Origin of the sequence: Frankia sp. R82 (assembly GCF_023716925.1) — a bacterium.
Classification (GTDB): domain Bacteria; phylum Actinomycetota; class Actinomycetes; order Frankiales; family Frankiaceae; genus Frankia.
This window is the reverse complement of sequence record NZ_JAMQQG010000012.1, coordinates 1-45,648: the sequence shown is the minus strand read 5'-3', so window position 1 is coordinate 45,648 and position 45,648 is coordinate 1. Positions and strand designations below refer to the sequence as shown.

Genomic DNA, 45,648 nt, shown 5'->3' with positions numbered 1-45,648 from the left:
GGTGCGGCGGGCGGCTGCGCCTTGCGCCGGTCGTGGACCGGCCGGGCCGGCGGTGGGGGCGGCGCAGGGGCCGCGGCCTCGGGCTCGTCGGCGACCTCGCCGCCGTAGGAGCGGATCAGCTCGGCGAGCCCGCCCTGGAAACCCTGACCGACCGCGGCGACCCGCCACACGCCCTTGCGGTAGACATCACCGATCATCACCGCACGTTCGCTGGTGAAGTCGGCACCCGTGAACGCGTAACGCAGCACCTCCGCCCCGCCGGCGACGATGCGCAGGTAGCCGGAGGAGATCGCGGCGGCGCTGCCCGCCCCGTCGAGGGCGGCGCAGAACGACAGCCGACCGATCGATGCCGGCACCCGGTCCAGGCTGATCTGGAAGCCCTGGCTGTCGCCGGGCTGCGGGCCGACCTGCCGAACCGAACCCTCCGGTGAGGACGGCTGGTTGAAGAAGACGAAATACCGGTCGTCGGAGAGCCGGTCGCCGAGGTCGAGCCCGAAGCAGGAGATGTCCCACTCCCCCGGCGCGTTGATCTGCACGCCGACGTACAGGTCGGTGTTCGGGGTTACTGCCGACAGCTGGGTCTTCTGCCCGCGACTGAACTGGGTGACCACGGCACTCCCCTCACTCGCCTGCCGCCGCCCGTGGGCCGCCGGGCCACGCCATGCCCGGCTGTTCACCGGACCTGCGGGCAAACTAGCAGCTACCCACCGGACCCACGGCACACGCCGACCATCCAGGGCCTGTCGGGGACGGGACACCCGCCCGCGCATCCCGGCTGTGCGCCCCCGCGTGCCGCACTACCTCGCATCCTCGCGCGTACCGGCCTGCCCGCGGCCGGCCTCGATCGCGCCCGTCCACACCGCTCGGGCGGCGGCCACCTCGCCCTGGGCACATCCGGTGTCGTTGACTGGACGCATGCGCCACGTCGAGCACAGCGTCAGCACCAGCCCGAAACGCCTGTCGAAGATCGGACTGGGCACCTGGCAGTTCGGATCCCGGGAGTGGGGCTACGGCAGCGAATACGCCGATCAGGGTGCCGCCCAGGTCGTCCGGCGTGCGCTCGAACTCGGGATCACCGTCTTCGACACCGCCGAGGTGTACGGCTTCGGCCGCAGCGAACGCATTCTGGGCACGGCCCTCGCCGCCGCCACCTCCCATGGCTCCGGCACCGGGAGCAGCACCGGCACCGGAAGCAGCACCGACACCGCAGGCAGCCGCCCGGGCAAGGCTGGCGACCAGCCCGAAACCGCGCGGGAGGTGTATCTCGCAACGAAGATCATGCCGGTGCTGCCGGTGGCGGCCGTCGTCGAGCAGCGCGCCGTCGCCAGCGCGGGCCGGCTCGGCGTACGCCACCTGGATCTGTACCAGGTGCATCAGCCGAACCCGGTGATCCGCGACCGCTGGACGATGCCGGGCATGCAGGCGCTGCGCACCGTCGGGCTCGTCGGGGACGTCGGCGTGAGCAACTACTCGCTGCAGCGCTGGCAGGAGGCGGACGCGGCGCTCGGTGCGCCGGTGCTGTCGAACCAGGTCGAGTACAGCCTCGCCCGGCCCCGCCGGGGCGCCGCGCTGCTCGAGTTCGCCGCGGCCGAAGGCCGGATCGTCATCGCCTACAGTCCGCTGGCTCAGGGTCTGCTGTCCGGCCGTTACTCCGCCACCCACCGGCCCGCCGGCCGGGTCCGTTCCGCCAACTCACTGTTCCTGCCCGAGAACCTCGACCGGGTGGTGCCTCTGCTCGACACTCTGCGCGATGTCGCCGCCGCCCACGACGCGACACCGGCGCAGATCGCCCTGGCCTGGGCGATCCACCATCCCCAAGTGATCGCGATCCCCGGGGCGTCCAGCGTCGCCCAGGTCGAGAGCAACGCCGCAGCCGCCGACATCGTCCTCGCCGACGACGAGTACGCCGCCCTCACCGCCGCCTCGGACCGTTTCACCCCCGTGGCCGGCCGCGCCGCCGCCACCGCCCTCGCCACCCAGGCCCTGCGCCGCTGACCGAGCACATCGCGCCCGCCCGGCCGGCCGTCGCCTTGCAGGCGCCCGGCCGGGTGGTGATCGCCCCCGGGTCGACAGGGCCCGGCCCGTCGGGCACCGAGCCCTGTTGACCTGCACCCGGGTTCAGGTTCTAGCGTCATCCTCCGACACCGCGACGTTGCCACCCGGTAGTGCCGACTCCAGGGCGTCGCCGACGGGAGTGCCATGACCACGGACATCACACCCCATCCGGACGAGGTGCTGGCCCGACAGCCGGCCGGCTACTGGACCGGCGCGGCCTATCGCACGATCGTGGGCCGGATCCGCGCCGAGCTCGCCAGCGAAGATCTCACCCAGCCACACTGGTGGGTCCTCAACCACATCGCCGGGGCCCCGGCCCGGTGGGACCGTGCCGGCCTGATCCGCCGACTGGCCCGATTCGACGATCTCAACACCGACATCGACGCGGTCCTCGACGATCTGCTCGCCCGTGGCTGGCTGATGTCCTCGCCGCAGCCGGCAGGAACACCCGTGTTCACGCTCACCGAGGCAGGCGAAGCCGGGCGGGCACGTGCCGCCGAGCGCACCCGGCGGGCCCATGACCAGCTGCATCACGGCATCACCACCGAGCAGTACGCGGCCGCACTCACCGTCCTGCGCCGCATGATCGCCAACCTCGATGGTGACGCCGAGCTGCCCTGACGCGCTGGTCCCCCTCCCGAGGAGGCGCGGGTGTCAGGGGGCGCGGACGGTGCCGTCGGGGGCGTAGACGTCATCGGACGTGACGTAGTGGAAGGGGGGGCAGACGCCGGTGGAGTGGTGGGCGGCGGCTTCCAGGGCCAGGCGGACCCGCTCGTCGGCGTCGAGGCCGGCGGTGGTGTGCAGCGAGCCGCTGGCGTACTCGTCGCCGCTGCCGATCGCGTAGTAGTCGTCGACGCTGCGGCCGATCTGGTAGTCCGAGTCGATCCGGTAGAGGTGCCCGCGGATACCCACCAGGAACAGCCCGCCACTTTCGTTGCCCGACTCGTTGCGGGCGAAGCCGCCGTCGCGCAGGCAGTCCCGGACCACGGCGATGAACTCCGTCGACATGAACCGGTCGAGATCCCAGTCCTGTGGGACGGGCGGCACGAGGCTGTACCGCAGCAACTGGCCCATCCGGAACGAGTCGGTGAAGCCCATCAGGAACTCCCCGTTGCGAAACACCTTGGTGTCCGCACGCACGGTGACGGACCAGCCGGCCACGCCGGCGCTGTCCCCACCGATGACGACCCGGCCGTCTTTCTGTACACCGACGATGCAGGTCACGAAGCGGGATGGTACCGGTTCTCCCCGCAGGCGGATGCCCCACCCGTCAGCGTCCGCCGCCTTCGTCACGGACCGTCTTGAAGGCGACGGTTCGACCGTCCCGGCAGCCCGGCATGGGAGGCTCGACCACGACGGCTCGGGACAGCCGTCGACGCAGTATGGGCAGACGCAGGGCAGCCGGCGCAGGGCCGGCGACCGGCCCGCACGGCAGCCGGGCGGCCAGGCAACGGAGCCGGGACGAGAGGGAAGCAACGGCGATGGTGATGAAGCGGTTCATGTCGCGGCTCGGGGTGGGCGCGGCCGAGGTGGACACGGTGCTGGACCGGCCGCAGACCCAGCCGGGCACGGTCGTCACCGGCGTGACGAACATCGTCGGCGGCAAGGTCGAGCAGGAGATCGAGAAGGTGCTGGTCTCGTTGGAGGCCACCGTCGAGGTCGAGCGGGACGACTCCACCTGGTACGAGCAGGTCACGTTCGGTACCCAGCAGGTCGGGGGCGGCTTTACGGTCGCCCCCGGCCAGCGAATCGGCGGACGGTTCGAGCTGGCCGTGCCGTGGCAGACCCCGATCACCACGGTCGGCAGCTGGCAGCTGCGCGGGATGAAGATCGGGGTGCGCACGAAGCTCTCGATCTCCGGGGCGGTCGACCCGGGTGATCTCGACCCGGTCGAGGTGCATCCGCTGCCCATCCAGGAGGCGGTGCTGGCCGCGCTCGGCGATCTGGGCTTCCAGTTCCACTCCGCCGATGTGGAGAAGGGCCGCCTGCGCGGTTCGGATCTGCCGTTCTACCAGGAGATCGAGCTGCGCCCGTCCGGCGAGTACGCCCGGCGGATCCGCGAGCTGGAGGTGACCTTCCTGGTCGACGGCGCCGGCACCGACGTCGTGCTCGAGGCCGACCGCCGCGGCGGCCTGCTGTCCTCGGGCGGCGACGAGCTCACCCGCTTCCGCCTTTCCCATCACGACCTCGACCGCCAGGCCCTGGCCGGCCTGCTCCACCAGCAGCTCGAACACCTCGGCCGTCGCCGCGGCTGGTTCCGCTAGAGCGCTCCTCCCCGCCCCTCGGCCCCGGCGGACGCCGATCCCCGGGGCCCGAGGGACGCTCAGGGTTCGGTGCGGTGCACCGTCACGTTGCCGGCGGCGGTGGCGACCCGTAGCCGACGTTGGGATCTCGGATCGGATCCGATGGTGACGTCCCGGTCGCCGGTGTAGGTGGACACGTCGGTCGCATACGGCGGTGAGTCTGCGGGCAGCAGCACCCGCACGTCGCCGGCCGAGCTCTGGGCATCAAGGTCGTCCGGTGCCTCGGTGGCCTCCAGCGTCAGATCGCCCGCGGAGCTCGACATCCGCACGGAGCGGGAGCGGGATTCGAGCACGCGCACGTCACCGGCCGCGCTGGAGGCGTCGACCGCCCCGCGCGACCTGGTGACCACGACGTCGCCGGCCGAGGTGTACAGCCGGGCGGGACCGTCGAGACCGGTCGCGCTCACGTCCCCTGCGGACGTCCGCAGGGTGACACTGCGCCCGGACGGAACGGCAACGAAGTAGGCGGACCCGCAGTCCCAGAAACTCCACAGCGGGCAGCGGCTGGACACCCGTGCGGTGTCACCACTGATCTGTACGTCGAGGGCGGGCATGCGCACGACGCCACTGAGCCGGGCGACCAGAACCAGCCCGGACGGCTGCGCTCCGGCTGCCTGCACCGCCGTCGGCTGTGCTGAGGACGGTGGGGCTGAGAGCGGTGGGGCCGAGAACCGTGGGGCTGCGGACGCGCCGGTGGGGAACACGATGCCGCGGGCAGTGGTGGCACCGGGGCCGTACAGGGCCACGTCGCCCGCCTCGGCGGTCATGTCGATGCGGGTCACCGACGCCGGCAGGATTCGGGTCTCGAGCCGCACCTCCCGTCCGCTCGTTCCGGTGACGACCGAGATCCCGAAGAAGGCCACGAGGACCACCGCGACCAGACCGCCGACGAGCAGCGCCGGCACCCGCCCGGGACGTGGTCCGGACCCGTGCCCAGGCCGGTCGGGACCGCCACGAAGGACGGAGTCGCCGTCATGGTCCGGGTCGGGACGCAGGCCGAGGTCGACGGAGCGGTGGTCGGGGGCCGGGAGGTGGGTGGAATCGGTCATCGCGGGGCCTCCTGCGAATACGGCCGGGTACCACCGGGGCTGGTGCCGGTGCTGTGGGCGGGGTTGGCGCCGCGAACCGGGATGGCACCGTGGCCATCGGTCGAGTCGAGATAGCGCAGGACGGCGAGCACACGTCGGTGGTCGTCCTCGGCGGCCGGCAGGCCGAGCTTGGCGAGGATGCCGGTGACGTGCTTTTCGACCGCACGCTCGGTGATGACGAGCGCGGCGGAGATCCCGACGTTCGAGCGTCCCTCCGCCATCAGGCGCAGGACCTCGTTCTCGCGGCGGGTGAGGGCGGCCAGGGGATCGGTCCGACGGGTGCGGATCATCAGCTGGGTAACGACCTCGGGGTCGAGCACGGTGGCACCGTCGGCGATCCGCGTCAACGCCGCGTGGAAGTCGGCGACGTCCGAGACCCGGTCCTTGAGCAGGTAGCCCACGCCACCGCGGGGGCGGCCGGCCCCGCCGGTGTTCCGGTTGCCTTCGGCGATGAACAGATCGACCGCGTAGCGTTCCTCGACGTACTGCGAGAGCACCAGGACGCCGACGGCCGGCCACTGCCGGCGCAGCACCAGGGCCGCCCTTACCCCCTCGTCCACGAAGGTCGGTGGCAGGCGGACGTCGACGACGCAGACGTCCGGCGGATCGGCCGCGACCGCGCGCAGCAGTGCCTCCGCCTCGTCGACCGCGGCCGTCACGGTGACACCGAGGTCCTCCAGCAGCAGGATCAGGCCCTCCCGCAACAGCACCGAATCCTCGGCGATCACGATGCGCATGGCAGCTCCAGCCGCAGCGTCGTACCGATCCCGGGCGGGCTGGTCAGGCTGAACGTCCCGTCGACGGCGCGGGCCCGGTCCCGCAGGCCGGCCAGACCCGTACCGCCCCGCTCTGCGGCGCCGCCGCAGCCGTTATCGGCGACCTCGACGACGAGACGCCCCGCACCCTGGCCCAGATGGCCCTGGCCCGCATGGCTGTGGCTCACGGTGCCCTGGCCCGTCACGCTCAGGTCCGCGGGAAGGCGGCGCACGGTGACGGCGACCCGGGTGGCATCGGCGTGGCGGGCCACGTTGGTCAACGCCTCGGCGACAAAGAAGTAGGCGACGGCCTCGGCGTCCGGGTCGCGGCGCCGGGTCGTCGCCTCGTCCACGTCGACGGTGACCGGCACCGGGCAGCAGGCGACGAGCCCGGACAGCGCCGCGTCCAGGCCCCGGTCGGTGAGCACCGCCGGGTGGATGCCCCGGGCCAGGTCGCGAAGCTCGACCAACGCCCGCTTCGCCTCGGCGTGGGCTTCGGCGACGAGACCGGCGGCGCCGTCCGGGTCCTGCGCGAAGCGGGCCTGGGCCCGTCCGAGGGTCATGGCGACGGCCACCAGCCGCTGCTGCGCACCGTCATGCAGGTCGCGTTCGATGCGGCGCCGCTCGGCGGCGGCGGCGGCGACCATGCCCGCCCGGCTGGAGGTGAGGTCCTCGACCCGCCAGGCGAGCAGTTCCTCCTCCCGCGGGGACAGCAGCCAACGGGCCAGCTGGTAGTGCGCGGCGACGAGGCCGCGGGCGAGCCAGGGCGCGGCGAGCAGGGCGGCGACGCCGAGCCCGACGTGCAGCGTCACCGAGGTGCCGTAGCCAAAATCCTGCCCGAACACGCGGTCACCCGCGGTGAGGGTGAATCCGTAGGCGGGGAAGAGCACGAACGCGAGCCCGCCGCCCCAGGCGACGAACAGCAGCCAGCCGCCGAGCCAGCCGAACAGCGGGACGACGACCAGCGCGTAGCAGGCGTCCAACCAGCTGCCACCGGAACGCAGCCGCCGCAGTTCCCCGCCGACACGCGCCCGGACACCGTCGGCCGGCGGTGGATGGGCGGGCGAGGGGCGCAGCGGGAGCCGTCGGCCCAGGATCGTCTCGAACCGCCAGGCGTCCACCCGGGTGGCCAGCCGGGCGGTGACCAGCCCGGCCCAGATCAGCGGCACCCCGGCCAGCGCGACCAGCAGCAGCGGCACCCCCATGATGATCAGCACGAACACCGTCAGGAACACGGGCACGGCGAGCATGCTCGTGAGCGCGGTGAACGCCGTGGCCACCCACATCGGCCCGGCGTACGTCGCCCGCGCCAACGCCCGGACCCCACCGTTCGGCCGCCGCGCCCCGGTGGGGGCGCCGCCCACCTCGACCATGCCCGTCATAGCTGCTCGTCCTCACGTCGTCGCCTCCCCGCCGCCGCTGCGGCCCGACAGGCACCGGCAGTTCTCGGCGGGACCCGCGCTCCTGGCCGGGCATACCGGAAGGTAGATCGTCCGGGCCCGGCCGCGCGACGGAGCTGACCGGCCAGTACGGACGGGGGTTAGCCGCACCATGGCCGTCCGTCCAGGCCAGGGTCCACCCCGGCTAGGACTACGTTCCCGGCTCACGTGCATACGCGGAGCAAATCACGGTAGCGTCGTTTGTCAGCATGCGTCTGCGAGTGGTCACACTGCCGGCTTCACGCAGTCCGCAGTCGTATCGGGGGGTCGGACGGGTGAGTGCATGACGACGCCAAAAGCGGACGCGCTGAACAGAACGCTGGTCGCACGGATCTTCAGCCCGGTCGAACGTTGGGGCTGGGAGTTCGCGCCCGCACATCCGCCGGTGCCGCATCCGGAGGCATACCAGCCGCCCTCCCGGTTCCCGGTGCCGCCACCGGACCTGCGCGGGCTCGAGTTCCGCCGGCAGTACCTGACCAGACGGATCTGGAAGCCGATCGTGGGCGGCCTGCTCGTGCTCTCCGGGCTGGGATCGCTGGCGGGGTCGCCGACCGGCGGCCTGTTCATCCTGGTCATCGGTCTGGGCCTGCTCGCCTGGTACTTCGTGCCACTGACCTCGATCAGTCGGCAGATCAAGCAGTACACCGCCGCCTACGAGGCGGCGCTCGTCCAGCGCGAGCAGGAGTTCCAGGGCGCCTACGTGGCCTGGCAGCAACGCGTCCACCAGCATGACGAGGCCGAGCGGCACCGGGTTGCCGCGGCGATGGACTTCTACCCGCTCGATCTCCAGACGCCCGCGCGGGTCGACGTCTTCGGTGGGACCGGCGCCGGCTGGACCAGCATTCTGGCGACGGGAGGCGCGTCGCTGCTCGGCAGTGGCGCGGGGATACTGCTGCTCGACCTGTCCGAGCTCGGCGTCGGGGCGGGCCTGGTGATGCTCGCCAACGATGCCCACCTGCCCGCTGGCCGCCAGCTCCCGGTCGAGGTCCGGGAGCTGCCGGCCAGCCTGGAACGGCTCGGTCTGCTGGTGGGCCGTGAGCCCCGCGAGGTCGCCGCGCTGCTCGCCGACGCCTTCGACACCGACCGTCGAGGTGGGGGCGACCCGGGCCTGCGGGCCATCGACTTCAACATCCTGCGGGTCGTGACGTCCTCGATCCACGCCCCGCTGAGCTTTGTCCGGCTCGCCGCGGCGCTGCGCATCCTCGACAACCAGAGTTCCGCGATCCACGAGGGTGTGTTCGACGCCTACGAGATCGACGCGTTGCAGCAGCGGATGCACGATCTCGGGCAGCGGGAACGGACCGCGGAGCAGATCAGCTTCCTGCGCACCGAACTGGAGATACTTTCCGGCGCCGAGCCCGCAGAGCATGCCACGACCGCCGCGACCGGGACAGCGGCGGACTGGTGGCCGCGCGGCGGCCTGCGGGTGCTGTCGACCACGAGTGCGGGGCGGGACAGTTCCGGACGACGCAAGCTGCTGGTCGACCGGGTTCTCGTCCAGCTCCTGCTGCACCGGCTGCGCAACGACGCCGACCTGCGGGGCGCGAGCTCCGACGTCGTGATCATCGCCGGCGCCGACCATCTCGGCCGGGAAACGCTGACCACGTTGGCCCAGCAGGCCGAGGCGGCCAGGGTCCGGCTGATCCTGATGTTCAAGAGCCTCAGCGACGACGCGGAGAAGCTCATCGGCACCGGTCACAGTGCCGCCATCTTCATGCGGCTGGGCAATCCCCGGGAGGCCGCGACCGCTGCCGAGCACATCGGCAAGGGCTTCCGTTTCGTTCTCTCGCAGGTGACCAACCAGGTCGGCAACAGCTTCACCGAGGGCTTCGCGAACAGCTACGGGGAGCAGGACGGCACCTCGTACACCGAGGGAACCGGTGGCCAGAGCTCGATCGGTGTGGGTGGGCGCAGCAGCGGCGACAGCTGGAACCGTTCGACCACCACATCGCACTCGTCGTCGTGGACGAACACCGTCAACGTGTCCAACAGCGTCAGCCAGAACCTCGGCACGACCCTGCAGCGGGAGAAGGACTACGCCGTCGAGCCGACAACGCTGCAGAGCCTGGCGACCACCGCCTTCATCCTGGTCGGGACGGACGCCGGACCGGGGCGCGTGCGCCCCGGCGACTGCAACCCGGGGCTCGTCCTGCTGCCAGGGGTCGCCGACACGACGCGGGACTTCACCGCCGTGCCACACTCCCGGGACCCGGGCAGCCTGACCCAGGGCGGCACCACCGCCACGCAGCAGATCGCCGCCCCGCAGCCCACCCATCAGGCGCCGCCCTACCCGTATCCCGGTACGGCGGGCCAGCAGTATCCGCAGGGCGGGCAGGGCAACGGCGGCTATCCCTATCAGCAGTACCGCCAGCCCGGTCAGCGGTAGCGCGGGCCTGACGTGCTGGCCAGATTCCAGTTCCACCGGCTGCTCGCCGTCCCCCGGCCACCCGCCGCGACGGACGTGCCCGACCCCGCACCGGCCCAGCTGTTCGCCGCACTCATCGCGGCTCACGCCGACCTGACCTGCGATGCCGATCCTCCCGGCGCGGAGCCGAGCGCGATCGCGGTCGTCTGGCTCCGGGTGCCCGGAGATCCGCACCTGCGGGTCCTCGTCGGTGGAAGTCCCACGTTCCCACCGGCCCGCACGACGGCAGCCCGCACGACGGCAGCCCACACGACGCCGGCCGACACGACGCCGGCCGACACGACAGCGGCCGACCCGACCGCGGCCTGCCACGCCCCGACTGCGGACAGCTCGTCAGGCGTGCCGGTACCGGTGCTGTATCCGCCGGGCAGTACGGGGGTCGCGGTGGACGGCGCCGAGGTCGTCGCGGCGCTGAACGGCTTTCCCAGCTGGCTGCGCTGCGCCGGCACGGCGGACGCCCTGTGGGTGGCGGATCGTCCTGGCAGCAACGGCCGTGACGGTGGCGGCCCGAGCCGGCACGGCTCGTTCGATGACTTCGCCGCCCATCTGCCCGGCGCCTTCGCCTGGCTGGTGGTCGCGCAGCCCGTGGCCACCGGCGTCGTCGACGCCGAGCGCGGCGACCTGCTGCGCATGATCCCGTTCCTGCGTCGACGCGAGCAGGACGGGCACGCCCGGGTCGAACTGGAACGCGCCGAGGCCCGCTACCGGGAACTCACTCGCTCCGCCGCCACCGGCCTGTGGGACGTGCGGGTGCTCGTCGGCGCGCCAACGGCCACCGAGACCCGGTTGACCGCCGCCCTGCTGTGCGGTGCGGGCGATCTCGACGATCTGCCCTACCTGCTCACCCCGCAACGCTCCCGCCCGTCCGGGCTGGCCGAGGCCCTGGGCACGCCACTGGGGCCGTCTGCATCGCGGGCGGGCGCGGCCGAGCCGCCGCGCATGCTCGCCTCCGGTCCGGACGACCCCACCAGCCACCCCGGTTCCGGTTATGGCCCTCACGGACATCCCGGCTCCGGCATCGGCGCCGAGTACCTGCCCGGTGCGGGACCCGGCGATGGCGTCGGCGGCGGGCGGATCAACGTACGGCCGGCGCCGTCCCGTCCTGCCTTCGGCCACCCTGGCGCCCCAGGCGCCCCGGGCACTCCTGGCACTCCGCATGCTCACGAGTCCTCGGTGCCGGGCGACCCGCCGGGACGACCGCAGAATCCTCCGGTCGGTGGACCGGCGAACGCCGGCATCGAGCCACGCTTCCCGTTCCGCGCCGGGGGCGAGCTGCTCGCGGCGCTGGCCCGTCCGCCCCGCCGGGAGCTGCCCGGCATCACCCTGGTCACCGCCCACACCTTCGACGTCACGCCGGAAGGCGGCCTGGGAATGCGGCCGCCCATGGCACCGGCGCCGACCCTTCACCACGGAGACAGATCGGACGACGTCGCACGCCACGATGCGGTCGGCGGCGCGGTCGTGCTCGGCCAGGTGCTGGATGCCGGCTGGTCACCGGCGGGTGTGCTCCCGGTACCCAGGGCCACGCTGAACCGGCACGGGTTCGTCTGCGGGGCGACCGGTTCGGGCAAGTCGCAGACGGTCCGCTCGCTGCTGGAGTCGCTGGCCCGCGCCGCGGATCCAGTGCCATGGCTGGTGCTGGAGCCGGCCAAGGCCGAGTACGCCCGGATGGCCGGTCGACTCGCCGGCCACGCCGAGGTTCTCGTCATCCGGCCGGGACGCCTCGATGCCCCGCCGGCCGGGCTCAACCCGCTCGAACCCGAGCCGGGTTTCCCGCTGCAGAGCCACATCGACCTGGTCCGGGCCCTGTTCCTGGCCGCGTTCGAGGCCCACGAGCCGTTTCCGCAGGTGCTGGCCAGGGCGCTGACCGTCTGCTACACCGACGCCGGCTGGGATCTCGTCGCCGGCCGGATGCGCCCCGAGCACCGACCCCGGTTCCGCGACGACGAGCCGCTGGTACCTGCCCGCCCCCGCTACCCGACCCTCGGCGATCTGCAGCGCACCGCCACCCGGGTGGTCGAGACCATCGGTTACGGCGCCGAGGTGACCGCGGACGTGCGCGGGTTCGTCGACGTGCGGATCGGCTCGCTGCGCGAGGGCACCCCCGGCCGGTTCTTCGAGGGCGGCCATCCCCTCGACATCGGCGCGCTGCTGACCCGCAACGTCGTGGTCGAACTCGAGGACATCACCAGCGATCAGGACAAGGCGTTCCTGCTCGGCGCGATCCTGATCCGCATCGTCGAGCACCTGCGGGTGTGCCACGGCAGTTCCGGTCTCGACGAGCTGCGTCACGTCCTCGTCGTCGAGGAGGCCCACCGGCTGCTCAAGAACGTCACCGACGGTCCGGCCGCGGCTGCCGTCGAGCTGTTCGCCTCTCTGCTCGCCGAGATCCGCGCCTACGGCGAGGGGGTGCTCGTCGTCGAGCAGATCCCGTCGAAGATCCTCCCGGACGTCCTGAAGAACACCGCGCTGAAGGTGATGCACCGGCTGCCGTCGGCCGAGGACCGCGAGGCCGTCGGCGCCACGATGAACCTGCGCGACGACCAGTCGGAGCTCGTCGTCGCCCTGCCGCCGGGCGTGGCCGCGATCGCCGTGGACGGCATGGACCGCCCGATCCTCACCCGGATGCTGCCCGGTGGGCACCGCGAGTCGGTGCAGGGCGCCCGCCACGACGCCATCCCGCTGACAGGCCGGCGCAGCCTGCTGTGCGGCACCGACTGCACCACCCACGGCGCCTGCACACTCGGCCAGGTCAACGACGCGTCCCACCTGGCCGCCGACCCCCTGCTGGTCGTCTGGGTCGAAGCCGTCGCCGCACACCAGGTCATCGGCCTGGCCCACCTCCTCGGCCAGGCACCGCCCACGCCGACCCCGGCGCTGCGCGAGAAACTACTCGCCCAGCCCCCGCGCACCCTGGACTGCCTGCTCGCCCATGCCGTCGACCGGGCGGCGACGGCCCGTTCGCTCCTGCTGCGCCCTTATGTCGACCTGGACGAGTTCGCTCGCAGTCTCGCCGACACTCTGCACTGCATGCTCGTCGACGTCGCAGCCTCCGGCACCAGTGAGGGCATCGGCGCTGACACTCGGCGTTGGACCGCCGGTCCGTACCGCTACCAGGACGTCCGGCGTGCCCTGACCGAGGCCCGGCGCCGACCAGGCGCCGACCAGCCACATCCCCTCACAGGGGAATGGCGCCACCGTGGCCTGTCGCTGACTGGCACCACCATCGCCGCTCAGTTCGACGAGATGCTGCACAGCCCGCACTGTGCGCCCGGCCTTGAGGCCGTCAGCCTCGGCAATCTTGCCGCCAGCGGCCTCGCCCTTGCGGTGCGCTCACTCACCGGCGGCACGTCCGACGAGCATCTGCGGCTGGCCCTGCACCAGGCCTGCGCCGGTGCGGACCTGGCGGCACTGCGCTTCCAGATGGCGAACCTGCTGGAAAAGCACGTCGCGGCTGGAGGGGGCTGATACCCGATGGCAACCGACAGACCGTCGACGACCGACGCACCGCCTCCTCCACCTCCCCCGCCGCCACCCGAGGTCTCCACGCAGGACAAGGCTGCCGCGCTGGATGGCGACGACGGCTTCCAGACCTCCAGGCCTGAGAACAGGCAGGCGACTGGTGGTCAGGCGGAGGCCGGATCGGGAACCGTCGAGGACACCGGCAATGAACGGCAGGATGCGGCCCGCGAACATCCGACCGCCACCGACGACCAGACGCACACCACCACCGAGGCGAGGACCCCAGCAGCTTGGAGCTCTCAGGACAAAATTGCCGCGTTGGACCGCGGTGACGGCACTGGGAAGTCCGACTACCACGACATCGGACGGTCCGACCAAGCCAGAGGAACTCCTGGGTCCGAGCACAGCGAAATACCGGAGCCGACTGACACGGTCGCTGTTCAACCAGCCGCACAGACCACCCAGGACAAACTTGCCGCGCTGGACGGCGACCCGCTTCCCCCAGCCGAGCAGCAGGACGCCGCCTCGTCCGACCCTGAGCAGCCGGCTGCATCCGCGCTGCTCAGGGAGCACGAACCGCAAGGTCTCGAGCCACCGCGACAGGGGCTCGAACCGACACCCGAGTTCCAGGCAGCCCTCGACGAACGCAAAGCCGCGATCGACGACCACCGCATCGCCTCCACCGAATCCAACGGGGTCACCACCAATCCACCGGATGTCACCAACGGAGCACTCGACTCCGAGCCAGTCGGCACCGATTCGGAAAAGCCCGGATTGGAAAATAAAACTCGGCCGGACAAGGAGGAAGGTACACCGCGGAACAGCCCGTCCGGCGTCGAGACCAGGGACGGTACTGAGCCATTCGGAGCCAACGATCGAGGCACATCTACTACGCAGCCCGAAATCCACGATCCCTCCGATCGGGACGCCAGCAACGCTCCTCCTGTTGGGGATGGAGCACGCACGCCGGATGACGAGAGAGTCCGAGAAGATCCGCAGGACACCGATGTCCCTGCCGCCGATCCCCCCCCGAACGAGGTGTCAGACGACGGGCCGTCGGAGCACAGGCCACCGGCCCGCAGTCTGGCCGGAACACCGGCCGAGGCGAGCAGCCCTGCCACCGAACACGACCTCCCGGGGTCTGAGCGAGCCGGATCCGAACCGTTACGCCGGACGGATGGCGCAGGAGACTCGAAAACTTCCCTGGACGATGGGGAAACACAGCGCCTTCCGGCCGGGGCTGGCAGCGATTTCCCTACCACGCAGCGAGACCGGGACCGCGCATCGACCTCGACCACCGACAGCCCCACAGGGAGTTCCGGCACAATCGATCCACCGGGAGCGCCGGACGATTCCGGCGCCTCGACATCACCTGAAGCCCCACTCACCAAGGTCCAGCCTCTACCACGCCTGACAGAGAGCCAGGTCGATCGGAGCGAGAACGGCTTGATCGAAAAGATTGACGGAAAGCCAGTGCGCGAGTACCTCCACGACCTCGCCGACGAACGGCGCCAAGGATATTGGGATGCGCGCGACGACCACTCGATCCCAAAATCGCGAGTAGCACCAGTCGTGTCCGATCTCCTGGACAAACGGACCGGCCTCCTGTACGAGTCGACAAACAGCATCACAGCTCCAGAGGACCTCCATCCAATTCTCCGGGAACGCCTAAATACCCTGAAGAGGGAAGCCCAACAGAATCCCCAGGGATACCAGTATCCCAGAGGAGATAGAGGAGGGTATCCGCACTTCAGTGTCGCAGGATCTCACGCCGAGGTGCTCAATGTCAGCCGCGCCCTGCACGACCGCGAAAGAATGGGATACCAGGTCAGCGCAGAATCCCTCTCCGAGATGCTGGTCGACAACTACTTTCCCTACCGTCCGGACGAAAAATCGGCCGCGCCCTGCTGCGCCAACTGCACTGCTATACTCGGGGATCGATCCGGTGTCGAATCCATACCCGGAAAGCTGTCACCCAACAGATAGGCGGCCCAGCCATGGAATCCGACTCGATCCATACCGTACACATTGACGATATCGACTACACCGACGACCTGTACGTAGTCCACAATGAAAAATTTTTCACCGGTCAAGCGGTAGACTATTACAAAAATAATCAGATTTGCAAGATAGAATCCTACGAGGATGGCGTTAAAAGCGGCCTGGAAAAATCTTTCTATCCCGACGGATCAATCGAGTACGAGCACTGGAACGTGGGTGGCGGTCCGCACGGGGTCGGTCGCACATGGTTCCCCAACGGCCAACTTAGCAGCGAGACCATCTACGATCATGGAGAGATCGTTCAGCGCAAGAAATGGGCAGAAGACGGAACACAGTTGCAATAACCAGCTCGACCAGTAACCATGACGCCAAGTTGGGACGGGTAAAAAGTCAAGGAAAACCCCTCATCCCCAACCGCATGGCTACAACGGTCGCCCAGATGACGACAAAAAACCGTGAGGGGTTATATGGCGACGCGGGTTGCGGAGGCGGAGGCACTGCAGCTCCATTTGAGGGAGCGCGTCCAAGCCAATGTTGCCGGGCCGGACCGAGTCACGACAGTCGCCGGATTCGATGTCGCCTACGATACCGCATCCGACCTGATAGCCGGCGCAGTCGTCATCCTTTCAGCGCCCACCTGGGAGGTCATCGACTCGGCGACAGCCGTGGGTCGGGCAGCATTCCCCTATGTTCCCGGACTATTGTCCTTTCGGGAGCTACCGCCGCTGCTCGACGCGTGGAACGAGGTGCTTCCAAAGTTGGCGTCACCCCCCGACCTGGTACTTTGCGACGGTCACGGGATCGCCCATCCACGGCGTTTCGGGCTGGCCTGCCATCTCGGTATCACCCTGAATCTACCGACGATTGGGGTGGCAAAGACACGCTTCGTCGGCACACACACTTCTCCTGGGCAGCGGCGCGGCGAGCGCACAGCAATCCTGCTCGACGGGGAGCCGGTCGGGGCCGCACTTCGCACTCGCGATGGAGTTCGGGAGGTGTACCTATCGGTGGGGCATCGCTCCAATCTCGACTCAGCCTGCCGGTGGGTTCTCGAACTATGCCCGAAGTACCGGCTCCCAGAAACGACCCGAGCAGCAGATCACCTCAGCAGGGCTGCGCTCGCCGCGCACCGCTGATCTCACGTCGCGTGGCTGGGGGAACCATGGTCTTTCCGCAGAGTCCGCAGGGCTGGTCGATGCCGGCACTGCCCGCGCTACCGTCGTTGCCGCGGGTCGCACAGGTGGCCCCGCGTTTCGACGGGCTGTACGTGGCGGCCGGGCCGGAGCCGGGGTGGAACTTCTACCTTCGCTTCTTCAGCCACGGCTCGGCGTGCGGGACCACCAGCAACCAGTCGTTGCCCGCGGTGGCCGAGGTGCTGGTGCCACGGCCGCCCGTCGGCGGCCACTACCGGATCGCCGGCCAGCAGATCACGGTCAGCAGCACCGGTCAGCACGGCCAGGTCGACTACTGGGGCGAGCTTCGCGGGGACGGTCTGGAGATGCGGCTGACCCAGCGCGATCACCGCCACGGGGTCGAGCGTTTCGACGTCTGGCAGTTCCTTCCACTCGTCGCGCCCGGCCCCGCCCCCGGACAGACGGGGCTCCGGCGCTGGCTGGGCGACCGCCGGCGATAGTTCCGCGACACAGCCACAGCCACAGCCGACGCTGCCCCAGGAGGTGACCCGGGCGCCTGCCGGCAGGTTATCGGCAGCGGATCACAGGCGGCGGGTGAGGCCGAAGGTGGAGATCGCGTAGCCGGTGCGCAGGGCGAGACGGTGGGCCTCGTGGCGATGGGTGTCGACGCCGAGCTGGATGTGCTCGCAGCCGAGACGGCGGGCCTCCCGGTCGGCCCAGGCCAGCAGGCGGGTGGCGTGGCCGCGACCGCGGGCGACGAGGATGGTCGTCAGGTCGTCGACGACCAGGTGCCGTCCGGTGGCCAGCGACGTCACCTGACGGAAGCCGAGCGCCGCGGCGACCCGGCTGAGCTCGCCGTCCCAGGACCCGATCAGCCGGTAGCCCTCGGGGCGCTGCACCTCGTTGACGAGGCGGACGAACCCCGTCGAGGTCAGGTGGGGTCGCAGCTGGCGCATGGGGTCGAACGCCAGCCAGGTCCGGTCCGCCTCCAACTCCTCGATTTTCACGATACGTATTGTGTCAGCACCGTCCGTGGATGCTTCGCCCACCCGGGGTAACGGATCGGCTCCGCCCAGCCAGAGGGGAGCCGGAGCGGGTCCGAGAGAGGGTCGACCTGGCCATACGGCCCGATCATGCCCCTGCGCCGGCCGGCGGCTAGGCCACCGACTCGTCCTCCCGGTGGGTGGCGGGGAGTCGGTCGGGCAGCAGCTGGTCGGCGAGCCAGGTGACGGTCTCGCGGACGAACCGCAGCCGGCCGGCGAGCCCGACCACCTCGTGGCCCTCGTCGGGGAACAGCAGGTAGCGACACGGCACCCCGCGGGCCTGGGCGGCGGCGATGGTCTGCTCGGCCTCGACGACCGGGACGTTCGTGTCGTTCTCGCCGTGCACGACCAACAGGGGTGCGGCGAGCCGGCTCATCCGGTGCAGCGGGGACAGCGCCCGCAGCAGCGCCGGGTCGGTCTGCGGGTCGCCGTACTTGGTGACCGCGCTGGCCGCGATCCACGGCTCGGTGTGCTGGTAGAACGTCTCGAGGTCGACCATGCCGCAGATGTCGACGCCGACGCGGAACAGCTCCGGGAAGCCGACGAGCGCGGCCAGCGTCAGATAGCCGCCGTAGGAGCGGCCGGCGACCCCGATGTGGTCCGCCTCGGCGAGGCCGGCGGAGACGAGGTCACGCACGCAGCTCGCGACGTCCTCGATACCGTCGAAGCGGCGGTGCAGATGGTCGGCCTCCTCGAAGGAGCGGCCGTAGCCGGTGGAGCCGCGCACGTTGGCCGCGAACACCGCGATCCCCCGGGCGTTCAACGCGTGGATCAGCGGGTTGAACGTGGGCCGTTCCTGCGCTTCGGGCCCGCCGTGCAGGTAGATCAGGGTCGGCATCGGCCCGGGCGGCGCCGGCGGACGGTACCAGAAACCCGACAGGGTGAGCCCGTCATGGGCGGCCAGGGTGCGCAGTTCCGGTTCGACGAGTGCGCCCGGCTGCCGGGGTGCGCGCGACACCAGACATCGGTGGACGGCGCCCCACCGCGCATCCCCCGAGTCGGCATCTCCCGAGTCGGTGCTGAGGTGGCACGTCCAGAGCTCGGCGGGGACGGTGGCGTCCTCGACGGCGAGCACGAGCTCCCGTCCGCCGGCTCGTCCCAGCAGCGCGGTGATCACCGCCCGCGGCGGCGTGGGCAGCGGATGCGCCTCGCCGGTGGCCAGGTCCACTCCGGTGAGCTCGCTGCGTCCCGCCACGTTCCACACGACGACGGCCCGTCCCAGGCCGGCGGCGCCCAGCCCCGTCCCGATCAGCTCCGCCTCCGCCCGGGCCATCCCGCCCAGACCCGGGTCGACCAGTTCCACCCCGGCCAGTTCCGGACGAGGGGCGGCCACCCGTCCGGTGGGCGTGTCGAGCAGGGCGATGCGTTCGACATCGGCGTCCGGGCGGGCGGCGAGCACCCGGGCGGGGCCCGGGCCGTCCACCGCCACGTCGAGCAGTGCGGCGCGCTCACGACCGCCGAGGTCGGTGACGAGCAGGGCACGGTGCCCGCCGGCGACGAAGCGGCCGGACAGCACGGTCGCCCGCCCGCCCGGCAGCTCCCAGGAGGCGTAGGTGGTGCCCTCCTCGGACGCGGTGGTGAGCCGGGCATCGACGACCAGGGCCCGGCGGACCCCCCGCGGTCCCTCCCGCAGCAGCAGTCGGTGGCCGTCCGCGATGGCGACGGCGTCGAGGATCTGCAGGGCGATGCCCTCGGCGAGCACGACCCGCCGTCCGTCCAGGGTGATCAGCACCGCCAGGGTGCGTCCGGACGGGTCGGTCCGGTCGGACTCGGTGACCAGCAGCGCCTGGCCATCGGCGGTCCACCGCGCCGGGGCGGCGGCCCATCCGTCGCCGCCGGCGAGCCGCCACGCCCCGCCGGGACGGCCACCCGCGCCGAGCCCGGACGCCGGATCGACGATCCGCACCTCGGTGAGCTCCCCACCGCCCGGCGCGACCTGCACGGCCAGCAGCTCCCCGCCCGGTGACCACATCGCGGCCCGAACCTGCCCCGGCCCGGTGTCGACGGCCACCCCGTACCCGTGACCGTCGGCGCCGACGTCCCCGACACCATCGATGTTCCCGACACCATCGATGTTCCCGACCTCGTCGACATCCCCGGCGACGTTCCCGGCTCCGGCGGGCGCGGCCATGGTGCGGACCCACAGGCGCGGGCCGGTGGGTCCGTCCGCGATGTAGGCGAGCCGACCGTCGGCGGCCAGGGCCGGTGCGCGCACGCCGACCGCCGTCACCCAGGCGTTCGGGAGGTCCGTCGGCAGCGGAGCCAGCACGTCCAGGACGGCGGGACGCTGCGCCGGCACGTCGCGGGCCAGGGCCTGCGTCGACCCGGTCAGGTCCTCGGGGCAGGAGGCTCGGTTCATCTCAACTCCCTACGGCATCGGGTCGGCTCGGCTCGGCTTGGCCGGTCGGGTCGGTCAGGTCAGGCCATGAGTCTGCAGCCACATCTCGAGCAGCGCAGCCTGCCAGAGGGCGTTTGCCCCGAGGGTGGTGCGGTTGTCGTTGGGTGCGGCGAGCATCGACTGCACCCAGGACGGCCGGTACAGGCCGCGGGCCTTGGCCGCCGGATCGAACAGGGCCTCGCGGACCCGGTCGAGGAACGGGCCGTGCAGATGGCGGATCGCCGGTACCGGGAAGTAGCCCTTGGGTCGGTCGATGACGTCCACCGGCATCAGCGGGCGGCCGATGTCCTTGAGCACGCCCTTGCCGCCGGAGGCGAGTTTGAGCTCGGGCGGGCAGGCGGCGGCGAGCTCGACGAGCTCGTGGTCGAGGAACGGGGTGCGGGCCTCGAGCCCGGCGGCCATCGTCATGTTGTCGACCCGCTTCACCGGGTCGTCGATGAGCATCACGGCCGAGTCGATGCGCAGCGCCGCGTCCACGGACGTCGCCGCCCCGGGATGGGCGAAGTGGGCGGCGACGAAGTCACGGCTGGCGTCCCGCTCCAGCAGGTAGGACGACTCCACCATGCCCGGAAGGTCCCGGTGCGGCCGGTCGGCGAACACCGACAGGTAGGCATCGACGGCCTGGTCACGAGGGACGTCGGCCAGCGGCGGGTACCAGGAGTAGCCGGCGAACACCTCGTCGGCGCCCTGTCCGGACTGCACCACCTTGACGTGGCGGGACACCTCCTGCGAGAGCAGGTAGAACGCCACGCAGTCGTGGCTGACCATCGGCTCGCTCATCGCGGCGATGGCGGCGTCGACGGCGGGCAGCAGCCGATTGCCGGGCACCCGGATCTGATGGTGATCGGTGCCGAAATGGTCGGCGATGATGTCCGAGTAGGCGAACTCGTCGCCGGACTCGCCGCCGGCCGCCTCGAACCCGACGCTGAAGGTGGACAGGCCCGTCTGCCCGGCCTCGGCGAGCAGCGCGACGATCAGGCTCGAGTCCAGGCCACCGGACAGCAGCACACCCACCGGCACGTCGGCGACCATCCGCCGGCGTACGGCGGTGCGCAGCCGGGCGGCGATCGCGTCCTGCCAGTCACCGGCATCCCAGCCGGCGTGGGCGTCGTCGCGGGTGAACGACGGGCTCCAGTACAGCTCGTCGGTGTACTGACCGTCCGGTTCGACGACCCGCACGGTCGCTGCGGGCAGCTTGCGCACCCCGGCGAGGATGGTGTGCGGCGCCGGCACCACCGAGTGGAACGAGAAGTAGTGGTGCAGGGCCACGAGGTCCAGGTCGGAGCTGATCCCGCCGCCGGCCAACAGCGCCGGCAGCGTCGACGCGAACCGCAGCCGCTCGGCGTCCGCGGCGTAGTAGAGCGGCTTGATGCCGAGCCGGTCGCGGGCGAGCACGAGCCGGCCGGTGTCCCGTTCGGCGACGGCGAAGGCGAACATGCCGGCGAAGTGATCGACGCAGTGGATGCCCCACCGGTGGTAGGCCTTGCCGATCACCTCGGTGTCGGAGGTGGAGAAGAACCGGTAGCCGGCGGCGGTCAGTTCGTCGCGCAGCTGCTGGTAGTTGTAGATGCACCCGTTGAACGCGGTCGTGAGGCCCAGTTCGCTGTCGACCATGGGCTGTGCGCCCCGCTCCGACAGATCGATGATCCTCAGCCGGCGGTGGCCGAACGCCACCGGCCCGGACGCCCAGATCCCGACGCCGTCCGGACCGCGCGCCACCATCGTCGCCGTCATCCGAACCACGGCGTCGACGTCGGCTGCCCGGCCGTCGAACCTCAGCTCGCCACTAAGCCCACACATAGCGCTCCCGTCGGGTTACTGGGATCAGGCATGATCCCTTCTCCGGACGTACCTGCCCGGCGTCGAGAGACTTCGTCGTCTCCACACGATCGATGCCGGACGTTTCACAGTCGTGTCGGCCCGGTTGCGGTCACGCACGGTCCACGTCCGCGCAGGCCGTAGCGGCCCGGCGGCGCACCGTCGGCACCACCGGGCCAGCGCGGCCGAGCCGGTCACCGACAGTTCGGAAACACGGCTTCGACCGCGGCTCCGTCAGCGGCGAGGGATCCAGGTGTCCTTCGAGCCGCCGCCGCGCGAGGAGTTGACGATGAGGCTGCCGGGCGGGGCGACCCGGGACAGCGCCGCGGGAACCACCACCGGTTCGGCCCCGACGTAGACGAACGCCCGCAGATCCACCGCACAGGGCTGGAGCTGGCTGTCATGCCAGGTGGGATGGGTGGACAGGGCCACCACCTCCTGACCGATCCAGCGTCGCGGGTCGGCCAGGATCTGTTCGCGCGCCTCGGTGAGCTGGTACGGCTCGGCGTGCGGGCCGATCAGCACACCCGCGCCGCCGAAACCGTCCACCGGCTTGACGACCAGCTGGTCGAGGTTGGCCAGCACGTGTTCGCACTGCTCCGGGTCGCCGCAGACGTAGGTGGGCACATCGTCGAGTACCGGCTGCTCACCCAGGTAGTAGGTGACCATCCGCGGCACATAGGCGTAGGTGACCTTGTCGTCGCCGACCCCGTTGCCGGGCGCGTTGGCGACACTGACCAGCCCGGCCCGCATCGCCCGCAGCAACGCCGGGCCCAGCGGCGCGCCGTCCGCGCCGACCGCGTTGAACAGTTCGTCCTCGTCGATGCGCCGGTAGAGCACGTCCACGCGGTGCCGGGTGGCGCCGTCGACGCGGTGCGCGCCGTCGTCGTCGACGAGCAGCTCGCCCGGTTCGACCAGCGCCACCCCCATCTGCTCGGCGAGCATGGTGTGCTCGAAGTAGGCCGAGTCAGCCGGCCCGCCGGAGAGCACCGCCACCACCGGCTCACCGCCGCCGCTGGCCCGGCTGCCACCGGTGCTGCTCCCGCCGCCGGGACGGGCCGGGGCGGCGGCCAGCAGCGCCTCGTGCAACAGCGCCGGGATGCCGTCCAGGCGCAGGATGCCGCTGGGCGGCCCGAGTTCGGGCAGCACCGACTCGGCGAGCCGACGTCCCTCCAGGGCGTAGGCGATCCCGGAGGGCACCCGCAGGTTGTCCTCGAGCACCAGCCAGCCGCCGTCCGCGCCGCGGACCAGGTCGATCCCGGCGGTGGTCACGCGGATCGCCTCGTCGGCCACCGCCCGTCCGCCGTGGCGCAGCCCGGGTGCGTCGTTGACAACCCAGGGTGGCACCACACCGTCGGCGACGGCCGCCCGCTCACCGTAGACGTCACGCAGGAACGCCTCCAACGCCCGGACCCGCTGGGTCAGGCCCGACCGCAGCACCGCCCAGTCCTGCGCGGCGATGATCCGCGGCACGATGTCGAACGGGAACGGCCGGCTGCGCTCGTCCCCGGCGACCTTGAAGACGATGCCGCGGTCGTGCTGCTCGGCCTCGCGGGTGCCGACCCGTTCGTCGAGGACGTCCGGACCGAGCCGTTCCAGGGTGCGCATCACCGCGCGGTACTGGGGTCGCACCGCACCGTGGTCGTCGACGACCTCGTCATAGCCGGTGGGCTGGTAGCGCTCGAGCAGCGTCGGCGCGATCTGGTCGGGGGCCGACACCGCCGGAGCCACGCCGATCACGGCGCCGGCCGGCGGCACATCCCGGGTCTCGGCCAGGATCAGGTCGGCGACGTCGGTGAGCAGCCCACGGCGGGCGAACGCACGGCGCTGGCGCTGCGCGGAGCTGCCGCGCCCGGCGGCCTGCTCGGCGAGGTTGTCGATGAGCTCCCAGTCGTCGTACTGCTCCAGCTGCGGACGAACCTCCTCCAGCAGCCGGCGCAGCATCGCCCGTGCTGGTACCGGCCCCGGCCCCGCGCCGAGAATGTCGACGAGGTCGCCCTCCAGCCCCGACCGGGCCGCCCGCCAGGTCGCGGCGCGCAGCAACTCGGCGCGCGGCGGCGGTGCCTGGCCGCCCGCCGCGATCTCCTCCACCGCCCGGCAGACCAGCGCACGGAACAGGCCGGCGATGAGGATGACGTTGTCGACGTCCGGGCAGGCGTCGCAGATCCGCAGCTCCACGGTCGGCAGGTGGGCCGACGGGCGGACGTCGAAGTAGACCATGCCCGGGTCGCTGATCACCCCGGACTTGATCAGGTCGGCGATGAGCTGGTCGTACTCGGCGGCGGTGCGAAACGACCCGGCCACCCCCGCGGTCGGCCAGCGCTGCCAGACCAGCGTGCGCATGCTCGCGTACCCGCTGTCGGCGCCGAGCCAGTACGGCGAACTGGCCGACAGCGCCAGCAGCATCGGCAGCCACGGCGCGGTCCAGGCCACCACGGCCATCGCCAGATCACGGTCGGCGACGTCGACGTGCACCTGGGCGCCACAGATCAGCTGCTCGCGGGCGACGATCTGGTAGTCCTCGGTCATCTGCTCGTAGCGGTCGTCGCGGGAGACGTCGAGCGCGTCCATGTCGAGAATCGGCACAGTGCCCGATGCCGCCGGCCCGAGCCCCAGCTCCCCGGCCGCCTCGGCCAGACGGCGGCGCAGATCGAGCAGGTTCGTCCGCAACGCCAGCAGATCCAGCGTCGGCCGGCTGTTCGTCTCGACGACAGATTTGAGCAGTTCCGGGGAGAAGGAGTCTCCATCGAGGCGGGCGAGTATTTCCTCCGCCCGAGGCACAAGCTGACGGGTGTTGAGATCGAGGATGTGAAACTCCTCCTCGACGCCGACGGAAACCATTCGCGCGTCGCTCATGGCCGGCTACGCTACGACCAGCCGGTTACACATGCATGACGGCCAGGTATCTCCGGGTCCGAATCTGCCGTTATGTCCGCCGTAGCCGAGTTGATCGTGGCCATGTTGATCGTGACCGTGTTGATCGTCGCCACGCTCGCCACCGCTGCGGTCGTCAGTGCTGCGGTCGTCAGTGCTGCGACCGGCGCTGGTTCGTTCACCACCGCAGCGTCCGTCACCGTTACGCACACCACCACGACCCACACGCTGTGATACCGGCATACGCCACCCGCTCTGGCTGTGGGCCGGCGTCCCGACCTGCTCCGACGCGGTGCCCGCAGCGCCCTGCAGGACAATCGTGGCAGCCCGGTCCGTCGGCCGGCCCGCCGCGATCAGGCGGTCGCGGTCTCTCCGGATTCCTCTCCCACCGACCTCGCCACTAAAACGTGACGAAGCCCGCAGCATGACGTGCCGCGGTGCGTCAACCGGGCATCGGACCAGCGGTTTCGGGCAGCCGTCACGTTTCCGTCCCGCCGCCGACCCCGGCTTCACCTGCCTCGGGTCAGCCGCCCATTTCCGGCAGGACGACGATGCGCACCTTCATCCGAACACAAGGCAACCACCCCGCTCCACCCCGTACCACCTCGCCGCGCCGCACCAAAAAGGACTTACTTTCCAAATAGCACAAAAACCTACGTGGACGAGCACAACGCCGAGGATCCTCGCGCCGTTGCCGATCCTGCCGAGGCTTAGTGAAGGATTCAGGGCTCCGTGCCCTCACCAGGCCTCGGCAAGATGCGATCAAGCCCTTCCCCACGGTCCACCGGAAGCGCCGGCATGGCCCCCGGACGCCCACGCCCGGCACCCGAACCCGACCTGGACTTCAGTCCACGGCACAAACCCCCAGGAACTTCACCCTGCCCTCCGACATCAGTCGCTGCCACGCTCACGTGACGTCCTCGACCGGAGAACGTCACGACAGATCACCGGCCGGGCGCATGCAGCGACAGATCGGCGACGCCGCCCGAGGCCAACCCGGCACACCGGGGATCGATACCGACATGCCGAAGACCGATTCCGATCTGTCGAGGGCGGTCCGGGACGATGTGGAGGGTTGTTCGGGAAAATCGGCCGGAAATCCCGAACAACGCTCCACATGAGCCTGCCGAGCCAGCTGCCTCGCCGTTATGCGACGCCACCGCCACCGCCACCAGCATCAGCACCGCCACCGCCACCGGCACCGCCACCAGCATCAGGACCGGCTACGACGATGGGGAGCGGGTGGCGGCCTGGGCGCGGACGGCGGGCAGGACATCCCGGGCCAGGGTCTCGAGCTCGGCGACGGTGGGCACGGCGAGCAGCAGAGCGGTGAACCCGACGGCCACGATGTCCACGAGCTGGTCGATCACCTCGGCGACGGTTCCGCTGACCACCCCCGACCCCGGCGACGCCTGCTGCCCGAGCCGCACGATCACATTTGTCGCACAGACAATCGACGCGGGGTCACGGCCGGCCCGGGTGGCGGCGGCCAGGACGACCTCGCGCATCCGGCGGGCGCCGTCGAGGCCGACCCGTCCGATGGAGGGAAGCCAGCCGTCGGCGAGCTCGCCGGTGAGTGCCAGTGCGCGCGGCCCGTACGACCCGAGCCAGATCGGGATCGGCTGGGCCGGCGGCGGGGTGATACGGGCGCCGTGCACGGAGAACTCCTGGCCGGTCAGGGTGGTCGGCTTCCCCGACCACAGACCCCGCAGGATCGCGATGGCCTCCCGCTGCCCGACGATCTTCTGCCCACCGGTGCGTTCGGTGAGGCCGAAGGCGTGGAACTCCGCGTCGTACCCGCCACCACCCAGGCCGAGGACGAACCGTCCGCCCGAGAGCCGGTCGAGGGTTTCGGCGATCTTCGCGACCACGGGCGGTGGCCGGTAGGGCAGGGCCAGGACGTTCGTGGCCAGTTCGATGCGGCGGGTCTGGCCCGAAAGCCAGCTCAGGGTGGTGAACGGGTCATCGGTGGGACTGTCGCTGTGCAGATGGTCGCTGAGGCTGAACAGGTCGTAACCAAGCTCGTCGGCGCCCTGGGCGAGATCGAGGGTCTGCGTCGCCGACAGCCCGCTGACCGCGCCACCGGCGCCGAACGCCAGCCGTGCCCCGGACAGCGCGCTCATCGCGCCACCTCCCCGGTGGCGCCAGGTGAGGACGCCCAGGTGTAGCCGGTGCGCCGGACGAAGGTGAACTGCTTCGCGTCCGGGCTGATGGTCCAGGACCGGGCGAACCACGGCACGATCGTGCCCGTCTTCGGGTCCTGATCGGTCAGCGAGTCCACCAGGCTGCGGGGGATGTCCAGGGTCTGGAGCTGACCGGTCCGCTGTGGATCCAGACAGCCCGGGTCGGTGTCAGCCGCGATCCGCAGCGTTCCGCCGGCGCGCGGGCTGCCGCAGGATGTCACCGCCAACCTCAGGGCCGTGGTCGCGGCGACGGCGGCCGCGGCTCGGAGCATCGGCCAGGCCCTGACCGTCCGTCGGGCACGGCGAAGGCGCGCGGACATGCAACCCCTCCTTTTCGACCGGGCGAACGAAGAAATGCCTGCAACCCATGGGATCCGGCCATCGCCACGAGCCCCGTCCGGGTCACGAGGCCCAGGCGGTCAGCTAGTTAGTATTACAAACTTTTTGGATCACAAAGCAAACTAGTGGGCCCGACCCACCATCGTCAATGCCACCTACGCAGGCGAAGCCGAGTGTGACGACGCGTTTCCGGGCTGTCGCGTGAGCAGCCGCAACGCCAGGAGTGTCGTGAGTGAGCGGCCCCCAGGCCAGACCCGCATCGCTGGGCGCGACACCGCTGATGTCGATCACCGTGACGGGCCGGACGACCAGGCTCATCCCGGCTCCGGCGATCATCGTTGGCCGGACCTGGTTCTGCTGGATGTGCGCATGCCGGTGCTCGACGGCGTCGAGGCGGCGGACATGACGCTGACGCCGCTGTCACGGCGCAGGGGCGGCGTGACAGCGGCGTCAGCTTTGCGGGACCGGTCGTGCGGTCCGGGGTCAGGTCAGACGGTGTCGTGGATCTGCCAGAAGTCGCAGTGGTGGTCGGTGCTGAAGTCGGCGGTGGGAATGGCCTGGGCCGCGGCCGACCGCAGGGACAGCACGTGGCTGTCGGTGGCGGTGACGGCGGGCCAGGTGCTCGCGCCGGCGCCGTTCGGGTCCCCGGTCGCGGCGAAACGGGTCCAGTAGCCGATCATGCGGTCACTCGAGGCCTGCTGGGCGGCGTTCAGGGTCTTCTGCTTGAACAGGTAGGGGAGCTCGGCGCCATGCGTCACGCCCAGCGGGTACGGGGCCAGAAAGTCGGGGATCAGGCTCGGCACGTTCGTGTCGTCGAACTCATACTGGTACACCGGTCGTTGCGTCGCCGCGGAGGTGGCCTGCCGCAGGGTCCGGCAGGAGAACTGGGAGTCGCCGATCAGGGTGGCGTAGGCAAGCGCCGGGCTGGAGTAGGCCGAGGCCGGGTACTCGGCGAGGACGGCGCCCGCGTCCGCCCCGAAGCTCGTCTGGATGGTCTTGGGATAGGTGGTCGCGTCGACTGATCCCCCGGCCACGAGGGCCAGCAGCCGGCCCTCGTCGTGGTTGGTGCCGACGAGCAGTGGCGTCTTGCTGCCCTTGCCCTGCGCGAGCAGCGTGGGGACGGATGCGGGGAGCACGCTGCCGCCGTAGACGGCGTCGAACGTGGCGAGCGCGCCGGACGGGATCGCCTTCAGGAGATCCTGCGGTGTCTTGCCGCGCATGCAGGCCAGCGCCTCGGCTCCGGTGCAGCCGGCCGCGGTCTCGATCGCGCTGCCCCGGCTCGAGGCCGTCTGGAGGTCCACGCCGCCGAGGGCGCAGCCGCTCTGGGACGCCACCCTGTCGAACAGGCCGACCGAGCTGGGCGAGACGAGCTGGACACAGGAGCTGACCGCGCCCGCGGACTCGCCGAAGACCGTCACGTTCTGCGGGTCACCGCCGAACGCGGTGATGTTCGCGCGCACCCAGCGCAACGCCGCCTGCTGGTCCTCGATGCCGTACATGCCGGCGTCGCCACCCTGAGCGATGAGGGCCGGGGTCGCGAGGAAACCGAGCGCGCCCAGCCGGTAGTTCGGCGTGACGACGACGGTCTGGCCCTTCTCGACCAGGGGCGTCGGGTCATACGACGCGCCGGAGCCGCTGGTGAAGCCGCCGCCGTGGAGGAACACCATGACCGGCAGTTTGGTGCTGATCGCGGCGGGGGTTGTGACGTTGAGGAACAGGCAGTCCTCGCTGGTGGTGCCGGTGCTACCGAGACCGGCGGGCTGCGGGCAGGAGGCCGCGGGCTTCGTCGCATCGCGCGTCCCGGTCCAGGCCTGGGCCGGGGCCGGCGGCTTCCAGCGCAGGTCGCCGACCGGCGGCGCGGCGTAGGGGATGCCGTCAAAAACGCGGTGGGCCTGCACGGCGGCGCCGCGGACATCGCCATGGTCGGTGGTCACCTGGAGCGGCGCGGCCACGGGGCCGCCGGTCGGACCACCCCCGGGACCGCCGCCGGTCGGACCACCCACCGGGAGGCAGCCCGCGACAAACAGCGCGCCGGCGACCACAGCGCTCGGCACCACCAGCCCGCGAACCAAGTATTTCTTCCGGGGCGATCGGGCCAATAACTGGAACGGAACTCGCATGGACACAGTCCTCCTGGCCGTCGGCGCTCCGCCACCCGGAAATTTCTGGGCGCGTGAAAACCGACAATGGGTTCTCGCCGCCTGGTACCGCGCGAAAAGGCACCCACTCGGGTGGCTGATCGCTGCGAGCGGACGGCGCACAGGGAGGGTGGCCGCTTCGGACGCGCCGAGGCTGGTGGCGGAGAACAGCCTGAGGATGCGGTCAGTGGCTCACCCGGGAATGGTTTGGGAGTTTTGCACCAGTTCGGCCACCCTGTCAACCCAAGCCGGCGGTCAGGCGGCCCGAAAAGAGGCGTACCGCGGGCGAGGCCACCAACGAGTTGCGTAGCGGGCATCCCCTCCGCATACTTGCCGACACATGTTGATGAATCGACTTCTATTGGTGATCTAGCTCATGGCGTGGCGGCCGGCGGGCAGGGAGGAGACACATGGCTTCACCAGGCGGACAATCCAGGTCCCCCACCGTCTGATCCACTGAAATGCCAGGTCAGGACGTCCTTGTGTGATGGCGGCCGACGGGGACAACCATCGGAATCCCGGAAACGGGGTTCGTGACTGTGGAGCCGCAGCGCACCGCACACTCCCTTCGGCTGCCAGGCGGTCCGGCTGTGCGGCCCGGCACTTTAGTGGTCTTACCCGTTTAGGGCTGGCGGGCGGCCAGTGGGTGCCGAGCCGGCGAACACGGCCACACCCCCGGTGCGGGGGTGCTCGCCGGGGTCAATTCCCGATTTTCCCGCACGGGTCGACGGCGTCAGCCGGTTCGTGCAGGATTTGCAGCAACTGGCCGGCGACGGCGTACATACCCGTTTCGTTCGGGTGGAAGGAGCAGGCCGTCTTTTCGATGGTCGGCTGGAAGTCGAAGACCCAGGGGTCGGCTGAGCCCAGTCCGTGGCGCCTGCTCACCGCGGACATCGCCAGCAGCTCGGCTCCCGAACGTTCCGCGGCGATCTGGTAGGCGCGCGCCAGGGCCGACTGGATCTCCAGAAATGCGGAGATTTCCTCCGACGAGAACGGTATCCCATCGCCCGGCGTGGTGTCTTCCGTCACCATGGTCAGATAGTCGACCAGAATGATGCGGGCGCCGGTCGCGCGGGTTCGTGTCTCCGCTACGATGCGAGCGAGTCCGGCGGCGACGACGTCGACGTCGCTCGCGGTCGGCTCCGGGATGCCTTTGGTGAAGTTCGGCTTGAGCATCTGGGTGACTACCCCCGCCGGGTCGTGCCGGGCCCATGCCGCGTAAAGCATGGAAACCGCGAGGTGCAGATCGTTCCCTCCCGCGGTGACAGTGACGGTGTCAGCGTCCGCGGGCAGCCCCTCGATCTGGGGCGGATACTGGGTTCCGTTCATCATGAGCTGCGGGGTGTCGAGGATTGTTGCGGTGGACGCTCCGGACACCGTGAGGTCAACCAGGTCGGCGCCGAGCGCCTGCGCGAATAGATGTGGGTAGTTCCGCGCCGAGCGCATCGCCACCGGGTCGTCGACCGGCTCGATGCCTGGACCTGCCGCGAATGAGCTGCCAAGCGCGGCGATACGTCGGTTCTCAGTCATGTCCGGATACTCTAACTCGCAAACCACGCCAGCAGATTTCACTCTCGCGTCGTGGCCGAGACTTGTTCAAGCGGAGAGGTGCCGGAGTGACCCGGCGGGTACCCGTGTCGCGGTTTCCTGCGGGTGTCCGGTCCGGGCACTAATACGAAAATCTCCATGGATCGTCAAGCGACGGCGGCGATGCTCTTGGCGCCGACTGGTAGCAGGGCGCCACTGCGCAGGTTGCATGGCACGGCGCTGCCACACTGGCGCACGGGTGAGCCGTGCCGAACAGGATTCGCCCCCCCAGCTGGTTGGCGCCCACGGCTTGCGCCGAGATCAGGTGCCCTTCCTGCTGCAGCCAGGCTCGGCCTGTCGGGCCGGAAGAACCGATCTTTGAACAGGCCCGACGGCCTCGACGGCGGTGCGTGACCGGCGGGATCCCCGATCGAGACGGTCGAGGGGTCGCCGGTCGACCAGCACGCCAGGATACTGGCCGACACACGTCGACCACTGACCTTGGCCGCCCGGCGCGCGGCCGAGGACGTCACCCGACGCCGCGAGGACGCGGTCAAGCTGGTCGCCGGACTGATCGCGGCCGACCGTCAAGCCCAGGAACGGTCGGCCGACCGACGGCGGGAGCCCGACGAGGCCCGGTCGGTCCTCGATGGGGCGGCCGAGGCCGTAGCCGGCGCCGAGGCGACCCGACAGGCCGCCTCGGTCGCGTTCGTCGACGCGGCGCGCCGTCGGCACCGAACAGCTCCGCCTGACCGACCTCGACGACGTGACACTGCCAGGCCGGTCGATCAGCGCCGATGGCGACGCTGGTCCGGACGAGCTGGTGGGACGGACCGCGCGGTCCGCCGAGTGGCGGCGCGAGGCATGGGCCGCGGTCGGCGTCCTCGTCAGCGAGCTGGCGCTGCCCGTGCTGACACTCGGACTGCCCGGCGACCGGCACAGCGTGACCGGCCGCGTCCTGGACCTGTGGCGGGGGGCGGGTGAGCCCGGGCACCTGTCACTGCGCCAACTGGTGGACGACCCACCGACCCTGACCGCGCTGGCTGGCGCGGCCGTGTTCGTCTGCGAGAACCCGGCGGTCGTGAGCGCCGCCGCGGACCGGCTCGGCCCCACTCCACCGGCCGACCCCGGTGACGCGCCGAGCGTCGCCAGCCGCGATCCCCACTGACCTTCCAGGTCCGCGGGCACGTCGACCGACGTTCTCGGCCGCGTGGAACAAATGACCCGGCGGGTCACGGGGGCGAGAGGGTCCTTCGCGTCCCTTCCAGGCGTGCGATGAGATTGTTGCCCCCGCGGCACTCGGAGAGTTCTCGAGCGGTCTCTCCCCAGATCAGGGCGCTGTGGTGAGGACCCACCACCGGGTGTCGAGCGGGCCTGTGCGATCTTTGCCGCGCCGGGTGCGGGCGGTGGCGCGCTTCCAGACGGCTGTGACGCGGCACAGGCCCACGCACCCTCGAATGCGGACCTGTCGGAAGCACGACAACTGTCACGCAGATGAACAGTGAGCTAACCAGGACCAGCTCCTGGGATTTTCGGGGGGCTTGGCGGCGATCCACCGCCGGAAAAGGTGGTGCACCGGACATCTATGGGCCAATACGGTGACACCACATTCTGGCCATGGGGCGGCCCTATGGTGCCCGACAAAGGAGCGATCGCGTGGACCAGGTCATCCTCTCCACGCAGGGACGAGCACGACGGATCCGCGCCCTGCTGGTAGCATCGCTGGCATTATTGGTGATGGCCGGTTGCTCGAGCGTGACCGGGAGCGGAGGGAGCGCAGCGGCGTCCGCCGGGCCGGTGGGACTGTGGGTGCCGTATTCCGGTGCCACTGCGTCGTCGCTTCCTGCGCTCGGGGTCGCACCGGTCGCCCTTGCGTCGGCCAGCAACGTCAGCTGCCCATTCAACACCTACTACCGAGGGGCTCAGAGTCCCTGGTCCTGCATGACGATACAGAAGGACAACGGCGGCAGGGGCCACAGTGTCTGGGTTCGCCAGGGGCGGGCCGGATCGAGCGGCTTCGGATATCTGCATGCCTATGTGGATCACAATCTCGATCTTGGCGCCATCGAGGCAACCGTTCTCAACAGCAGTCACGGAATACGACAGCCGAACGGCCGCTACCTGTACGGCGAGCAGTTTCGGGCGCGGGGAAGGCCGGTCGAGTACGTCGAGGTCTACGAGGAACGGGGCCCGGGCTCCGGCTCGCCGGACAGGAACGAGATGGGCGTCGTGACCGCGTACTGTCGGAACTCCTCCTACGTTACGGAGAACCGATGCCCTGACTGGGTCAACGATACGTTGTGACGGTAGCCGCGAAACACGAAGGGCCGATGATGAAGGCAGCGTTGATGGCGGAGGTCGCGGCGGAGATCACCCGCGATCTGCGGGCTTTGATCGCGGCTGACGGAGATCAGGTGCAGGGCCGGGAGCCGATCGCTGAAGGTCCGTCGGATTCTGATCAGGTAACCCGGCGGCGGGCTTACGCGCCGATGGACGGAAGCACCCCGCCATCTCCTCCCGCGGGCCCTTGGGGCAGCGTCGCCCTCCTCGATGTCGGCGCCACGGGAGACCTTCTGGTCATCACCTTTCGATGGTCGCCCACCGGGCAGGTCTTCGCACATGTCAGTAACCTCGCCGAGTTCCTGGACGACGCACGACTGGCCGCCGGCATCATCCAGTACCAGTTGCAGCGGCTGCTGCTGTCCGCCCGCTGGCCCGAACCCATACCTGCTTTGACCGTCGGCACCGTCACGATCGTGACCGGCCTCGTCTGAACCGCGCACCGGCTGCCGGCGCGTCCATCCGGGTTCGGGCTGCCGGCCGTTGGGCTCCCGGGCGTCCACATCGGACTGTGCCGCGCTGTGCGCGTGTTCGATCGGTAGCCTGAGTCGTCAGCGAACGGAGAGGCGGAGAGGCGGAGATCCCGGGTGGGCACGATGTTCACGACACCGGTGGCCCTGGTCCGCCTGTCCTACCTGGTCAACTCGCTCTACGCCGACGTCTGCGCGCACCACGGCCTGTCGGTGGCGCAGGCGCAGCTGATGTGCGTGCTCAAGGACCAGCCGCGCGGCATGGGCGAGATCAGCGCGATGCTGCGCCTGGACAAGTCCAGCGTCACCGGCCTGGCCCAACGGGTCGAACGCCGCGGCTACCTGACCCGCGCGATGTCGGCGACCGACCGCCGCGCCATCACCGTCAGCCTCACCCCCACCGGCAAGGAACGCACCGACGCCTTCTACGACGAGGTCAGCGAACGCCTGACCGACCTGGCCACCCACATCCCCGCCAGGGACCGCGACCACCTGACCCGCATCGCCACCCTCCTCGTCCTGGACGACAACGTCCCCGATGTCTTCGGTGCCCTGACCACGTAAGGCTTACGCTCGAATCTCAGCAGATGTCCCGGAGGCTCGTCCCCTCCGCAGGCCGGGCGCCCTGGACTTGCCACGCGGCCCCCTCTCCCCAGCCCAGAGATCGGATACCTCGGTCCGCTGCCAGGCACCACCACCCGCCGCAGCGCTCGTCAACATCCCGTACAACAGACCGCGATGCCGTGATGGCCATAGGCTGCTCCTGCGCTGACGCAGACACGTTGAACGCGCACGCGGGGGAAATGCTGAAAGCATTTGTGACAGTCCGGTCAGCCGGGGCTGATGCCGAACGAGTGGCGGAGGCTGACGTCCCGGGCACACCAGGTGATCGTGACCTGCTGGTGGAATGGTGGGGACGAGGTAGCCGCCGTCGCCAGCCCACTCGGACTGGCAGGCACCCTCGCCTCCGGTCAGGTGACCCAGGTTCGCCATCCCGTCTCCCTCGATCAACTGCCAGGCGGCGAGCTTCCCGTTCTGGACGCCATCGCGTCGGACGTGGTGACCGCTGCGGGGGATTCCGGCGGCCCGCTGGTCAACCATGCCGGCCAGGTCATCGGGATCAACACATATGTCAGCCCCGCCAACGGCGCCGACGCCAACACATCGACGACTGGCCCGCCCGCCAACTCCGTCGGGCCATCTGGATTCGCGATCCCCGCGGTGCAGGCGCGCTCGGTCGCCGAGGATCTGATTGAACATGGCTCGGTCCCACACGGCTATCTCGGCCTGGGCGCAAAAACTGCGACTGACTCCAGTGCCACCACACGGGAAAATGGAGCAGAGATTGTAACGGTCGCCAGCGGTGGCGGCGCGGAGAAGGCGGGGCTGAAGGTTGGTGACGTCATCACTGCGATCGAAGGGCACACGATCACCAACACGCCGGCTCTGCTTGCGGCAATACACCAGTACCGCATTGGCGACCAGGTGACCGTTCAGGTCAAGGGCAGGGTGGGCACTATCACGGTCACCCTGGGTCCGAAGTCCTGACGGGTGTCTCGGAGCAACGAAGACGTCGATCGGCGGCGGGTCGCTGACGCTCACACTTCTGCCAGGCGTTCCCCATCGAGCGGGGTCAGGTCAAGTCCGGTGGCGGGGAGGGCGGCGCGGATCCGGGCGGCGAGCAGCTCCCAGTCGGGCAGACGGGCCGAGGTGGTGCGGTAGGCGAGACCGACCCGGCGGTGCGGGGCGGGACGACGGAACGTGGCGACGGCCAGGCCCCGACCCTCACCGACCTCGACCGGAACCGCCGCGGCGGGCAGCAACGTGAGGCCGAGGCCACCCGCGACCATCTGGACGATGGTGGACAGGCTCGCCGCACGCAGCGCCGTGCGTTCCCGGGCACCGGCCTCGTGGCAGACATCCAGCGCCTGGGCGCGGAAGCAGTGACCGTCCTCGAGCAGGAGCAGCTCCTGGCTGCCGAGCGCCGCGACCGGCAGCGAACTTCCCCCGGCCAGTGGATGGGCAGCGGCGGTGACCAGGACGAACTCCTCGTCATAGAGCGGGATCTCGCCGATGCCGGGTTCGTCGTTGGGCAGCGCGAGCAGCGCGAGGTCGAGCGCGCCGCCGCGCAGCTCGGCCAGCAGGGTCTCGGTCTGCGCCTCCCGCAGCCGCAGCGGTGGGGTCCGGCCACCAGCATCCGCACCGCCGTCGCCGCGCAGCGCGGGCAGCAGGCGGGGCAGCAGGTAGGGGGCGATGGTCGGGATGACGCCCAGGCTCAGATCTCCGGCGAACGGCTCCCGGGCTCGCAGCGCCACCTCGGTCAGGTCGTCCACGGCGCCGAGCACGACCCGGGCGCGGCGGACGATCTCCTCGCCGACACCGGTGAGCAGCACGCTGCGCGTGGTGCGTTCGACCAGGCTCACCGCGAGGGTGCGTTCGAGGGCGGCGACCGCACTGGACAGGGTGGGCTGGCTCACGTGCAGCGAGGCCGCGGCCCGACCGAAGTGACGGTGGTCGGCGACGGCCACCAGCGCACGAAGCTGGGTCACCGTGGGCTGCGGGCTAGCCATAGAATGAGGCTATCAAAACTGCGGAACTTTTCGATTTTACTTCTCAGTTGTTGCTGACGAGAGTGGGCCACGTACCGGATCTCTCCCCGGGGCCCTGCCCCACAGCGGCTCGCGCCCCGCCCGGCGCCACCCGCGCCCGGCAGGCCCCACCTCGAAAGGAGCACGCGGACGTGCTGACCGTCGGCGACACCTTCCCCAGCTATGACCTGATCGGCGTCGTGAGCAGCGACCCGGACACCGCCTTCGTCCAGGAGTCGTCCACCAGCCGCGCCGGCAAGTGGCGCGTCGTGTTCTTCTACCCGAAAGACTTCACCTTCGTCTGCCCGACCGAGATCGCCGCGTTCGGCCGCATCAACGACGAGTTCGCCGACCGGGACGCGCAGATCCTCGGCGTCTCCACCGACAGCGAGTACGTCCACCTGGCCTGGAAGCAGAACCACCCCGATCTCACCAACCTGCCGTTCCCGCTGCTCGCCGACCTGAAGAAGGAGCTCACCGCCGGCGCGGGCGTGCTCGGTGACGACGGTGTGGCGCAGCGGGCGACCTTCGTCGTCGACCCCGACAACGTCATCCAGTTCGTCATGGTCACCGCGGGCAGCGTCGGACGGAATCCGGCCGAGGTGCTGCGGGTGCTCGACGCCCTGCAGACCGACGAGCTGTGCCCCTGCAACTGGCAGAAGGGGGAGGCGACGCTCGGCAGCGCGGCCCCGGCCCCGCAGCCGGTCGGTGTCTGATGTCCGTCGCCCGACTGCGGGAGCTGCTCCCCGACTACGCCCGTGACCTGCGGCTGAACCTGGGTTCGGTGACGAGCCAGTCGCAGCTGTCCCCCCGGCAGCTGTGGGGGTCGGTGCTGGCCGCGGCGATCGCGAGCCGCGGGCGCACCACGCTCGCCGAGCTCGAACCCGAGGCGGTGCAGCACCTCGACCCGGCCGCGGCCACCGCGGCCCGCACCGCCGCCGCGGTGATGGCGATGAACAACATCTACTACCGGACGCTGCACCTGCTCGAGGACCCGGAGTACTCCCGGCTGCGGGCGGGTCTGCGGATGAACGCGCTGGCCAACCCCGGTGTGGACAAGGTCGACTTCGAGCTGTGGTCGCTGGCCGTCTCGGCGGTCAACGGCTGTGGACGCTGCCTGACCGCGCACGAGCACGAGCTGCGCGAGCGGGGGGTGGCCCGCGAGATGATCCAGGAGGCGATCCGGGTCGCCGCCGTCGTCCATGCCGTCGCGGTCACGCTGGAGGCGGCGGAGACCTCCGCCGCGATCACCTCGACCATCTGACTCGAGGATCGGCGCGCCCAGCGACCGGCCAGCCCCACGCGTCGACCGAGCTCGAGAACCGCTTGTCACGGTCCGTGGTCCGGTGCCCCAGCAGTGGGCGCCGGACCACCGCTCGTTCTCGACCGCGGGGCGCCTTGTTTCCTGGTCTGTCGACCATCCGGGCGGCCGCCGTCCAGCCGACGACAGCGCGTAGCCATCGCTGCGACCGGGCAGACTGGTCGACCGGATCGCAGCTCGGACGGGCAACCCTGAGGCCGCGCATCGCTCCCCCGGACGCCTCCCGACAGAGACAACGTCCGCGCAGGTCAGACTGCACCTAACCGCCGGGCAAACCGAGCGGACAGCCAGCGGAGGCGGCCAAAGCGAGCAGCTCGGTACCCGGATGACACATCGGGCGCTACATCTACTCTGCGTAACAATCTGCGTATTACAGCGTGGTACTCCCACGCCCCCCAGGGGCAACCTCTCCAGTGCACTGCCACAATGCGACCTTGTAAGCACGGTTGGTAGCCAATTGTTTGCAGCGGCTACGGGCCACCTATCAATGGTCACGCTCAGGCAGCCACGTCGAACCGGGACAGGCAGCCGTCACCAGGGGGAACAAAAGTATGACGCTTACGCCGTCCGCAGATCTCACGACGTCCCGCGTCGCGCCACATCCGGTGCGCCTGAGCCGTGGCACCACCGCGGAGGGGACCGCCACCAGGGCCATCACCCGCGGGCTGGGGGGCCCGCTGCTGGCGGCGAACCGGGTTGGTCAGCACGTGCGGGTACCCAAGACCGCCGAACTCGTCGCCGCCCACCTACGCCGCCAGATCGTCCGCGGCGAACTCCACGAAGGCGACGCCCTACCCCCCGAAGCCGTCCTCATGGAACAGTTCGGCGTCTCCCGCCCCACCCTGCGCGAAGCCTTCCGCGTCCTGGAATCCGAAGCCCTCATCAGCGTCCGCCGCGGCGCCCACGGCGGCGCCCGCGTCCACACCCCCGGCGGCGACGTCGCCGCCCGCTACACCGCCCTCGTCCTCGAACACCAACACACCACCCTCGCCGACATCCACACCGCCCACACCCACCTCGAAACCACCACCATCCGCCTGCTCGCCACCACCATCACCGACACCCACCTCACCACCCTCACCCACCACCTCACCACCACCACCCACCTCCTCGACACCCCCAACCCCGACCCCCACACCCTCCACACCCACCACCAGCACTTCCACACCCTCCTCCTCACCCCACCCCCCCACACCACCCCCGCCAACCACACCCTCACCATCCTCACCACCATGATCCGCCACATCCTCGACGCCACCACCCCCGACACCCTCACCCCCGACACCCTCACCCCCGACCTCGACACCCTCCACCACCACCACACCACCCACCAGCAACTCCTCACCCACCTCACCAACCACGACCCCGACACCGCCGCAACCCACTGGCACCACCACCTCACCCACACCCCCCACACCCCCCACCACCCCACCACCCCCCTCGACCTCCTCGGCGAATAACACCGGCCAGGCCGAGGAAGTCGGCGCGGGCGGCCGGGTGCGTGGCCGTCCGTCCGCGGTGCGGGTGGGCCGCCTCGAGATCCCTGTACGCTCGCCCGCATGAGTTCTGGGCGGGTACGGGTCCGGTTCGCGCCGTCTCCCACCGGCATCTTCCATGTCGGTGGAGCGCGGTCGGCGCTGTTCAACTGGCTGGTGGCACTGCGCGCCGGCGGTGACTTCGTGCTGCGTGTCGAGGACACCGACGCCTCCCGCAACCGGCCGGAATGGACCGACGGCATCATCAGTGCCCTCGACTGGCTGGGCATCAGTCCCGGTCGGTACGAGGGCCCGGTCCTGCAGTCGTCCCGGGCACAGGCCCACCGGGACGCCGCCGCCCGGCTGCAGCAGGCCGGCCTGGCCTACTTCTGCGACTGCACCCGCGAGGTGCTGGCCGAGCGCACCGGCAACCCCCAGCGCGGTTACGACGGCCACTGTCGCGACCGCGGCCTGGCGGCCGGCCCCGGCCGGGCGCTGCGTTTCCGCACTCCCGACGAGGGTGTGACGGTCGTGCGGGACCTCATCCGCGGTGAGCCGCAGTTCGCCAACGACACCCTCGAGGACTTCGTCGTTGCCCGCGCCGACGGCTCGGCGGTGTTCCTGCTCGCCAACGTCGTCGATGACCTGGAGATGGGCATCACCCATGTCATCCGGGGCGAGGAGCACCTGCCGAACACCCCCAAGCAGCAGCTGCTGTGGACGGCGCTCGGCGCGCCGGAGCCGCCGGTGTGGGCGCACGTTCCCGTCATCGTCAACGAGAAACGGCAGAAGCTGTCCAAGCGGCGCGACAAGGTGGCGCTGGAGTCCTATCGGGACGAGGGCTATCTGCCCGCCGCGATGAAGAACTACCTGATGCTGCTCGGCTGGGCGCCCCCCGGCGACGAGGAGATCGTTCCCTGGGAGACGATCGAGACAACCTTCGACCTGGCCGACGTCAAGCCCTCCGCGGCCTTCTTCGACGAGAAGAAGCTGCGGTCGTTCAACGGCGAGTACATCCGGGCCCTCACGCCGGACGAGTTCACCATCGCCGTGCGGCCGTGGCTGACCGGTCCGGCAGCACCGTGGCCGTCCGACGCGTTCGATCCGAAGGTCTTCGCCGCCGTGGCCGAACTCGCCCAGTCCCGCCTGTCGGTGCTCGCCGAGATCGTGCCGATGGTCGACTTCCTCTTTCTGGCGGACGCGCCGGTGGACGACGCGGCCTGGGCGAAGGCGATGAAGGGGCCGGCGGCGGCGCTGCTCGCCGACGTCGACGAGCACTTCGCCACGGTCGAGTGGGCGGCGGATGCCCTGAAGACGGCGCTGACCGAGATCGGTGAACGGCACGGCCTGAAACTCGCCAAGGCCCAGGCCCCCGTCCGGGTGGCCGTGACCGGCCGTTCCGTCGGCCTGCCGCTGTTCGAGTCCCTTGAGCTCCTCGGCCGCGACACCACCCGCGCCCGCCTCGCCGCCGCCCGTGCCCGCCTCGCCGCCGACGCGGCCACCGCCTGACCGGCGTCACGGCCGCTGCTTTCCGACCTACCGGGTTTCCGACCTACCGGGGCACGTGCTGGAAACAGCCGACGGGCAGCAGAGTGAACCGGGTCGGAAAAAGTTGGCCGTCACGGTCGTGGAGCCGAAACATATCCGGGAAAAGCTGAGCCCGGGTCACGGCTGGGACGGGCCGCGACCCGGGCTGGGCGCACCCACCGAAGGTCGGGGTCACCTCCGCCGGGTGAAGCTGGTCGGCCGGAACGACGCGGAGCGGCACCGTTGCGCCGTGGCCTCGGGAGTTCCAGTGCCGCTCCCGCGTCGAATCCGACAGACACAGCACATCTCCCGCGACCTAAAGGATTCTTAAGATCAACGAAAGACAAGCTGTGAACCCGTCATCACCGTTCGCCAAATAAGCGAACGCAATCCGTCATATCGCCCGCATGCGCCACCCCTGGCAGGCACCACCCACCGGGCGGTACGTCGCCACCGACTCAGGGCTCGTCGTAGCCGCGGGAGGCGGCTCCACGCGGAACGCGCTGGCGGGGACGCAGCGCCCCCCACTCGTCGGCCCAGGCCGCCAGCGGCTCGATGACCCCCTGCAGGCGCCGACCGTGGGCGGTCAGCCGGTACTCGCCGGCCTCGTCCACCTCGACGATGCCGCCCTCGCGCAGTTCCCGCAGCCGCTGAGTGAGCTGCGCCTGCGGAGCGTCCAGTCGGGCGGCAAGCGTCCGGAACGACTCCGTCCCGGTCCGCAGCTGCCAGTAGACCCCCAGCGCATACCGACGCCCCAGCAACTCCACCAGAGCGGCCAGCGCCGCCGGCACCCCAGCCGTGTTCGGCGCCCCGTCGCCGCCCGCCCCCTCGGCGCCACCCGGCGTCCCCGCCCCGGCCCGACTCCCGCGCCGCCCACCGCCTCGCCCACTTGAACTCAACGGATACCCATCCCCTGATCGCGATCCCAGCAATGCCCGGATGGCAGGAATCCGGCATCCGGACTCCCCGTCCCCGTTCCACCGCCGCCCGCACCCGCCGCCCCGCCCACCACCTACCCCTCGCCAGGTGCCCACGTGCCCACGTCCGCGATCACGGTGTTCCGCGGAACCGTCGGCCCCGAGACGGACCCCGCCCATGCCGTCCATGGCGGTGGCCACGAAGCGTGCAGAGCTCCAGCAGGAGCGCAAGGGCATGGATGCGCCCGGGTGGCGCGGCTCGCAGCGGACTCGGTCAGTGGGCGCTCACCGAGCTGACACCGTTGGAGCTATGTGCCGCCAGCGGGCGGAACGGGAGCGTCCTGGGCGATTCGGTTCCGGCCCCGAGCAGGCCGCGCACCCGCTGGAAGGCCGCTCCCGCCTGTGCGGAGACCAGCCCGGCGGCCCCCTGGAACTCCGGTCGCTCACGGATCTCCCGCGCCTGCCGCATGATCGCGTCGTAGTGCTCCCGCCCAGCCCGGGCGCCGAGGACATAACCGACGCCGAGCGCGGCGACGACGCCGGGCCTGATCCGCATGGTGCCTCCCAGATGACCGAGGGATGTGCCGGCAGTGATCCACTGGACGGCTGACGTTGGGACGCCAGATCGATTCCTACCCCACACACAGGATGGCCCGAACCTCAGGTAGGCTTAGGACGTCAGGTGCTACGGCATCCGATCCCGTGTAGCTCAATTGGCAGAGCAGCCGGCTGTTAACCGGCAGGTTATAGGTTCGAGTCCTATCGCGGGAGCATCTGCCCAGATCGGGCCATTGATCGACAATCAGATCAAGATCGAATGTGCGAAGTACCCGCGGAGGACTGCACACCCGATCCCACCGGCGCGGCGGTCCTCATACTCGGTCCCGATCATCAGGGCCATCGGCAACACGAGATCATCCGACGGCCCGGGATCGGCATGTCCCGATCGTCGACGTCGGCTACCCACGCGGCGACGTCCGCGCGCAGATCCGCCTCGTCCCGCCGCTCGAGACCGAGCAGGGCCCCGGAGACCACATGCAGCGGCCGGGTGTATCAGGAGACGCCGATCGACGCCGTGTCCACCTCGACGGCGCCGGGCGCACCGGTCCGACGTCGCTGTCGGGCGTGGGCGTAGCCGACCAGGCCGAGCAGCAGCGCCAGCAGGATCGTCGACGACCCGAGGGTGCCCAGGGCAAGCCCACCCTTGGCGACCGGCTTGGTCAGGAAGTCGCCGGCGGTCGCGCCGAGGGGACGGGTGAGCACGAAGGCAAGCCAGAACAGCAGCACGTTCGACACCGCCGGGTGGTAGCGCAGCGCGAGCAGCAGGGCCAGCAATCCGACGATCAGCAGCGCACTTCCCGCGTAGCCGAGGCCCGAGCTGTCCGCGAGGAAGTCACCCATCGAGGTGCCGAGTGTGTTCGACACCAGGATCGCCGACCAGAAGTACGTCTCGCCACGTAGCGTGTCGATCCTGCCGATCGCGAAGGGCAGTCCACTGCGCCGCCAAGCCACGAAGATGGCGACCAGCAACGCGGACAGGATGGCGGCACCCACCGGGTACCCCAGGCCGAGGCCCTGCGGCCCCCAGCCCAGCGAGTCGGTTCCCGCAGCCAGGTACTTCCCACTGGCATCGCGGTTCATGAAGTCGGAGATCGTGGTGCCCGCGGTGCTGGTGGACAGGATGACCATCCAGTAGAAGAACGGGTGGTAGGACCGCGCCCGCAACTGCACGGCCAGCGTGACCACGAAGACGAGGACGAGGACCACCGTGGTCAGAAAATAGCCGAGGCCGAGGGTCTGGGCGAGCAGGTCACCTGCCGTCTCGCCCAGGGTCGTCGCCGCGACCTTCATGACCCAGAACGCGAACGTGATCTCCGGAAGCTTCTTCACGGCATACCGGACATCCATGGCCCGATCCGTTCCAACCCTGTTCTCCAGCCCGGCCACAGAACCTCCCACACACGCGCTTCTCGGGAAATCTCGCGCCTTGGCGCCACACCCGGATCCCAAGAATCCCAGATATCCATTGCGGAAGGTAGGAGCACTCGGATGTGAGCACGGTGTGAGCGAGATGCCGTGCCGATCACGTCGGCCGTGCCCCGTATTGGTACAACGAGACGGTCGCATTACCGGCCAGGCGGCGAAGAAACACGTCGGGGTGTCGTTCGGTCGCTGTGCCGCGGATCAGACGGATCCGGCCCGATCCAGCACCGCGGCCAGTGGCGGTAGGCAGACGGCGGCCAGGAAGACGGCAAGCAGCCATCCCGCGAGTACGTCCGTGGGCCAGTGGACGCCGAGATAGACCCGGCTGGCACCCACCGAGATCGCCCACAGGCCCGGAAGGACCACGGCCGCGACCCGGGTGGCAGGGCGCCCGGCCCGGCGGTGGAGGATCACGGCCACACCGATGGCCACCAGCGTCGAGGTGGTGGTGTGCCCGGACGGGAAGGCATGGCCCGACGGATGAGTGATCCAGTCGGCGGCCGGGGGGCGTGCTCTGTCCACCAGGGCGGCCAGGCCGATCCGGAGCGCTTGCCCCACCAGCAGCGCCGCCATCCCGATCAGGGCTCCCGGCCACCAGCGCCAGGGCCAGGGCCGCCGGGGTGCCAGGGCGCCGCCGGCCGCGGCCAGACCGTAGGGGCAGATCCCGACCCCACTCCGCGTCGCCGCCACGGCGATGTCGGTCAGCGCACGACCGCGATGGTCGAGGACCCATCGATGGCAGGCGGTGTCCAGCGCGAACGGGGCGCCGCCCCTGAGCAGAACAGCGCACAGCAAAGCCGCGAGGAGCAGGCCCGACACGGCGATGACAATGCGGCGAAACGTCGCCACGTGGGTCACGAGAGCACATGGTAGGAGCCGGTACGTGTGAAAACGATGTGACCTTTCCGGTCTTTTCGTCCGGCCTGGTCGCGTCGGTTCACCACCCGACGACAGGGCCGACCCGGCACGGCGCACGCCGCGTTCCTCGAACCCCGACGTGGGTCAGGAAAAGACGACTCTCACCAAACCCCTGCCCGTTCTCGGGCCGAGCTGCCGGCAGGTGCCTGAATCCCCCGGGCAGCCGCGCACGCAGCGGTGCGGATCGGGGCACCGCACAGATGTGCCTCGACGGCCGGAGCTGACATCCGGCCGGTCGGCCCCGATGGGACGAACGCCGGCCCTGACCCGGACCGCGTCTTCGACGTCCGACGTGGACCACCATCCGGATTTCGAGAACCGACACCGGGTATCTGAGTGCTCGTGAGCGTGCGCGAGGCAGCGCCGAAGGGCCATGGCGGCCCCGGCGGCCGGGTACCCGTGCGATCGGGCCACCATGGTCCGCGGCTGCCGACGCGCGGCGAGGTGGCCCGCCAGTGCGCGCGGGCGTCGCACTGGCCACTGCCGGCAGCGGGACGGACGCGGGAGCGCTGGTCGGCCCTGGCCGCCCTGGCCGCCACCGACCTTGTCACCGCCCGGCTGGTGGAGGCCCATGCCGACGCGGCGGCCATCCTCGCCGAGCTGGCCGGGCCGACCGAGCCGGCCCAGCCCCCGGCGACCCGCTGGGGAGTCTGGGCCGCCGAGGCACCGGGGCATGTGGTCACCGCCCGCCACGTCGCTGACGGATGGCGCCTGGCCGGGACGAAGCAGTGGTGTTCGGGCGCGACCCTGCTCACCCACGCCCTGCTCACCGCCACGCCAGAGCCGGACGGGACCGACGGGGCGGCCGCCGGGCGGGCGTCGAAACGCAGGCTGTTCGCCGTGGCGCTCGACGACCCGGGGATACGGCCCGGCCCGCTCGACTGGGCGAGCGCCGGGTTGTGGGGCAGCGACACCCGCGCGGTCCGTTTCGCCGCGGTGGCGGCCCGGCCGATCGGTGGGCCGGGCGACTACCTGGACCGGCCCGGGTTCTGGGTCGGCGGCATCGGTGTCGCCGCCTGCTGGTACGGCGGTGCGACGGGGGTTGCCGACCCGTTGCGCCGGCGGGTTGCCGCCGGCGGCGACCCGCACGCGACCGCGCATCTGGGCGGGGTCGACGTGGCCCTGGGG

General features: G+C 70.5%; 39 protein-coding genes and 1 tRNA gene. 21 read left to right on the top strand and 19 right to left on the bottom strand.

Annotation, left to right across the window (positions count from 1 at the left end):
- Positions 1–611, bottom strand: a 611-nt coding sequence (locus ND747_RS04210) for a TerD family protein (RefSeq protein WP_251731940.1), incomplete at its 3' end; no start/stop codon positions are given.
- A gap of 304 nt (positions 612–915) precedes the next feature.
- Here ND747_RS04210 and ND747_RS04205 point away from each other — a divergent pair.
- Positions 916–1,995: an aldo/keto reductase gene (locus ND747_RS04205; protein ID WP_251731939.1), complete on the top strand. Its 1,080-nt coding sequence runs from the start codon at positions 916–918 to the stop codon at positions 1,993–1,995.
- Positions 1,996–2,199: 204 nt separating this feature from the next.
- Positions 2,200–2,676, top strand: coding sequence for a MarR family transcriptional regulator (locus ND747_RS04200; RefSeq protein WP_251731938.1), 477 nt, complete (start codon positions 2,200–2,202; stop codon positions 2,674–2,676).
- Positions 2,677–2,709: 33 nt separating this feature from the next.
- On the opposite strand, the gene ND747_RS04195 is transcribed toward ND747_RS04200, so the two are convergent.
- A complete protein-coding gene (locus tag ND747_RS04195) occupies positions 2,710–3,279 on the bottom strand; it encodes a hypothetical protein (RefSeq protein WP_163549549.1) in 570 nt (189 codons plus the stop codon).
- Positions 3,280–3,536: 257 nt separating this feature from the next.
- On the opposite strand from ND747_RS04195, the gene ND747_RS04190 reads away from it, so the two are divergent.
- On the top strand, positions 3,537–4,319 hold the full coding sequence (locus ND747_RS04190; protein ID WP_251731937.1) for a sporulation protein: 783 nt from the start codon (positions 3,537–3,539) through the stop codon (positions 4,317–4,319).
- A gap of 59 nt (positions 4,320–4,378) precedes the next feature.
- Here ND747_RS04190 and ND747_RS04185 read toward each other — a convergent pair whose 3' ends face one another.
- The 3 genes from ND747_RS04185 to ND747_RS04175 are packed head-to-tail and all read right to left on the bottom strand — an operon-like array spanning position 4,379 to position 7,583.
- Complete coding sequence (locus ND747_RS04185) at positions 4,379–5,407, bottom strand: DUF4097 family beta strand repeat-containing protein (RefSeq protein ID WP_251731935.1); 1,029 nt, start codon at positions 5,405–5,407, stop codon at positions 4,379–4,381.
- Complete coding sequence (locus tag ND747_RS04180; RefSeq protein ID WP_251731934.1) at positions 5,404–6,183, bottom strand: response regulator transcription factor; 780 nt, start codon at positions 6,181–6,183, stop codon at positions 5,404–5,406. The genes ND747_RS04185 and ND747_RS04180 overlap by 4 nt, the downstream gene beginning before the upstream one ends.
- Complete coding sequence (locus ND747_RS04175) at positions 6,171–7,583, bottom strand: sensor domain-containing protein (protein ID WP_251731933.1); 1,413 nt, start codon at positions 7,581–7,583, stop codon at positions 6,171–6,173. The genes ND747_RS04180 and ND747_RS04175 overlap by 13 nt, the downstream gene beginning before the upstream one ends.
- A gap of 340 nt (positions 7,584–7,923) precedes the next feature.
- Here ND747_RS04175 and ND747_RS04170 point away from each other — a divergent pair, with 340 nt between their 5' ends.
- The 6 genes from ND747_RS04170 (at position 7,924) to ND747_RS04145 (ending at position 17,161) form a co-directional block, all read left to right on the top strand.
- The gene (locus tag ND747_RS04170; protein WP_251731932.1) at positions 7,924–10,026 is read left to right on the top strand and encodes a hypothetical protein; all 2,103 of its coding nucleotides are present in this window, start codon (positions 7,924–7,926) and stop codon (positions 10,024–10,026) included.
- Positions 10,027–10,038: 12 nt separating this feature from the next.
- On the top strand, positions 10,039–13,533 hold the full coding sequence (locus tag ND747_RS04165) for a helicase HerA-like domain-containing protein (RefSeq protein ID WP_251731931.1): 3,495 nt from the start codon (positions 10,039–10,041) through the stop codon (positions 13,531–13,533).
- Positions 13,534–13,539: 6 nt separating this feature from the next.
- The gene (locus ND747_RS04160; RefSeq protein ID WP_251731929.1) at positions 13,540–15,513 is read left to right on the top strand and encodes a YwqJ-related putative deaminase; all 1,974 of its coding nucleotides are present in this window, start codon (positions 13,540–13,542) and stop codon (positions 15,511–15,513) included.
- Positions 15,514–15,524: 11 nt separating this feature from the next.
- A complete protein-coding gene (locus tag ND747_RS04155; protein WP_251731928.1) occupies positions 15,525–15,872 on the top strand; it encodes a toxin-antitoxin system YwqK family antitoxin in 348 nt (115 codons plus the stop codon).
- A gap of 123 nt (positions 15,873–15,995) precedes the next feature.
- Positions 15,996–16,664, top strand: coding sequence for a deoxyribonuclease V (nfi, locus tag ND747_RS04150; protein WP_251731927.1), 669 nt, complete (start codon positions 15,996–15,998; stop codon positions 16,662–16,664).
- Between the two features lie 26 nt (positions 16,665–16,690).
- Positions 16,691–17,161 (top strand): hypothetical protein, encoded by a 471-nt coding sequence (locus ND747_RS04145; RefSeq protein WP_251731926.1) that lies wholly within the window; start codon positions 16,691–16,693, stop codon positions 17,159–17,161.
- 81 nt (positions 17,162–17,242) lie between these two features.
- Here the strand turns inward: ND747_RS04145 and ND747_RS04140 are convergent, their stop codons facing one another.
- The 4 genes from ND747_RS04140 to ND747_RS04125 all read right to left on the bottom strand — a co-directional run bounded on the left by ND747_RS04140 (position 17,243) and on the right by ND747_RS04125 (position 24,776).
- Positions 17,243–17,668, bottom strand: coding sequence for a GNAT family N-acetyltransferase (locus ND747_RS04140; RefSeq protein ID WP_251731925.1), 426 nt, complete (start codon positions 17,666–17,668; stop codon positions 17,243–17,245).
- Between the two features lie 148 nt (positions 17,669–17,816).
- The gene (locus ND747_RS04135) at positions 17,817–20,063 is read right to left on the bottom strand and encodes a prolyl oligopeptidase family serine peptidase (RefSeq protein ID WP_251731924.1); all 2,247 of its coding nucleotides are present in this window, start codon (positions 20,061–20,063) and stop codon (positions 17,817–17,819) included.
- A 54-nt stretch (positions 20,064–20,117) separates the two neighbouring features.
- Positions 20,118–21,902 carry an N-acetylglutaminylglutamine amidotransferase gene (locus tag ND747_RS04130; protein ID WP_251731922.1) on the bottom strand — a complete coding sequence of 595 codons (1,785 nt, stop codon included), beginning with the start codon at positions 21,900–21,902 and terminating at the stop codon, positions 20,118–20,120.
- Between the two features lie 252 nt (positions 21,903–22,154).
- Positions 22,155–24,776 carry a carboxylate--amine ligase/circularly permuted type 2 ATP-grasp protein gene (locus ND747_RS04125; RefSeq protein ID WP_251731921.1) on the bottom strand — a complete coding sequence of 874 codons (2,622 nt, stop codon included), beginning with the start codon at positions 24,774–24,776 and terminating at the stop codon, positions 22,155–22,157.
- Positions 24,777–24,848: 72 nt separating this feature from the next.
- On the opposite strand from ND747_RS04125, the gene ND747_RS04120 reads away from it, so the two are divergent.
- Positions 24,849–25,028 carry a hypothetical protein gene (locus ND747_RS04120; RefSeq protein WP_251731920.1) on the top strand — a complete coding sequence of 60 codons (180 nt, stop codon included), beginning with the start codon at positions 24,849–24,851 and terminating at the stop codon, positions 25,026–25,028.
- A gap of 710 nt (positions 25,029–25,738) precedes the next feature.
- Here the strand turns inward: ND747_RS04120 and ND747_RS04115 are convergent.
- The 5 genes from ND747_RS04115 to ND747_RS04095 all read right to left on the bottom strand — a co-directional run bounded on the left by ND747_RS04115 (position 25,739) and on the right by ND747_RS04095 (position 31,026).
- On the bottom strand, positions 25,739–26,008 hold the full coding sequence (locus ND747_RS04115; protein ID WP_251731919.1) for a hypothetical protein: 270 nt from the start codon (positions 26,006–26,008) through the stop codon (positions 25,739–25,741).
- Positions 26,009–26,017: 9 nt separating this feature from the next.
- Positions 26,018–26,917 (bottom strand): LLM class flavin-dependent oxidoreductase, encoded by a 900-nt coding sequence (locus tag ND747_RS04110; protein WP_251731918.1) that lies wholly within the window; start codon positions 26,915–26,917, stop codon positions 26,018–26,020.
- Entirely contained in the window at positions 26,914–27,297 is a 384-nt protein-coding gene (locus ND747_RS04105; RefSeq protein WP_251731917.1) for a hypothetical protein, read from the bottom strand. The genes ND747_RS04110 and ND747_RS04105 overlap by 4 nt, the downstream gene beginning before the upstream one ends.
- A gap of 507 nt (positions 27,298–27,804) precedes the next feature.
- Positions 27,805–29,373: a carboxylesterase/lipase family protein gene (locus ND747_RS04100; protein ID WP_251731916.1), complete on the bottom strand. Its 1,569-nt coding sequence runs from the start codon at positions 29,371–29,373 to the stop codon at positions 27,805–27,807.
- Positions 29,374–30,153: 780 nt separating this feature from the next.
- Positions 30,154–31,026 carry an SGNH/GDSL hydrolase family protein gene (locus tag ND747_RS04095; RefSeq protein WP_251731914.1) on the bottom strand — a complete coding sequence of 291 codons (873 nt, stop codon included), beginning with the start codon at positions 31,024–31,026 and terminating at the stop codon, positions 30,154–30,156.
- A gap of 721 nt (positions 31,027–31,747) precedes the next feature.
- Between ND747_RS04095 and ND747_RS04090 the strand changes: the two genes are divergently transcribed.
- The 5 genes from ND747_RS04090 (at position 31,748) to ND747_RS04070 (ending at position 35,339) form a co-directional block, all read left to right on the top strand.
- Positions 31,748–32,149, top strand: a complete 402-nt coding sequence (locus ND747_RS04090) for a DUF2399 domain-containing protein (RefSeq protein WP_251731913.1) — start codon at positions 31,748–31,750, stop codon at positions 32,147–32,149.
- A gap of 488 nt (positions 32,150–32,637) precedes the next feature.
- Entirely contained in the window at positions 32,638–33,285 is a 648-nt protein-coding gene (locus ND747_RS04085) for a hypothetical protein (protein ID WP_251731912.1), read from the top strand.
- A 44-nt stretch (positions 33,286–33,329) separates the two neighbouring features.
- Positions 33,330–33,755: a hypothetical protein gene (locus ND747_RS04080; RefSeq protein WP_251731911.1), complete on the top strand. Its 426-nt coding sequence runs from the start codon at positions 33,330–33,332 to the stop codon at positions 33,753–33,755.
- Positions 33,756–33,917: 162 nt separating this feature from the next.
- Positions 33,918–34,355 (top strand): MarR family winged helix-turn-helix transcriptional regulator, encoded by a 438-nt coding sequence (locus ND747_RS04075; RefSeq protein WP_251731909.1) that lies wholly within the window; start codon positions 33,918–33,920, stop codon positions 34,353–34,355.
- Between the two features lie 321 nt (positions 34,356–34,676).
- A complete protein-coding gene (locus ND747_RS04070; RefSeq protein WP_251731908.1) occupies positions 34,677–35,339 on the top strand; it encodes a S1C family serine protease in 663 nt (220 codons plus the stop codon).
- A 50-nt stretch (positions 35,340–35,389) separates the two neighbouring features.
- Here the strand turns inward: ND747_RS04070 and ND747_RS04065 are convergent, their stop codons facing one another.
- Positions 35,390–36,361: a LysR substrate-binding domain-containing protein gene (locus ND747_RS04065; RefSeq protein ID WP_251731907.1), complete on the bottom strand. Its 972-nt coding sequence runs from the start codon at positions 36,359–36,361 to the stop codon at positions 35,390–35,392.
- Between the two features lie 170 nt (positions 36,362–36,531).
- Here ND747_RS04065 and ND747_RS04060 point away from each other — a divergent pair, with 170 nt between their 5' ends.
- From ND747_RS04060 to gltX, 4 genes are all read left to right on the top strand, one after another.
- Positions 36,532–37,095: a peroxiredoxin gene (locus tag ND747_RS04060; protein ID WP_251731906.1), complete on the top strand. Its 564-nt coding sequence runs from the start codon at positions 36,532–36,534 to the stop codon at positions 37,093–37,095.
- Positions 37,095–37,643 carry a carboxymuconolactone decarboxylase family protein gene (locus ND747_RS04055; protein ID WP_251731905.1) on the top strand — a complete coding sequence of 183 codons (549 nt, stop codon included), beginning with the start codon at positions 37,095–37,097 and terminating at the stop codon, positions 37,641–37,643. Before ND747_RS04060 ends, ND747_RS04055 begins: the two co-directional genes overlap by 1 nt.
- A gap of 608 nt (positions 37,644–38,251) precedes the next feature.
- Positions 38,252–39,160 carry a FadR/GntR family transcriptional regulator gene (locus ND747_RS04050; RefSeq protein ID WP_251731904.1) on the top strand — a complete coding sequence of 303 codons (909 nt, stop codon included), beginning with the start codon at positions 38,252–38,254 and terminating at the stop codon, positions 39,158–39,160.
- Positions 39,161–39,259: 99 nt separating this feature from the next.
- Positions 39,260–40,684: a glutamate--tRNA ligase gene (gltX, locus tag ND747_RS04045; protein ID WP_251731903.1), complete on the top strand. Its 1,425-nt coding sequence runs from the start codon at positions 39,260–39,262 to the stop codon at positions 40,682–40,684.
- 476 nt (positions 40,685–41,160) lie between these two features.
- Here the strand turns inward: gltX and ND747_RS04040 are convergent, their stop codons facing one another.
- Positions 41,161–41,601: a helix-turn-helix domain-containing protein gene (locus tag ND747_RS04040; RefSeq protein ID WP_251731901.1), complete on the bottom strand. Its 441-nt coding sequence runs from the start codon at positions 41,599–41,601 to the stop codon at positions 41,161–41,163.
- A gap of 292 nt (positions 41,602–41,893) precedes the next feature.
- On the bottom strand, positions 41,894–42,175 hold the full coding sequence (locus ND747_RS04035) for a hypothetical protein (RefSeq protein WP_251731900.1): 282 nt from the start codon (positions 42,173–42,175) through the stop codon (positions 41,894–41,896).
- Between the two features lie 142 nt (positions 42,176–42,317).
- Here ND747_RS04035 and ND747_RS04030 point away from each other — a divergent pair.
- Positions 42,318–42,390: transfer RNA gene (locus tag ND747_RS04030), tRNA-Asn, on the top strand.
- A gap of 282 nt (positions 42,391–42,672) precedes the next feature.
- Here ND747_RS04030 and ND747_RS04025 read toward each other — a convergent pair.
- The gene (locus ND747_RS04025) at positions 42,673–43,527 is read right to left on the bottom strand and encodes a hypothetical protein (protein ID WP_251731898.1); all 855 of its coding nucleotides are present in this window, start codon (positions 43,525–43,527) and stop codon (positions 42,673–42,675) included.
- Between the two features lie 276 nt (positions 43,528–43,803).
- Complete coding sequence (locus tag ND747_RS04020; RefSeq protein ID WP_251731897.1) at positions 43,804–44,460, bottom strand: phosphatase PAP2 family protein; 657 nt, start codon at positions 44,458–44,460, stop codon at positions 43,804–43,806.
- Positions 44,461–44,862: 402 nt separating this feature from the next.
- Between ND747_RS04020 and ND747_RS04015 the strand changes: the two genes are divergently transcribed.
- A partial coding sequence (locus ND747_RS04015) for an acyl-CoA dehydrogenase family protein (protein WP_251731896.1) occupies positions 44,863–45,648 on the top strand: 786 nt, incomplete at its 3' end.

Bases quoted from the DNA above. Each gene is read 5' to 3' on its own strand.
- ND747_RS04035 (WP_251731900.1), bottom strand. From the start codon at position 42,175: ATGCGGATCAGGCCCGGCGTCGTCGCCGCGCTCGGCGTCGGTTATGTC.
- ND747_RS04080 (WP_251731911.1), top strand. From the start codon at position 33,330: ATGGCGGAGGTCGCGGCGGAGATCACCCGCGATCTGCGGGCTTTGATC.
- nfi (WP_251731927.1), top strand. From the start codon at position 15,996: ATGGCGACGCGGGTTGCGGAGGCGGAGGCACTGCAGCTCCATTTGAGG.
- ND747_RS04055 (WP_251731905.1), top strand. From the start codon at position 37,095: ATGTCCGTCGCCCGACTGCGGGAGCTGCTCCCCGACTACGCCCGTGAC.
- ND747_RS04190 (WP_251731937.1), top strand. From the start codon at position 3,537: ATGGTGATGAAGCGGTTCATGTCGCGGCTCGGGGTGGGCGCGGCCGAG.
- ND747_RS04110 (WP_251731918.1), bottom strand. From the start codon at position 26,917: ATGAGCGCGCTGTCCGGGGCACGGCTGGCGTTCGGCGCCGGTGGCGCG.
- ND747_RS04130 (WP_251731922.1), bottom strand. From the start codon at position 21,902: ATGTGTGGGCTTAGTGGCGAGCTGAGGTTCGACGGCCGGGCAGCCGAC.
- ND747_RS04025 (WP_251731898.1), bottom strand. From the start codon at position 43,527: ATGGATGTCCGGTATGCCGTGAAGAAGCTTCCGGAGATCACGTTCGCG.
- ND747_RS04175 (WP_251731933.1), bottom strand. From the start codon at position 7,583: ATGACGGGCATGGTCGAGGTGGGCGGCGCCCCCACCGGGGCGCGGCGG.
- ND747_RS04065 (WP_251731907.1), bottom strand. From the start codon at position 36,361: ATGGCTAGCCCGCAGCCCACGGTGACCCAGCTTCGTGCGCTGGTGGCC.
- ND747_RS04115 (WP_251731919.1), bottom strand. From the start codon at position 26,008: ATGCTGGTGGCGGTGCCGGTGGCGGTGGCGGTGCTGATGCTGGTGGCG.
- ND747_RS04155 (WP_251731928.1), top strand. From the start codon at position 15,525: ATGGAATCCGACTCGATCCATACCGTACACATTGACGATATCGACTAC.
- ND747_RS04185 (WP_251731935.1), bottom strand. From the start codon at position 5,407: ATGACCGATTCCACCCACCTCCCGGCCCCCGACCACCGCTCCGTCGAC.
- ND747_RS04200 (WP_251731938.1), top strand. From the start codon at position 2,200: ATGACCACGGACATCACACCCCATCCGGACGAGGTGCTGGCCCGACAG.
- ND747_RS04120 (WP_251731920.1), top strand. From the start codon at position 24,849: ATGTCCGCCGTAGCCGAGTTGATCGTGGCCATGTTGATCGTGACCGTG.
- ND747_RS04075 (WP_251731909.1), top strand. From the start codon at position 33,918: ATGTTCACGACACCGGTGGCCCTGGTCCGCCTGTCCTACCTGGTCAAC.
- ND747_RS04180 (WP_251731934.1), bottom strand. From the start codon at position 6,183: ATGCGCATCGTGATCGCCGAGGATTCGGTGCTGTTGCGGGAGGGCCTG.
- ND747_RS04135 (WP_251731924.1), bottom strand. From the start codon at position 20,063: ATGAACCGAGCCTCCTGCCCCGAGGACCTGACCGGGTCGACGCAGGCC.
- ND747_RS04050 (WP_251731904.1), top strand. From the start codon at position 38,252: ATGACGCTTACGCCGTCCGCAGATCTCACGACGTCCCGCGTCGCGCCA.
- ND747_RS04125 (WP_251731921.1), bottom strand. From the start codon at position 24,776: ATGAGCGACGCGCGAATGGTTTCCGTCGGCGTCGAGGAGGAGTTTCAC.
- ND747_RS04170 (WP_251731932.1), top strand. From the start codon at position 7,924: ATGACGACGCCAAAAGCGGACGCGCTGAACAGAACGCTGGTCGCACGG.
- ND747_RS04160 (WP_251731929.1), top strand. From the start codon at position 13,540: ATGGCAACCGACAGACCGTCGACGACCGACGCACCGCCTCCTCCACCT.
- ND747_RS04205 (WP_251731939.1), top strand. From the start codon at position 916: ATGCGCCACGTCGAGCACAGCGTCAGCACCAGCCCGAAACGCCTGTCG.
- ND747_RS04105 (WP_251731917.1), bottom strand. From the start codon at position 27,297: ATGTCCGCGCGCCTTCGCCGTGCCCGACGGACGGTCAGGGCCTGGCCG.
- ND747_RS04145 (WP_251731926.1), top strand. From the start codon at position 16,691: ATGGTCTTTCCGCAGAGTCCGCAGGGCTGGTCGATGCCGGCACTGCCC.
- gltX (WP_251731903.1), top strand. From the start codon at position 39,260: ATGAGTTCTGGGCGGGTACGGGTCCGGTTCGCGCCGTCTCCCACCGGC.